Below are 56,328 nucleotides of genomic sequence, written 5' to 3'. Positions count from 1 at the left end.
CCTCCGGCTCGTTCAGCGCGATGAAGTCGGGGCGGCGATAGGCGCAGAGCGCCCCCACCAAAGCCAGATAGCGCAGGACTCCGTCCGAAAGCTCCGGCGCCGAAAAAGAGCGCGGAAAGCCCGGCGTGCGCATGGCCACCAGATAGCGCCCCGCCGCCTCCACGAACTCCAGCCGCGAGCCGGGGAAAGCCTCCTCCACGGCGCGGCCCACCTCGGAGCGCTCCACGCCCTGCGGCCCCTCCTTGAGGTGGATCGCCGTCGCCAGAGCCGCCGCCAGATTCACGCCGTCGGAATCCAGCGTCGGCGCGCAGACCGCGGGCTGAGGCTGGCGCAAAGGCGAGTCCGCGTCCGAGCGGAAGCCGTGGTAGAAGCGCCAATCCGTGAGGCGCTTCTGAAGGATATGCAGCTCCGGGAATTGATGCGGATCGCGCAGGGTGGCCAAGGCCGTCTCGGCCATGAGCAGAGCGCCCTTATAGCTGCGCCATGCGCCGTCCGGCTCGCGGGCGGAGATATGGGGGCCCTTGCGCTCCAGCATGACCGCGCGGCGGCCGTCCACATGGATGGAGACGCGTTCCTCCTTCACCACCGGATCCAGCGCCAAAGCCGGATCGGTGGGGCCGGGCAGCCCCAGCACGATCTCATATTCGAGGCTCTCCAGCCGCACCCCGAGCTTCAGCCGCGCGTCGCGGCGCGCTTTGGGCGCCTCGGGCGGGGCCTGCGGATCAAGCGGCGTCGCCCCCGCCCAGAGCGCCGAGGCCATGCCGCCCTCCTGCGCGAGGCGGCGGGCCAGATCGCCCACCGCCGCCGCCCGCAGCAGCTCAAGCCCGCGATAGAGGTTGGTCTTGCCCACCCCGTTCTCGCCGGTCACGACGCTCAGGCGGCCCATGGCCATGGAGGCGGCCCGCAGCGAGCGGTAGCCCTCGATGCGGATCTCGCGGATCACGTCGGATCAGTCGCGACGCGTGCGCGCGGCGCCGGGGCGCGGCGGAGGCGGAGCGGAGGCCGGACGCGGCGCGGCGGAGGCCTCGGCGGATTTCTCCGCAGATTTCTCCGCAGATTTCTCCCCGGACTTTTCGGCGGCCTCGGCCCTCGCCTCCTCTTGAGGAGCGGGGTCGGGGTCGGCGGCGGGGGCCTCCTCCTCCTCGGCGGCGGGCGCCGGAGCGGCGGCGGCGGGCGGCGCCTTGGCCACGCCCACGAAGGCCGGACGCAGCAGACGTCCCGCGATGGTGAAGCCGGTCTGCATGGTCTGCACGACGCTGCCCGCCGGAGCCCCCGGCAAAACCGCCTCGAACATCGCCTGATGCAGATTCGGGTCGAAGCGCACGCCCAAAGAGGTGTCGATGGGCTCGATCTGATGTTTGGCGAAGGCGGAGAGCAATTCGGCGCGGGTCAGCTCCACGCCCTCGAAGAAGTCTTTGGCGGCGGCGCGGCTGGCTTCGTCGGCGCTGGAGAGCGTGCGTTCGAGATTGTCGTAGACCGAGAGGATGTCCCGCGCGAGGCGCGTTCCGCCGTATTTGGCGGCGTCCTCGCGGTCGCGGGCGGCGCGGCGGCGGTCGTTCTCGCCCTCGGCGAGCGCCCGCAGCAGACGATCCTTCACAGCGGCCAGTTCGGCCTCCAGCCCGGCCCCATGGCCCAAGGGCTCGCCCTCGGCGCCGTCCTCCTGCTCCGTCCCTTCGGCGCGGGCCTCTTCGGCCGCGGCGGCCTCGGCCGCAGGATCCTCCGCCTTCTGCGTCGGCTGTTCATCCGCCATGAGACTCTCCTTCCTTAGAGGCGGCGCCCAAAGCCCGGCGCTCTTCGGAGGCCCCTCCGAGGGTGCGTCCGATGAGCCGCGCCGTATATTCCACGATGGGCACCACGCGCGCGTAATTGAGGCGCATCGGGCCGATCACGCCGATGGCCCCGATGACCCGCCTTTCCGCGTTCATATAGGGAGATATGACCAGCGCCGAAGCCGAAAGCGAGAATAATTTCGTTTCCGATCCTAAAAACACGCGGACCCCTTGGGCGTCGCGGGCCAGATCCAGCAATTCGGCGGCGTCCTCCTGCCTTTCCAGCAGATCGAAGAGCCGGCGCGCGGCCTCCAGATCTGCGGCGGAGGCCCCGTCCTCCAGCAGATTCGAGCGCCCCCGGACGATCAGGCGCGCCCCCCGCCCCGCCCCGGCCCCCACGCCCGCCCATTCCGCGAGTCCGGTCTCAATGAGCCGGGCGGCGGCGGCGTCGAGTTCGGCGCGGTTCTCCTCGATGCGCGCCAGCAGCAGGCCGCGCGCCTCCTCCAGAGTGCCGCCGCGCAGAAAGGCGTTGAGGAAATTGCTCGCCTCGGCCATGGCCGAGGGCGTCAGGCCGGGGGGCGGCGTGAAGAGGCGGTTCTCCACCGTGCCGTCGGCGCCGACCAGCACCAGAAGCCCGCGCTCAGGCCCGAGGCTCACCACCTCGATATGTTTGATCGGCGCCTCGCGGGTGGGGGCGATCACCAGACCCGCCCCGCGCGAAAGCCCCGATAAAGCCGCGCCCGCCGCCTGAAAAGCGCTGTTGAGGTCGCCCGCCGCCGGATCGAGCGCGGCCTTGATGCGGGCTTGATCCTCCGGCGCGGGCTCGCCGAGATCGATCAGCGCGTCCACGAAAAGCCGCAGGCCCGCCTGAGTGGGGGTCCGGCCCGCGCTGGTGTGCGGAGAGGCCAGAAGGCCCATCAGCTCCAGATCCTGCATCACGTTGCGGATGGTGGCCGGAGACAACCGCTCCTCCAGCGCCCGCGAGAGGGTCCGCGAGCCGACGGGCTCGCCGGTCTCCAGATAGGCCTCGACCACGCGCCGGAAGATCTCCCGCGCGCGGTCGGTCATCTCGCCGAGGCTCGCCCCCATCGGACGAAGCCCGGAGCCCGCAGGCTTTCTGGAGTCGGGCATGCGCGGCGCTCCTTCGCCTCAAGCGGCCTCGCCGCGGCGGCGCGCCGCTCAGCGATAGGCCGAAACCATTCCGTCGTTGGAGAGAATGTAGAGCGTTCCGCCCGCCACGACAGGCCCGGCGTCCGCGCCTCGGCTCAGCTGCATCTCGCCGAGCGGCTCGCCCGTCTGCGGATCGAGCGAGAAGAAACGCCCGGACGCCGAGGCCACCCGCAGGCGTCCGCCCGCCAGAACCGGGCCGCTCCAGCCGCCCGCGCCGAGATCGATCTCCCAGAGCGTCGCGCCCGTGGCCCGATCCAGCGCCCGGACGCGCCCGTCGACGCTGGCGACGTAAAGCACGCTCCCCGCAGGCCAAGCCGGACGCTCCACGGCGAATTCGCGGCGCCATTCGGCTTCGCCGGTGCGGAGATTCGCCGCCACCAGCCCGCCCGCCCGCGAACCGGCGTAAACGGTTTCGCCCACCACCACGGGGTCGCCCGCCACCTGAGGCAAAGCCACGCCCACGCCCGCGCCGCGCGTCGCGCCGGAGGAGAGGGTCGAGATCTCCCAGCCCGGACGCCCGTCCGCCGCCATGAAGGCCGACAACAGGCCGGAGCTGAAAGGCGCGAGGGCCACCGGCCCCGCCACGGCGGGCGAGCCGCCGCCCAAGACGCTGGCGCCGCCCGAAGAGCCTTGACGGCGCCAAGCCACGGAGCCGTCCGCGACGTTCAGAGCCAGAAATTCGTCGGCGCGGGTCAGCACGTAGACGCGCCCGCCCGAAACCGCAGGCGCCGAGCGCACCGGCGCCCCCACGGAGACGCGCCAGAGCAGCCCGCCCGCGGAATCCAGCGCGAGAACCTCGCCGTAGCCGGTGGCGGCGTAGACCCGCCCGCCTTCGGCGGCCAGACCGCCGCCGAGCCCGCCCGACCCGCGGTCGCCTTCGGGGCGCAGCCCGACGCTCCAGAGATCCGCGCCGGATCCGGCGTCAAGGGCGGTCAGATTCAGGCCGGAGTCCAGAGCGTAGAGGCGTCCGTCCGCCACCACCGGAGGCGCGGCCAGCCTGCCGCCCGCACCGATGGAGCGCCGCCAAGCGGGCGCCGGATCGGCGGCCAACGCCAGATGTCCGCCCGCGCGGGCCGATCCGCCGTTGAACTGGCTCCATTCGGCGTTGGCGACCGGCGCGGAGGGCGCGGGCGCGCGGCCCGCGATGGAGGGCGGCGGCGCCGGGGCGCGGATGGAGATCCTTTCGCCTTCCAGAGGCGTCTCCCGCTCTCCGCCGAACCATCCCCCTCCGCCCCCTGAACATCCGGCGAGCAGAGCCGCCACGGCGGCGGCCTGAAGCGTGATGCGGAAAGCGGAGGCGCTCATGGGCCTACTCCTCGAAATCATGGGGCTCGCACAGCCCCGGAAAGGCGCGAAATCCCGCGCCGCTCCGGCCGGAGACCCGAACCGGACGCGCGCGTTTCGCCATCTTACTCTGAAAACCATCCGAAAGGCGAGACTCGCGCGGCGCGTTCCGCAAAGGCGGCCGAAAGCTCGCCTCAGGGCGCCTCGACCACGCCGAGCGCGCGGCGCATGGCCTCCACGCGGGCGGACATGCCGCCAGGCAGATTCTCCGCCGAAGCCAGAGCCTCCAGCGTGGCGGAGGCGCCCGGGAAGTCTTCGGCGCGCATCTGGACCATGGCCTTCAGCTCGCGGGCGAAATAGCGCCAAGGCTGGGTTTCGGCGGTCAGAGGCTCCAGAGCGGCGAGCAGCTCCGCCGGGGGCTTCGAATCGGCCTCGGCCATCAGAGCGCGCAGACGCGCCAATTCGCGCCAGCTCTCGGGCAATTGCGCCGATCGCGCGGCGGCGGAGAAGCTCGCGGCGGCGCCTGCGGCGTCCTTCTCCTCGAGCAGAATCCCGCCCGCGCGCATCAGCACCACGGGCGCGGCCCCGCCGCCCTGACGGCTCAGAGCCTCCAGAGCCGAAACGCGCTCAGGGCCGGGCGGCAGAGCCACGGCGGCGGCGTAGGCGTCGCCGCGCGCTTCGGCGGCGCGGCGGTTCTGGTGCTTGCTCCATTCGCTCCAGGCGAACCAAAGCACGAAGAGCGTCAAAGCCAGAATCAGCCAGGGCCCGAAACGGCGCCAGACCCGATACATGCGGTCGCGCCGAAGCTCTTCGCTCACCTCATGGATGAAACTATCGCCGTCCGTGGCCATCTGCGCCCTATCCTGCTTCAGAGATCCGGCGCGCCCCGGCCCATCCACTTGAAGAGGGGCTTCAGCGGCAGGATCCAGACGATTCCGAGAAAGACGTAAAGCGCCAGCTCCGCCCAGAGGGACGGCCGCTCCCATGCGCCGACCACAAAGGCCGCGATCAGAGAATAAGCCGCGATATAGGCCATCATGAGGATGGATCCGGCGAAGATGCGCCAACGTCTGGTCATGAGCGCCGCATATCAGGCGCGGCGTTCATCGTCCAGCGTCTCGGCGATCCTCAAGAACCGCCTTGGCCTTATGCGCGCCCCATCCGGCGGCCGGAACGGCCCAGAGCGCGCCCTCCAGCCGCAGAGCGGGCGAGGCCCGGCGCGCCTCGGGCCGCGCGAGCCGCCAGACCTCGGGCGGGCTCCAGCCTTCGCGGGCGGCGGCTTTCAGAAGCGCCTCGCCCTGAGCGCCGAGCGCCGCCAATTCGAGCCCCTGCGGCGCGTCGGGCGCGAGCGTCACCCGCCAGCGCCCGGCCCAGAGGCGGCTTTCTCCCGGCGCGAGGGCTTCGGGCGGCGGCGTCCGTCCCGGTTCGGGCGAGAGGCTGAGCCCGCCCCCCGGCAGAGGCCGCAGCAGCGCCCCGCCCAGAGAAATCCCGCCCCCGAGCCCCCCGCCCATCCAAAGATCGAAAGCCCGCTCCAGAGAGGCGAAGCGCGGCGGATGCTCGGCGCCGCCCGCCCGGCGCAGAATCTCCGCGAAGAGCCGCAAGGCGACTTCGCGCGGAGCCTCGGCCAAAGCCGCGCGGCTCAGGCGCGATTCGCCGAGCGGCCCCCCGGTCAGAGCCTCCGCCGCCAGAGCCGCCTCCGCCGCCTCCAGAGCCTCGCGGGCGCGGGCGAGATGGGCCACGGTCTCCAGAAGCCGGGCGCGGCTCAGGCCGAAGCCCTCCAGAAGCGCCGCCGCCTGACGCAGACGCGGCCTCAGGCGCCGCAGATCCAGATTGGAAGGATCCTCGATCCAAGGCGCGCCCCGCGCCCTCAGCCAAGCGCGCAGCTCCTCGCGCCCGAGATCCAGCAAAGGCCGCAGCAGCGGGACGCCCCCCCGCAGGCTGCGCGGACGCATCGCCGCCAGCCCCCGAAGCCCTGAGCCCCGGACGAGATTCATCAGAAAGGTCTCGGCTTGATCCTCGGCGGTGTGGGCCGCGACCAGCGCGGCGCCCCGCGCTTCGGCGGCGGCGCGCAGAAGATCATAGCGCGCGGCGCGGGCGCGGGAGGAAAGATCGCCCTGCGGCTTGTCTCCGCGCCAGATCAGAATCTCATGGGGAAAATCGAGTTCGGCGGCCCAGAGCGCCACCTGAGCGGCCTCGGCGGCGCTTTCGGGGCGCAGGCCGTGGTCCACAGTGGCGACCAGCGCCACCCTGCGGCGGATCGGCGGCGAAGCCGCCGCCAGACGCATCAGCGCCGCGCTGTCCGAGCCCCCGGAGACCGCCAAGACCAAAGGCCCCGGCGCGGGCTCCAGCGATTCAAGCCGAAGGCGCAGGCGCTCCGCGAGCGGATCCCCTGCGCCCTCCTCCTCCGGCCTTTCGGGCCTCAGGAGCACTGATTGCGTTGCGTCTCGATCCGGGCGCGGCCGAGCACGTCCGGCGCGGCGCCGGGATAGCGCGCGGAGACCTGAGCGAAGGCAGCGCAGGCTTCGGCGTGTTTGCCGGTGGCCGCGAGGGTCATGCCCAGCCGCAAGAGGCTCTCGGGGCCTTTGGGGCCTTCGGGCCAGCGGCGGAAGGAATCGAGGAAGGCGCGGGCCGCAAGGTCGTATTCGGCTTTGCGGAAATGGATGTCGCCGATCCAATATTGGGCCGAGCCCGCCACCGGATCATTGGGCGCGGCGCCGACGATGCGTCCGAAGAGCTCCAGAGCCTGATCCGCGCCGCCCGTCTCCAGAAGACGCAGGGCGGCGTCGTAATCGCTCTGCGGCGAGGCCCCCGCCGGAGCGGCGGCGGGCCGCAAAGGCGCAGGCTGAAGGCTCGGGCGCGGCGGAGACATGACGATGTCCATATCCCCGAGATCCGGCGCGGCGTCGACCACCATGGTCGGCACGCGCAGGCTCGGCGGCGGCGCGACCGGCATGCGCACGCCCGGCGCGGAGACCTCGATGCCCTCCAGCCCCATCACGGGCATGGCGGGGGGCTCGTCGCGCAGGACCGGCGCGCCGAAGCCGATGGGCGGCGCGGGCGCAAGGCCGATCTGCGGCGGGGAAGGCGGACGCGTCTCCACGACGAAGCCCGAAGCGGAAGGCGGATCGATGCGGATCGGCTCGGGGCGGATCGGCTCGGGCTGGCTCGCCGAGACGGCGCGGGGCGCGCCTGCGCGGGCTTCGAGATCCCGCAAACGACGATCCACGTCGGCCTGAAAGCGGCGGTGATCCGCCCGCAGAGCCTCAAGGTCGCGGGCGAGGCGCGTCACGGCGTTGTCCAGCTCGGGACGGGAGATCTCGCCGCCGAGACGACGCAGCTCCCGCTCCATCCCCTCCAGCCGCGCGTTGAGGTCGCCGGAGACCGGCATGGGATTGGCGACGGGCGGCGCGCCTGTCCAGACTTGCTGGGCTCGGGGCGCCGGAGGAGAGAACAAGGCCGCAGTGAAGGCCCCGATCATGAGGATGAGGCCGGGGCGGCGCCGGGACGCAAGGCCGGGGATCATCGTGTCAGTCTCCAGTACGCAAGCTTCGTCACGCCGAGGGCGAAGCGTCGGGAGGCCCTCCGGGGGGAGGGCTCCGAGCCGGCTCCGCTGCGCGCGACGCCCGTTTTACCCCATCAGCCTCTTAGGAATCATTGCGCGGAATGGGGCGAAAGCATGTCGCGCGCCCTCATGGAGCGAAAACGCGCGACCTGTCGCCCCAGCGCCACAACCCGGCCTTAGAAGCCCGCCGACCGCACCACGGTCACGGCGCGGCGGTTCTGGCCCCAGCAGGATTCGCTGTTGCAGTCCTGAACCGGGCGCTCCTTGCCGTAGGAGATGGTTTCGACGCGGCTGGAGGCCACGCCGAGCGAGGTCAGATAGCTGCGCGCCGAATTGGCGCGGCGGGCGCCCAGCGCGAGGTTGTATTCGCGGGTGCCGCGCTCGTCGCAATGGCCTTCGATCACGATGGAGGCGTTCGGATGCAGGTTCAGCCAGGCGGCCTGACGCTGCAGGATGTCGCGGGCCGGCGCGTCCAGATCGGAGCTGTCGTAGCCGAAGAGCACGCGGTCGCCGACGTTGACGGCGAAATATTGCGCCGAGCCGTCGTCTCCGGGGAAGCTGTAGCCGCCCGCCGAGGTTCCGCCCGCGCCCAGACCGCCGGCGCCGCCGCCGAATCCGCCGCCCGCCAGAGAGCCGTCGGGATTATAGATCGCGCCGCCCCCAAGGCCGCCCGCGCCGCCGCCCAGACCGCCGCCGACGCCCCCAAGGCCGCCGCCCGCGCCGAAGCCGCCGCCGACCACGCTCGGGCCGAGCAGGCTCGGGCTGGAGGAGCCGCCGCCGAGATCGTAGACGCGGCCGTCCGGGCCGACGACGCTCTGGCCGCCGACGCCGCCGAGGCCGCCGCCGCCGACGATCTGGCCGTCGGGCCCGATCACGAGGCCGCCCGGCGCGGCGCCGTCGGCCAAGCCGCCGCCGACGCCCGAACCGACGCCGCCCAGACCGGAAGAATCGCCCGGGAAGCCGCCGGGGCCGAAAGCGCCCAGCTCAGTGGCGCTCGTCGAGGTGCCGGTCTGCGGCCTTTTCGTCGCGCAGCCGGCGGTCAGGGCCAGAACGGCGCAGGACAGAATAACGCTGCGGGAAAAAAAGCCGCGCATGAATCGCTCCTCAGAGGGACGTGGTTTCCTGAAACAGGTTACGAGAAACTTACCCGCCGCCCGAAGGAGCATCAACCCCTTCGCGGACGCGCTCGCGCGCTTCTGCTTCACAAAGGCGTCTTCCGCGCAACGGTTTTCAGGCGCTTCCGCCCTCAGACCGCCTCCAGACGCGCCTCTCCGCCCAAGCCCGCCGACAAACGCCAAAGCTCGAAAGCCGCCTTGGCGCGCTCCGTGTAGGCTTTGGCTCTTTCGCGTTTGCCGCGCGGAGCGGCTTCCAAAGGAGGAAACAGGCCGAAATTCACGTTCATCGGCTGAAAAAGCTCGGCGGAGGCCCCGCCGCAGATGTGATGCAGCAAAGCGCCGTGCGCCGTCTCGACCGGCGGCGGCGCCATGGGCCGCCCCAGACGCTCGGCGGCGGCGAAGGCGCCCGCCAAAAGCCCCATGGCCGCCGATTCCACATAGCCCTCGACGCCGGTGACCTGTCCCGCGAATCGGAGGCGCGGCTGAAGCTTCAGCCGCATCTCGCCGTCGAGCAGCTTCGGGGAGTTCAGGAAGGTGTTGCGATGCACCCCGCCGAGCCGCGCGAATTCGGCCTGCTCCAGCCCCGGAATCAGACGAAAGACCTCCAGCTGGGCGCCGTGGCGCATCTTGGTCTGGAAGCCGACCAGATTATAGAGCGTGCCCAGCGCGTTTTCGCGGCGCAGCTGGAGCACCGCCCAAGGCTTCACGCCCGGCGTATGGGGATTGGTCAGCCCGACCGGCTTCATGGGGCCGTGGCGCAGAGTCTCGGGACCGCGCTCGGCCATGGTCTCGATGGGGAGGCAGCCCTCGAAATAAGGCGTGTTCTTCTCCCATTCGCGGAACTCGGCTTTGGGCGCGGCGATGAGCGCGGCGATGAAGGCCTCGTATTGCGCGCGGTCCATCGGGCAATTCAGATAGGCCTTCTGCTCCTCTTCGGTCTCGCCCTTATCATATCGGGACTGGAACCACGCTTTGGACAGATCGATTGTGTCGAAATGGACGATGGGGGCGATGGCGTCGAAGAAAGCGAGATTCGCCTCGCCCGTCAGAGCCCCCACGGCCTCGGCGAGCCCGAGCGAAGTCAGCGGCCCCGTGGCGACGATCACGCTGTCCCAATCCTCAGGCGGCAGGCCCTTCACCTCGCCGCGCTCCACCGTGACGAGGGGATGAGAGGTCAGAGCCTCGGTCACGGCCTTGGAGAAGGCGACGCGGTCCAGAGCCAAGGCCCCGCCCGCAGGCAAGGCGTGGGCGTCGGCCATGCGCAGGATCAAAGAGCCCGCCCGACGCATCTCCTCATGGAGCAGACCCACGGCGTTATGCTCGTGATCGTCGGAGCGGAAGGAGTTGGAGCAGACCAATTCGGCGAAACCGTCCGTTTCGTGGGCGGCCGTGCCCGTTTCGGGACGCATCTCATGGATCGTCACGGGAACGCCCGCCTCGGCGAGGGTCCAGGCGGCCTCCGATCCGGCCATGCCGGCCCCGATCACGCGCACAGGCTTCATTATCTTGATCCTCCTTGGTCCTCCAAGGGGTTAGACCGCCCCCCGCGGCCGGTCAAGAGCCGCCGCCGGGGCCTTTCGACATTCTCTGACGGGCTCCGACGGGCGATTTTCGCCCCCGGGCCGCGGTTTGGCGCCGAATCTGCTTTCTCTCCCGTCATACGGCGAGGACGGCGGGCGCGACTGGCGCGCTTATTGCTCCAGACCCGCCAAACCAGATCGCGGCGCCAAAAACGGCGCAAGTTGCGGGAGATGATGAGATGAACACCTGGCGCGCCCTTGCTGCGGCTGCTTTCATGACCTTCGCGTCGACCGGCGCCTCGAGCGCCACCGTGCTGGATTTCGACGGCCTGTTCGGCGGAATCTTCGGCTCCTCCAGCTCCTCGTCGGGCGGGTCCGGCTCTTCGTCGAGCGGCGGCTCCAGCTCTTCGTCGAGCGGCGGCTCCTCCTCGGGCGGCGCTTCGATCGTCAGCAGCTTCACCCTTCAGGACACCTATTGGGGCCCCGCCGCGCCCTATCAGCGCAACGCCGACGTCTATGGCAACGCCTCGACCTACGGCATCGACTCGCTGAACGCCACCCGCGCCTCGGACGGCATGCTGAGCATCAGCATCAAGACCGCCTTCGCCGGACGCGCCAACAGCTCCATCGGCTACGGCGACCTGCTCTTCGGCGCGCCCCAGACCGTCGGCCAGACCTCGGCGATGACCGGCTGGAGCTACGCCCTCGACATCGAGCCCAATCCGAGCGGAACCTCGGGCACGGTGCGCTTCCTGAAGATCACCGACGCCAATCTGGGCACCGGCAGCAACCGCAGCACGGTCTATGACCAGATCGACAATTACCGCAACGTCGAGGTCCTCGGGACCGGCACCTGGTCCTCGGTGCTCGGCGACACGCTGACCTTCTCCTTCAACGACGGCGGCGTCCTCGGCGACCTCTTCCAGGTGCAGTGGAGCCAGACCTGCGGCAACGACGTGATCAACGGCACGGTGCAGCTGCCCTTCCCGACCAGCTCCAGCAGCTCGTCCTCCTCGTCCTCTTCCTCCTCCTCCAGCAGCTCGTCGTCGTCCTCCTCCTCGTCCTCTTCGTCCTCCTCCTCCAGCAGCTCCTCCTCGAGCAGCTCGGGCGGTCAGGTTCCGGTTCCCGGCGGCCTCGGCTTCATCTTCGCCGCCCTCGGCGCGATGATCTTCCGTCGCCAGAGCTTCCTCGCCTGATCCTCCTCTCTTCCTCTTCTCTCCGGTGGGCCGTCTCGCAAGAGGCGGCCTTTCGGCTTTTGCGGCGCGTTAACGGTCCTTTTTACGCCTCCGTTAGGGGATCGCGCGGATACTCCTTGCGGACAGGGCTTGCGAAGGGGCGCGAAGGACGCGTCCCGTTCAGGCCGCATCCGAAGGGTTCGCAGCGCCTGAGATCGGGACGCCTCTTGCGGGAGAAGATGAAATGAACACCTGGCGCTCTCTTGTCGCCGCCGCCGTCATGACTTTCGCGTCGACCGGCGCCTCCAAGGCCACCCTTCTGGATTTCAACAGCCTCTTCGGCGGCTCCGTCTCGGCGGGAATCGGCGGCGGCTGGGTCTCTCCTCATTCGAGCGGCGGATCTTCCGGCTCGTCGAGCTCCTCAAGCTCCTCCGGTTCGTCGAATTCGTCGAGCGGCGCTTCGATCGTCAGCAGCTTCACCCTGCAGGACACCTATTGGGGCCCCGCCGCGCCGATGCAGCGCAACGCCGACATCTACGGCGGTTCGATGTACTCCGTCGATTCGCTGACCGCCACCCGCGCCTCGGACGGCATGCTGAGCATCAGCGTCTCGACCGCCTTCGCGGGCCGCGCCAATAGCCAGATCGGCTATGGAGACCTGCTGTTCGGCGCGCCCCAGAGCCTCGGCCAAACCGACCGGATGACCGGATGGAGCTACGCCCTCGACATCGAGGCCAATCCGAGCGGAAATTCAGGCACGGTGCGCTTTCTGAAGATCACCGACGCCAATCTGAGCACCGGCAGCGTCCGCACGGGCGTTTACGACGAGGTCGCCAATTATCACGGCGTCGAGGTCCTCGGGACCGGCACCTGGACCTCGGTGCTCGGCGACTCGCTGACCTTCTCCTTCGACGACGGCGGCCTCCTCGGCGAGCGCTTCCAGACCCAATGGACTCAGACCTGCGGCAACGACGTGATCAACGGCACGGTCTATCTGCCCTTCGGTCAAGGCGGGTCTTCGTCCTCCTCCTCGTCTTCGTCCTCGTCCTCCTCCTCCTCGTCGAGTTCGTCCTCCTCTTCTTCGAGCGGCGGCTCCTCCTCGGGCGGGAATTCCTCCTCCTCAGGCGGAAACTCCTCTTCGTCTTCGGGCGGACAGGTTCCGGTTCCGGGCGGCCTCGCCTTCTTCGCCGTCGCGCTCGGCGCGCTGGCTCTGCGCAGCCGCCGCGGCCGCGCCGCCTGAGCGCGCCTGTCCTCTCCGGACGAAAACCGAAGGGCCGCCCCATCAGGGCGGCCCTTTCGACGTTCGGAAAGCCGGAAACTCAGAGGAATCAAGGCGCGGCGGGCGGAGTCCAAGGCCGCCAGCCGAAGGGCGTCAGAAGCTCCAGCGGCTGATAGGCGGTCTTATAGGACATCTTCCGGCTGCCCTCGATCCAATAGCCGAGATAGACGTGGGGCAGCCCCTCTTCTCCGGCGAGGCGGATGTGATCCAGCACCGCATAGGCCCCAAGGCTCGCTTCGGGACGGTCGGGATCATAAAAGCTGTAGACCATCGAGAGCCCGTCCGCGAGGCCGTCGGTCAGACAGGCGGCCAGCAGAGATCCGTCCTCGGGGTCGCGATACTCCACCATGCGGCTGCGCACGGTGGTGTCTTCGATCATGGCGGCGAATTCGTAATCGTCCATGTCGGCCATGGCGCCGTCGTGGTGGCGGGCCTGAAGATAACGCCGGAAGAGCTCATATTGCTCTTCGGTGGCGCGGGGCGGACGGCTCTCGCGCAGAAAGCCCGAATTGCGGTTGAGGATCTTGCGCTGGGTCCGGGTGGGCGTGAAGCGCGCGACCGGAACCCGCACCGAAACGCAGGCGTCGCAGCCGGCGCATTGCGGCTTATAGGCCACCTTCTGACTGCGCCGGAAGCCGTTGAGGGACAATTCGTCGTTCAACATCGCCGCGGCTTCGCCATGCAGCGGCGTGAACACCTTCCGCTCCAGCCTGCCTTCGAGATAGGGGCAGGGCTGAGGTTCGGTCACATAGAACCGGGGCCGGGGCAGGCCGAAATGCTGCGTCATCTTCGTCCCTCCGTCGCCCGCGCACAGGGCGAGGCCGCAAGCCCGCTCGGGCTCCAAGCTTTCCATGAAGAGGATATGACAAACTCCCCTTCTCCGCCAAGAGCTTCGGCGTCTCTCCCCGATTCTTGAGGGCGGCGCGCGAAGGCGCCCCCTCCCGCCCGGGCCTTCAGAGGCCCGGCGGCGCGATCAGGCGCGGATCGGCCGCGCCGACCACGGCTTCGTCCTTATTCTCATAGGGCAGCCCCGCGAGCAGCACGCGGATGATCTGAAGCCGCGCCCGACGCTGATCCTCGGAGTTCACGACCCACCATGAGGCCAAAGGCGGACGATGGGTCCGGCGAAGCATCTCCTCGGCGGCTTTGGTGGTCTCGTCCCATTTCGAGAGGCCGCCCACGTCCACCGGCGAGAGCTTCCATTGCTTCAAGGGATCGCTCTCGCGCTCAAGGAAGCGCTGAATCTGCGCGCCGCGGCTCATGGTCAGCCAGAATTTGAAGAGGATCAGGCCGTCTTCGGTCAGCATGCGCTCGAAGCCGGGCGCGGCGCGCAGGAAATCCTCGGTCTGCTCGGGCGCGCAGAAGCCCATGACCGGCTCGACCACGCCGCGATTATACCAAGAGCGGTCGAAGAGCGCGATCTCGCCTTTGCTCGGCAGATGCGCGACGTAGCGCTGGAAATACCATTGTCCCGCCTCGCGCTCGGTGGGCTTGGCGAGCGCCACGACCCGCGCCCCGCGCGGATTGAGGTTCTGCGAAACCGCCTTGATCGAGCCGCCTTTGCCCGCGCTGTCGCGGCCCTCGAAGACCACGCAGATCCGCGCGCCCGAATCGCGCGCCCAAGCCTGCATCTTCACGAGTTCGATCTGGAGGGGCTCCAGCTCGGCCTCATATTCCTTCTTCTTCATCTCCTCGCGCCAAGGATAGGCCGGATCAAGGATCGCGCCTTTCCCTGAGTTTTGGATCAGGCTCCGGATCTCCTCCGGCGCCTGCTCCTCGAAATAGCGGGTGATGGCCCCGTCAAACGGCTTGGCGAGGACGGGCGCGGAGGGCGGAGGCGCCTCCTGAGCCGGAGCCTTCTCCTTCTCCGCCTTCTTGTCCTTCTTCCCGCCCATGATAATCCTCCGGATTCTGACCGATCTTCGACATGTCGAACCAGGTGGTTTGATACACCTCGTTGATCCAATTCCCGAAGAGCAAATGCGCGTGGCTGCGCCAACGGTTCTTGGGTTCGCGGGTCGGATCGTCGTCGGGAAAGTAGTTGGCGGGCACGGCGACCGGCTCGCCGCGCTCGACGTCGCGGCGATATTCCTCCGCGAGGGACTGCGAATCATATTCGATATGATTGAACATATAGAGCCGCCGCAGATGCGGCTCCTCCAGCATGCAGAGGCCCGCCTCGTCGGATTCCATCAGCACGCGCAGGCCCGCATCCGGCGGCAGATCCTCTTTGCGGACTTCGGTCCAGCGCGAGACGGGAATCGAGAAATCATCCGAGAAGCCCCGCAGATAATGCGAGGAAGGCGCGAGATTGCGATGGTCGTAGACGCCGAAGGCCTTGTGCGGCAGCTCATGTTTAGGCGTGCCGTGGAAATGGCGCAGCGCCGCCTGAGCCCCCCAGCAGATGCTGAAAAGCGAATGCACGTTGCTCCGCGACCATTCGAAGATGCGCTCCAGCTCGGGCCAGTAAGAGACCTCTTCGAAGGGCATGGTCTCGATGGGGGCGCCGGTGACGATCAACCCGTCGAATTTCCGATCCTGAAGCTCGGACCAAGGCTGATAGAAATTGAGCATATGCTCCGCCGAGACGTTGCGCGGCGCATAGCCGTCCACGCTCATCAGGCTGAGCTCGATCTGCAGCGGGCTGGAGCCGACCAGACGCGCGAATTGCGTCTCGGTGCGGATCTTATTGGGCATGAGGTTCAAAAGCGCGATCTGAAGCGGCCGGATGTCCTGACGCGCCGCGAAATCCTCGGTCATGACCATCACGCCCTCACGCTCCAGCACGTCGCGGGCGGGAAGATGGGCGGGAATCCTGATAGGCATGACGAACCTCGAAGGCCCCTTTCTCGGGGCGAAGCGGCGATGAAGATGAAAAGGCCCCCGGCTTCGCGCCGCGGGCTTCCGGGAAAGATGGCGCGGATGGGCCGCGACGGCAAGAGGGCGCTTGCGCCCTCCCCCGCCCCGCCCCGCTCTCAGGCTGCGGCCTGCTCCGCCGCCGCCCGCGCGCAAGGCGCCGGGTTCGTCCTGTTTTCCCCGCGCGAGGCGCCGGGTTAGTCTTGTTTCTCCCGCGCGAGGCGCCGGGTTAGTCTTGTTTCTCCCGCGCGAGGCGCCGGTCGATGGCCACAGCCATGAGATCGGAGAAATCCTGCTCGTCGCGCAGCGCCGCGACCTCTTCGGCCTCGACCTGATAGCCCCAGCGGTCGGCGATGGCCTGATAGCGCGGAATCCGCCGCCGCAGAAGCTGACGAAAGCCCCAGCGGATGAACTCGTCGGGATCCACGGCGGCGTCCTCGACTCCCGCCTCGGCCTTGAACTCCGCCCATTTAGCCTTTAGGAAATTCTCTTCGTAATACATAGGCTTAGGCGCTCTGGCGAAGCGGCGGGCCAGCTCCTCTTCATGGCTTTCGTCGCCGCGGATGTAGAGCAGAGCCCCCACCCGCGCGAGCGATTGCAGCACCGCGTCGTTGGGGGCCTCGGGCTCCACCACCTCGCAGAGGCTGCCGCTGGCGTCGACCACCACATGGTCGTAGCCGTAGACCTCGCGCACCGGGACGATCAGGCTCTCGACGTCCATCATGGCTCCGATCTCCGCCGAGCGATGCTGACGCTGGCGATGGAGATATTCCGCGAAAGGCAGACCCGCCTTCTCGGGGTCTCCCGGCTTGCCGAGCCACGCCGACAAAGCCGACAGATCGTCGAAGGTGATGTTGGCCGCCACGCGGATCGAATCGGTCATCAGCAAAGGCCGCAGCCGCCGCAGCGCCATGACCTGCCGTTTGAGATCCTCGTTGATCGCCTCGCGCAGATAATGGGCGCCGATCCGGTGGTCGGCCGAATAATGATGCCAGCCCGATTCGCGCAGCAAGGTCGAGAGGCGCGTCTTGCCCACGCCCGACATGCCGAACAAGGTCACGGCCTTCCGCCGAACCGCCCGAAAGGCGGCGCCATCCGCAAAGAACACGAGTCATCTCTCTCGATTGGGGCTTGAAACGCGCCATGGCTTAGCCGAAAAGTCGCGCGACCGCCAAGCCTCGCCGCGTTTGAGCAAGATTCTGTCGCAGACGGAGCCTCCGGCGCGAAGGAGGAGGGGCGGAAGGAAAGCCGCCTTCATCGCCGGGGACCGCGCGCCGCGAGGCGCCCGCCGCCCCGGCCACGCAGCAATTCAGGGAGCGACCATGGACATCTCCAAGATTCCGGCGGGCAAGAATCCGCCCTCCGACGTGAACGTCGTCATCGAGATCCCCGGCGGCGCGAACGGCGGCGCTCCGGTGAAATACGAGATCGACAAGGATTCGGGCGCGGTCTTCGTGGACCGCATCGTCAACACGGCGATGTTCTACCCGGCGAACTACGGCTTCATCCCCAACACCCTCGGCGACGACGGCGACCCCGTGGACGTGCTGGTGCGCACCCAAGTGACGCTCGCGCCGGGCTCGGTCATCCGCTGCCGCCCCATCGGCGTGCTGCGCATGGAGGACGAAGGCGGCGGCGACGAAAAGATCCTCGCGGTGCCCGTCGAGAAGATCGACCCCTTCCAAGCCGACGTGCTGAGCCTTGAGGACGTGCCCCAGATCGAGCGGGATCGAATCAGGCATTTCTTCGAAAGCTACAAAGCCCTTGAGAAGGGCAAATGGGTGAAAGTCTCAGGTTGGGCCGATAAGGCCGCCGCCGAGGAGATCATCGCCCGCGGCGTGGCGGCGGTCTCTCAAAAGGCGTGAGTCGGGGCGAAGCCCCTCGTTTCCCGTAAGAATCCCGGGGGCGCTGTTCACATTGCGAACTTCGCCCCCGGGGGATTGCGCCGGAAATATGTCTCAGATCAATCAAACTTGCGGCGGTTAAGGTTTAAAATTCCTTGGAAGTTTGTTTGTTCAACGTTATCCTCCCCCCGCGCCGCACATGGGGAGATCATGTTAAAACTCCGCATGCGGCGCGTCGCTGCGCGTCGGGCGTCGAGCAGAACAACTCGCGCGATGGCGGCTCTGAATAACGCATGAGGAGAACATCATGTCGAGGCAGGCACGAATCCGCGCGACGAGCGTCGCGGCTCTGGCTCTCGTCGTCGCTGGACCGGCGGCCGCTCAGGGCTATTACGGCGCTCCGAACTACGCTCAGGCTTATGGCGCGCCTTACGCCGCCCCGGCCCCGGCCCCCGCTCAGCAGGTGGGTCAGGTCGTCAGCGTGAGCGAGCCCTATTATCTGGATCAGGCTCAGACGGCCCAGCCCGTCCCGGCCTCCACCCCGAGCTACAGCTACGCGCAGCCCTCGGGCTCCAGCACCTATCTCGGCGGCGCCTACGATTATTCGGCGTCGACCTCGGGCGGCTACGCTCAGCCGAGCTATGATTACGGCTCGACCTCCAGCTACGCCTACGCGCAGCCCTCCACCCCCAGCTACAGCTACGCGCAGCCGGCTCCTCAGCCCGCCGCCCCGAGCTACGGCTACGCGCAGCCCTCGACGCCCAGCTACAGCTACACGCAGCCGGCTCCTCAGCCCGCCGCCCCGAGCTACGGCTACGCGCAGCCCTCGACCCCCAGCTACAGCTACACGCAGCCGGCTCCTCAGCCCGCCGCCCCGAGCTACAGCTACACGCAGCCCGCCGCTCCGGCGCCGATCTATAATCCGGCTCCGGCCGCGCCGAGCTACGGCGCGGGCTCCGTCTCGGGCGCGTTCTACGTTCAGGTCGGCGCCTTCACCCGCCCGGCCAACGCCGAGCGCCTCGTGCGTCAGCTGAGCGCCTACGGCGAGCAGGCTTTCGTCGAGCCGGCTCAGGTCCGCGGCGCCACCTGGTACCGCGTCCGCGTCGGGCCGGTGCTGGATCAGGGTCAGGGCTGGGCGGCGCTGAACCGCGTCCGCGGCCTCGGCCATCGCGACGCGCGCCTCGTGCGCAGCTGAGCTCGACCTTCAAGGGAGGCGGGCCTCCGCCCGCTCCCCGCCTCGACATTCAAGCGCCGCGCCTTTCAGGCGCGGCGTTCTTCTTTTGCGGAGCCGCCCCCTCATGCTCTACGCCCCCCCTTCCGCGCGCCCGGGCCTCGGCCTGACGCTGGCCCTTTCGGTCCTCATCCCGGCCCCCCTCGCCTTGGGGAGCGCCCGCGCCGAAGTCGCGCCTTTCGAGACCGCCGCCCGAGCCGCCATGCTCATCGACCATGCATCCGGCGCGGTGCTCTTTTCGAAGGAGGCCGACGTCTCGATTCCGCCCGCCTCCATGTCCAAGCTGATGACGGCCTATCTCGTCTTCGAGAGCCTGAAGTCCGGGCGGCTGAATCTCGACGACCGGCTGCGCGTCAGCGAAAAGGCGTGGCGCATGGGCGGCTCGAAGATGTTCGTGCGGGTGAACGACCAGATCCGCGTCGAGGATCTGCTGCGCGGCGTCATCATCCAGTCGGGCAACGACGCCTGCATCGTGCTCGCCGAGGCCATCGCCGGGAGCGAGGAGGCCTTCGCCGTCCGCATGACCGCCAAGGCCCGCGAACTCGGCATGTCGCAATCGACCTTCATGAACGCCACCGGCTGGCCGCATCCCGAGCATCGGATGAGCGCGCGGGATCTGGCGATCATCGCCGAGCGCATCCTGACGGATTTCCCGGAATATTATCATTTCTACGGCGAGCGCGAATTCACTTGGGAGGACATTCGTCAGGCGAACCGCAATCCGCTTTTAGGCGTCCCCGGCGCGGACGGCCTCAAGACCGGCCACACCGAGGAGGCGGGATACGGCCTCGTCGGCTCGGCGCTGCGCGACGGACGGCGGCTGACGCTGGTGGTCTCGGGGCTCGACAGCGAGAATCAGCGCGCTCAGGAGGCGGAGCGCCTGCTCAACTGGGGCTTTCGCGAATTCGAGACCTTCACCGTCGGACATCCGGGGCTGAAGGTCGGCGAGGCCGAGGTCTGGATCGGCGAAAAGCCGAGCGTCTCGCTGGTGGTGGAGAAGCCTCTGACCCTCACGGCGCCGGTGGGCGCGCGCGAGCAGGTTCAGGCTGAAATCGTCTATCAGGGCCCCGCCCCCGCGCCGATTCAGCAAGGCCAGCGCTTAGGGGCTTTGCGGGTCAGCGCGCCGGGAATCGACCCCATCGAGATTCCCCTCGTGGCGGGCGAAGAGGTCGCCAAAGGCGGATTCGCCGTGAAGCTGCGGGCGGGGGCCTCCACGGCGGCGACGCGGGCGCTCAGAGCCACGGGGCTGATCGGCGATCAGACGGAAAGCGCCTCCCCGTGACGGACGAGCAAGAACGGCGCGGGATCTTCATCGCCTTCGAGGGCGGAGACGGCGCGGGGAAATCGACGCAGATCGCGCTTCTGGCCGAAAGGCTGGAGGCGCTGGGCCTATCCGTCCTCTCCACCCGCGAGCCGGGCGGAACGCCCAAAGGCGAAGCTCTGCGCGGGCTTCTGCTCGGCGGGGCTCAGGACTGGACGCCGCTGGAGGAGGCCGCGCTCATGAGTCTGGCGCGCGGAGCCCATGCGGCGGAGAAGATCCGCCCGGCGCTCGCGGCGGGCAAGATCGTCCTTTCGGATCGCTTCGCGGATTCCACGCGGGCTTATCAGGGCGCCTCCGGCCTCTCCTCCGAGGAGATCGAGACGCTGCATCAGCTGCATTCGAAGGGGCTGGAGCCGGATCTCACGCTGATTCTCGACATGGATCCCGCCGAAGCCATGACCCGCGCCGCCCGGCGCGGGAGCGCCGACCGATTCGAAGCCCGCGGCCTCGCCTATCAGGAGGAGCTGCGGCGGCGCTTTCTGCTTCTGGCCATGGCCGCCCCGGAGCGGCGCAAGCTCATCGACGCCCGCGGCGCGCCTGAGGAGGTCGCCGAACGGGTCTGGGCGGCGGCGCGGCGGCTGGTCGAAGCGTCATGAGCGGAGATTGGGGGCCTTTCGTCGGACATGAGGCGGCGCGCGCCGTCTTTGAACAGGCGCAGGCCGCCGGGCGGATGCCGCACGCATGGCTCCTGACCGGGCCGAAGGGCCTCGGCAAAGCCTTGTTCGCGCGGCTCGCGGCGGCTCGGCTGCTCAGGCGCCCGGAGGAAAGCCTCGCCGCCGTGCAGGAGCGTCTGCGGGAAGGCCGCGAAACCCGCCTGCGGTTTCTTGAGCGCCCCCTCGATGACAAGACCGAGAAGCGCAAAAGCGTCATTCCGGTGGATTCCGTGCGGGCGCTGAAGGCGGATCTGGCGCTCTCCGCGCCGGGGGGCTCATGGCGCGCCGCGCTGATCGACGCCGCCGAAGACCTCAATCCCGCCGCCGCCAACGCCCTGCTCAAGCTGCTGGAGGAGCCGCCGCCGCGCGTGGTCTTCTTTCTCGTCTCCCATGCGCCGGGCAAGCTGCTGCCCACCATCCGCTCGCGCTGCCGCCGCCTCGAATTTCACGAACTCGGCGCCGGACAGATCGCCGCCGTCCTCGCGGCTCAAGACGAATCTCCGCAGCCCGCCGAAGCCGAGGCCCTCGCCGCTCTGGCCGAGGGCTCGGCGGGGGCGGCTCTGGCGCTCAAGGCGGCGGGCGGGCTGGAGCTTTACGCGCGGCTCGTCGAGCTTCTGCGGCTCGCGCCCCGCCCCGCCGACCGCTCGGCTTTGGAGGCCCTCGCCGTCCGCGCGCCCGACGAAGCCGCCGCGCCTGAAGAGCTTTGGGCTTTGCTGCTGGCGCGTCTGGCGCGGGCGGCGGCCTATGGCGCGCCGCTCCGGCCCGAGGCCGCCGCCGGAGAAGCGGCGCTCGCCGCCCGAATCGCGCCGCCCGCCGCCGGGGCGCTCTGGGCCGAGGCTCAGGCGCGTCAGATCGCCCGCGCGGCGGAGGCGAAGCTGTTGAATCTCGACCGCGGCCTCATGCTGCTTGACGCGGCGCGGGATTTTGAAGAGACCGCCGCCAAAGCCGCCCGGCTCCAGACGCCGGGCTGAATCCGACCCTGAGGAGCCGCTCCCATGCTCGTGGACAGCCATTGCCATCTCGATTTCCCCGACTTCGCAGGCGAAGTCCCCGAGATCATCCGGCGCGCTCAGGCGGCGGGAGTCGGGCGGATGGTGACCATCTGCACCCGGCTGAAGGAGGAGCCCAACGTGCGGGCCATCGCGGAATCCTCGGATGCGGTGTTTTACGCGGTGGGGGTGCATCCTCTGAACGTCGGCGAGGAGCCGCAGGAGCCGAGCCTCGCGGATCTGGTCGCCTTCGCCGAACATCCCCGCATGGTCGGGATCGGCGAGACGGGGCTCGATTATCATTACGACCGCTGGCCGCATGATCTTCAGGCGCGGCTCTTCCGGACTCACGTCGCGGCGGCGCGCGAGACCGGGCTGCCGCTGATCGTCCACGCCCGCGACGCCGACGAAGACGTGGCCGCCCTGCTCGAAGAGGAGCACGCCAAAGGCGCTTTTCCCTGCGTGATGCATTGCTTCTCCTCAGGCCGGGAGCTGGCGCGCCGGACTCTGGCCATAGGGGCCTGCCTCTCCTTTTCGGGGGTGGCGGCCTTCAAAAGCGCCGAGGCCCTGCGGAGCATCTTCGACGAGGTTCCCCTTGAGCGCGTCCTCGTCGAGACCGACGCGCCTTATCTCGCGCCCCCGCCCCATCGCGGCAAACGCAACGAACCCGCTTACGTCGCCGAGACCGCCCGCGTCCTCGCGGAGAGGCGCGGCATGACCCCCGAAGCCTTCGCCGAGGCCACCACGGCCAATTTTCACCGGCTTTTCTCCAAAATCGCGCCCTGATCTTAAGTTTGCGGCAAGCCGCATTTCGTAATCTCCCGCCATAAGTTTTCACAAGGCGCGAGGCCGAGATGCGAATGGATGGCGAGAGGCGCGCTGGGCGCCGGACGGCGGCGATCGTCGGCCTTTTGGCGTTTTGCGCGGCGGGCGCGGCTCAGGCCGACGCGCCGGGCAGCGCGAAATTCAGCGCGCAGGGCTCTTTGACGGGCGGCGTTCTGGGCGGCGCTCCGGTCTATGACGCGGGCCGAGCCAGCTCCCCGGTCTACAGCCCCGGCGACGGCTCGCCCGTGGCGCTCTACGGCCAGCCCTCCGGCCCCCTGACGGCCGGTCCGGTCTATAATCCCGGCCCCATGATCACGGGCGGCCTGCCGACCGGCCCCGTCTACGACCCCTATGCGGGCTCCGCGCCGGTCTACGCGCCCTCCGCCTACGCGCCGGTCTATCAGGCTCCCGCGCCGCTGCTTCAGCCGCCGCCCTACGCCAAAGACAACGACGCCTTCGGCTACGCCCCTTCGGCGGCCTGCGGCGGACTTCTGGAGGGCGAGCGCTGCCTCGTGATCCTCGGCGACCATACGCGCCGCGTGCGGCTCGACCGCGAGGCCTCGACGATCCTCGTGGGCAATCCGGCGGTGGCCGACGTCACGGTGCTCTCCAAGCGCACCATGTTCGTCTCGGCGCGCTCGGTCGGCTCGACCAACATCGTCGCGCTGGACGAGAACGAGGAGGAGATCGCCAGCTGGGAGGTCTTCGTTCGCGAGCCCGAGGCCAAGCGCGTCACGCTGCGTCAGGGCCCGACCCGCGAGAATTATCAATGCGCGCCCTATTGCGAGCGCTCGCTCAGCCAGAATGATTCGCCCTCCGCGCATGGCGCGCAGCTGGGCGTGATCAACGCCGAGATGGCCCTCGACCGCAGCGCCGTCAGCGCGCAGAGCGGCGGCGTGCCGCCCGAAGCCGTCGAGAACATGGGCGCCCCGGCGGCGGCGCCTCAGGCCGCGGCGGCCGCGCCCGCCGCCGCCGCGAGCGGCGTCGACCCGGCGGTGGCGAGCATGCTGCAATCCATGATGCTCGGCGGGGCTCTGGGCGCCGCCATGCCCGCCGGCCCCAACGAGCGCGCGCTTTCGCCGGGCGCCTCGGCGCCTTCTCTGCCGCCGCCGGATTATCTGATGAACTGACGTCAGGCGAAGAGCCGCCTCAAAAAGCCTTCAGGGCCGGACGACTCCGCGTCGTCCGGCCCTCTTCTGCGCGCGCTTTCGCTCTTGCCTTTCGAGCATGATTTGTTCATGTTGCGTCGCTTCCGCATGGCGCAGGCCCTCGCCCTTTCGCGCGAGCCCCCGGCGCTGATCCGCAAGCGAGTCCTCCCTCATGTACGCATGGTTCGAGCGTCTGATCGACGCCTTCGCGCCCGATCCCTATGAGAACGAGCCCATGCCGACGACGATGCGCGGATTTTACGCGCGCTTCGTCAAGCCGGTCTGGCCCTGGCTGGTCGTTCTCGCGGTTTTGGGCTTTCTGGTCGCGGCGATCGATCTTCTTCTGGTGCGCTGGGTCGGCCAGCTGGTCGACCTCGCCCGCGAGGCCGGGCCGGAGCGGCTCTTCGCCGATCACGGCCCTTTGCTGCTCGGCATGGCGCTGACGGCGCTTGTGCTGCGGCCTTTGTTCAGCTTCCTGCATAACGCTTTGTATAACCTCAGCTTCATGTCGGGATTCACGATCCAGATCCGCTGGCGGCTGCATCGGCGGCTTTTGCGGCAGACTCTGGGATTCTTCCAGAACGACTTCGCCGGAAGGCTCTCGAATCGGGTGATGCAGACCCCGAGGGCTTTGCGCGAAAGCCTGCTTCAGGGCATAGACGCCGTTTGGCAGATGTTCGTCTATTTCATCGGCGGCGCGCTGATCATGGCCGAATCCGACTGGCGGCTGACGGCGCCTTTGCTGTTCTGGGCGGTCTGCTACGTCGCGATTCTGACCTATTTCCTGCCGCGTCTGCGCCAGAGCTCGGAGACGGTTTCGCACGCCCAATCCGTGATGACCGGGCGGGTGGTGGATTCCTACACCAACATCCTGACCGTGAAGCTCTTCGCCCGCGCCGGACGCGAAGACGAATACGGCCGTCAGGGCATGCAGGGCTTCCTCGACGCCTTCCGGCGTCAGATGCGGCTGATCACCTCGATGGAGGCGCTGCTTCTGGCGCTGAACGGCCTCGCCCTGACGAGCATCTGCGGTCTGGCGCTCTGGCTCTGGACGCAGGACCAAGCCACGCTCGGCGCTCTGGCGACGGCGGCGGCCCTGACTTTGCGCCTCACGCAGATGAGCTTCTGGATCATGTTCGTGGTCTCGGGGATCTTCGAAAATCTCGGACAGGTCTCGGAGGGCATGCAGAGCTTCGCGGCGCCCATCGCCTTGCAGGACGCCGAAGAGGCCAAGACCCTGCATGTCGACAAGGGCGAGATCCGCTTCGAGAAGGTCGGCTTCGCCTATGGCGCGGAGAAAGGCGGGGTGCGGGATCTCGATCTGGTCATCAAGCCGGGCGAGCGCGTGGGTCTGGTGGGGCGTTCGGGGGCGGGCAAATCGACGCTCGTGAATCTGCTGCTGCGCTTCTACGACGTCGAATCGGGCCGCATCCTGATCGATGGCCAAGACATCTCCAAGGCGACGCAGGAATCCTTGCGCGGCGGAATCTCGGTGGTGACTCAGGACAACGCCCTGATGCATCGCTCGGTGATGGACAACATCCTCTACGGACGCCCGGAAGCCGGAGAAGACGCCGGAATCGAGGCCGCCCGCCGGGCTCAGGCCCATGGCTTCATTCAGGATCTCGAAGATCCCAAAGGCCGCACAGGCTATGAGGCCCATGTCGGCGAACGCGGCGTGAAGCTCTCGGGCGGCCAGCGCCAGCGCGTGACCCTCGCGCGGGCCTTGCTCAAGAACGCGCCGATCCTCGTGCTGGACGAAGCCACCAGCGCCCTCGATTCCGAGGTCGAGGCGGCCATTCAGGAGGAGCTGGAGGATCTCATGGCGGGCAAGACCGTCATCGCCATCGCGCACCGGCTTTCGACCATCGCCCATCTCGACCGGATCGTCGTGCTGGAGCATGGCCGCATCATCGAGCAGGGCACCCATCAGGAGCTTCTCGACGCGGGCGGGCTCTACGCCAGCTTCTGGACGCGCCAGTCCGGCGGCTTCCTCGACATCTCCTGACCCCATGATAAAAGCGCCGCCCGATCCCCTCGGGCGGCGCTTCGCTTTTAGTCCTCAGGCGGGCGGGCGGCGGACGGGCGGAAAGACGAGGCTCGCCACCGCGCCGACGCCCTTTTCGCTGGTCAGCACGAATTTCGCCCCGCAGGCCTCGGCCAGACGCCGCGCCAAAGCCAGACTCATGCCCTCTCCGCCGAAGCCGCCCCCCGCGACGGGCGTCGGCAGGCCGAAGGGACGGGCGCTTTCGGCGATCTCCTCGGGGGCGTAGCCGGGACCGGTGTCCATCACCTCCAGACGCGCCCCGCCCTCCATGTCGCGCCAGACGCCGATCCGCGTCGAGCCGCCCGGAGGCGTCAGGCGCAGGGCCTCGCCGAGCAGAAGCTCCAGCGCCCGGCTCAGCACGTTGGGATCGGTCAGCACGAAGGGCAGATCGGGATCCACCGCAGCCACCAGCCCCACCCCCCGGCGCGCCGCCGCAGGCTGGCTCTCCGCCGCGAGACGGCGCACCAGAACCGCGAGATCCGTCGGGCGCGCATCGAGCCGCAGCTCGCCCTGCTCCAGATTGCGCCAGTCCAGCACCTGATCCAGCAGCTTCGCCATGGCCTGAGCGCCCTCAGAGGCCGCCGCGAGGGCGGAAGCGTCCTCTTCGGGCGTCCCGCCGCCTTCGCGGGTTTGCAGCCGCAGCAGCTCAAGACGCCCCATCAGCAGATTCAGCGGATCGCGCAGGCCATGGCTCAGAGCCTCCACCGCCCCGAGCCGCGCCAGAGCCGATTCGGAGACGGAGGCCGTGCGGGCCGGGCCGGGCAAAGGCAGGATGTTCAGCGCCCGCGTCTCGCGCAGAGGCTCGCGGGGGCCGAGCGCCAGCAATAAGCGGCGGCCCGAATGCAGAGCCGCGCCCTCGAACAGGGCCGGCGCCGCCGTGATCGCATGATGGATCAGCGCTTCGGCGCCCTCGGCGTCGAGGAGGCCCTCCATGGTCTGGCCGCGCAGCTCCTCGGGCTTGCGCCCGAAGATCTCGGCGGCGACGGGCGGCATGTCCTGCACGCGGCCGTTTTGGTCCAGCGCCGCGGCGAAGGCCCCGAAGGTCGCGCGCAGATCGGTCGGGACCGGGGCCGCCGCGAAGACCGATTCAAGACGCCGGTCGGGAATCTCGGAGAAGCCCGCCAGCACCGCCGCGAAGCCCGCCGGATCCTCGACGCGCCGCGCCGAGACCCGCATGCGCCGCGCGCCGTCATGGGTGGAGACCGCAAGCGCCGCGCTATAAGCGCCGTCGAGGAAGGCGCCGCGCATCAGAGCCCCCGGCCCCTCCTCGCTGCGCAGAATCCGCCCGAGCCCGTAAGGCTCCTCCGCCGAGAGCGGGCCGAAGAGCCTTTCGGCTTCGAAATTCTGAATGAGAGCCTCGCCGTTCTCGCCGAAGAGGACCAGAGCCAAAGGCGCCTCGGCGAATCCGGCGGCGGCGCGCTCGAGTCCGGCGTCATGGCTGCGGGCGGGCCGCGCCTCGACATGCAGCAGACGCCGCCCCGTCCCGCTTTCGACCAGCCGTCCGACGCAATCCAGCACGACGGGACGCCCATGCGGCGAAAAAGACGCCCGCAGGGAGGCCCGCCCCTCGCCGCCCGATTCCGCAAGCGCGCGCGCCCGGCGCTCCAATTCCTCATGCATGCGGGTGGCGGCGCTTTGCGGCGCGAAGTCGCGCTCGGCGAGATCGGGCACCGCCTCCTCGCCCCAGACCTCCAGCCCCCGGCGATTGGCGGCCAGAATGCGCCGTCGCGCGCCGTCCCAGACCCAGAGGGCCGGCGAGGGGTCCAGAGTCTCGGCGAAGGGAGGCGCTTGCTGCGACATGTCGGGCTCTCAATCTGGATCTTCCGCTCCGACGGAGCCGAGGGCGGACGCCCTCCGCGAGCCGGATTCTCCGTCTTCTCCAGCAAGGGCGGCGCCAAACCGCGCCGAAAAGGCGAATCTCGACAGGGCGGGCCCCTTCTGCGCCCTTTCCTTCCCCCGCCGGAGCCGCCATATTCCGCCCCGACCGACAGAGGAAACGTTCAGGACATGCTGACCTATCTCGATTTTGAAAAAGGCCTCGCCGAACTGGAGGGCAAAGCGGAGGAGCTGCGCGCCCTCGCGCGGCAGGATCCCGCGATGAACATCGCCGACGAGGTGGCTCAGCTTGAGCAGAAGGCCAAGACCCACCTCGCCGAGATCTACGCCAAGCTGAGCCCCTGGGGCAAAACCCAGGTGGCGCGCCATCCGGGCCGCCCCCATACGCTGGATTACGTCGAGGGCCTGATCGAGGAGTTCACGCCCCTCGCCGGAGACCGCGTCTTCGGAGAGGACGCCGCGATCATCAGCGGGCTCGGGCGCTTCCGCGGCCGCCCGGTCATGGTGCTGGGTCAGGAAAAGGGCTCGGACACGCAAACCCGCCTGCATCGCAATTTCGGCATGGCCCGCCCGGAAGGCTATCGCAAGGCGGTGCGGCTCATGGAGATGGCCGACCGCTTCGGCCTGCCCGTGATCACCTTCATCGACACCCCCGGCGCCTATCCCGGCAAGGGCGCCGAAGAGCGCGGCCAAGCCGAAGCCATCGCCCGTTCGACCGAAAAATGCTTGGAGATCGGCGTGCCGCTGATCGCGACGGTCATCGGCGAAGGCGGCTCAGGCGGAGCCGTGGCCTTCGCGGCGGCCAATCACGTCGTCATGCTGGAGCATTCCATTTATTCGGTGATCTCGCCGGAGGGCTGCGCCTCGATCCTCTGGAAGGATTCCGCCAAGGCTCAGGAAGCCGCCGCCGCCCTGCGGATCACGGCGCAGGATCTCTATAAGCTCGGGGTGATCGACGCCGTCGCCCCGGAGCCCCTCGGCGGCGCCCATCGCGACAAAGCCGCCGCCGTGGCGGCGGTCGGGGCGGCCATCGACGAAGGGCTGGCGCGCTTCAGAGGCTTCGAGCGCGGCGCCCTTCGTCAGCAACGTCGCGAGAAATTCCTCGCCATGGGCGCGAGGGGTCTGGAATGAACGCCCCCGGACAAGCGGAGAAAGTCGACGTCCTCGTCCTCGGCGCGGGGGCGGCGGGCTTCATGGCGGCCATCGAGGCGGGCAAACGCGGCAAGAACGTCGTGCTGCTCGACCACGCCGAGACCATCGGCGAGAAGATCCGCATCTCGGGCGGCGGACGCTGCAATTTCACCAACGTCAATACGGGGCCGAAGAATTTCGTCTCCGAGAATCCGAAATTCTGCGTTTCGGCTCTGGCGCGCTATAAGCCCCGCGATTTCCTCGCGCTGGTCGAGAAGCATAAGATCGAATGGTATGAAAAGACCCTCGGTCAATTGTTCTGCCGCGAGTCCGCCAATCAGATCATTGAAATGCTGCTCGACGAACTGGCGGCTTCGGGCGGACTTCTGGTCGCCGGCGCCAGCGTCCGGGACATCAACAAGGGCGAGGACTTCGAGGTCTTCACCACGCGCGGCAATTGGCGCGCGCCCCGGCTGATCGTCGCGACGGGCGGGCCTTCGATCCCCAAGATCGGCGCGACGGGCTTCGCCTATGAGCTGGCCGAGCGCTTCGGGATTCCGGTGGTGCGGCCGCGTCCGGCTCTGACGCCCTTCCTCTTCGACGAGGATCTCAAGGCGCGCTCGGGCAAGCTGGCGGGAGTCTCGACGGAGGTGACGGCCCGGACTCCCGGCTCTCCGGTGTTTCGCGAGGCGGGGCTCTTCACCCATCGCGGCCTGAGCGGCCCGGCGCTGCTTCAGGCTTCGAGCTATTGGCGGCAGGGCCAGCCTCTGACGGTGGATTTCGCCCCCGGACGCGATCTCGGGGCCGAACTCATCGCGGCCAAGACGGCCCATCCCAAACGCGAGATCGCCACGGCGCTCGGGGCGGGCCTGCCGCAGCGCCTCGCCGCCTTCCTCGCCGAGGAGGCTCAGGCTTGGGGCACGCTCGCCGACGCCTCCCACGCCGAGCTGCGGCGCGTCGGAGCGGCGATCCACGCCCTTGACCTGCGGCCCGTCGGGCTGGAGGGCTGGCGCATCGCCGAGGTCGCGGCGGGCGGCGTGGACGTGCGGGCGCTCGATTCCCAGAGCATGGAGGTCAGGGCGGTTCCGGGGCTGCATTTCATCGGGGAATGCCTCGACGTGACGGGCTGGCTCGGGGGCTATAACTTCCAATGGGCCTGGGCCTCGGGGGCGGCTGTCGGGAGGTCCATATGACGCTTTACGTCACCGCCTCCATCGTCATCCCCGAAGAGGAGCTTCAGGAAAGCTTCGTGCGCTCCGCCGGACCGGGCGGCCAGAACGTCAATAAGGTGGAGACGGCGGTGGAGCTGCGTTTCGACGCGGCCAATTCGCCCTCTTTGCCCGAAGCCGTGCGGACGCGGCTTCTGCGCATGGCCGGGCGCCGCGCCACCGAGGCGGGGGTGATCGTCGTCAAGGCGCAGGAGCATCGCTTTCAGGCGAGGAACCGCGAAGCCGCCCGGACCCGCCTCGCCGAGATGATCCGCGCCGCCGCCGCGCCCCCTCCCCCGCCGCGCCGCGCCACCAAACCGACTCTCGGTTCGCAGAAACGGCGTCTGGCGGGCAAGACCATCCGCGGGACGGTGAAGCGCCTGCGCGGCTCGCCCGCCTCCGGCGACGAGGATTGAGCGCAAGCTCCGCCGATCCGACCACTTCCCCTGAGCCGCCATTGCGCCCATCTTGGAAAGGTGAGACTCTAAAACGTCTCCCCCAAGAGCGGACGGATTCCGGGCGCAAGGACGCGTTCTGACTTCGGCCCTCTCTCAGGAAAGGCCCGACCGCCCATGATCGCCGCCCCGACCGCCGACGCCCCGACGCGCGCCGCTCCGCTGATCGACCCCTTCGCCCGCGCCATTCGTTACCTGCGCGTTTCGGTGACGGATCGCTGCGATCTGCGCTGCGTCTATTGCATGGCGGAGAAGATGACCTTCCTGCCGCGCAAGGAGCTGCTCACGCTGGAGGAGCTGGAGCGGCTTTGCGGAAGCTTCATCCGCCTCGGCGTGAAGAAGCTGCGAATCACCGGCGGCGAGCCTCTGGTGCGCCGCGACGTGCTGGACCTCATCCGGGGGCTCGGGGCGCGGGTCGAAGCCGGAGAGCTGGAGGAATTGACCCTCACCACCAACGCGACGCAGCTCGCGCGCCACGCCGAGGCTCTGGCGGCGGCGGGGGTGCGCCGGATCAACGTCTCGCTCGACAGCCTCGATCCCGCGACCTTCGCCAAAGTGACCCGCGGCGGCGATCTGAAACAGGTCATGGCTGGATTAGAGGCCGCCAGAGCGGTCGGCATCCATCTGAAGATCAACGTGGTGGCGCTCAAGGGGATCAACGACGGCGAAGTTCATGACCTCGTGGCTTGGGCCGGGCGCGAAGGCCATGACCTCGCCTTCATCGAGGTGATGCCTCTGGGCGAGCTCGGCGGGCTGGAGCGTCTGGATCAATATTGGCCCCTGAGCGAAGTCCGGCGCGAACTCGCGACCCGCTGGACCCTTCAGGACACGCTTTACCGCACGGGCGGCCCGGCGCGTTACGTCGATGTGGCGGAGACCGGGCGGCGCATCGGCTTCATCACGCCCCTGACGCATAATTTCTGCGAAAGCTGCAACCGAGTGCGTCTGACCTGTACGGGCCAGCTCTATATGTGCCTCGGACAAGAGGATTCGGCGGATCTGCGCGCGCCTTTGCGGGCGGGCGCCTCCGAGGCGGAGCTTGAAGACGCTATCCGCGCCGCCATCGCCCGCAAGCCGAAAGGCCATGACTTCATTTACGAGCGCCGGGGACAAGCCCCCGCCCTCTCGCGCCATATGAGCGTCACAGGGGGATGATCGGCGGGCTGACGCCCTCCGGATCGGCTTTTTGGGGCTTGAAAGGCGCCATGCCCGCCCGCGCCAGAGCGTCGGCGCGTTCGTTCTCCGGATGCCCGGCGTGGCCCTTGACCCATTCCCAGACCACTTTGTGACGCGCCGCCGCCTCGTCGAGGCGTCTCCAGAGGTCTTCGTTCTTGACCGCCCCGCCGTCGGCCTTGCGCCAGCCCTTGCGCCGCCAGTTATGAATCCATTTGGTCACGCCGTCGCGGACATAGACCGAATCCGTGACCATGGTCAGCGTGGAAGGGCGCTCCAGAGCCTCCAGCGCCGAGATGGCGGCGAGAAGCTCCATGCGGTTATTGGTGGTGAGGGCTTCGCCGCCGAAGATTTCGCGCTCTTTGACGACCTCTTCGCCGCGCCGCGCCGAGAGGAGCGCGCCCCAGCCTCCCGGCCCGGGATTCCCGGAGCAGGCGCCGTCCGTGAAGGCGAAAAGTTCAATCGGGGACGTCATAGGCTGGCCTCGGCTGGCGGCGGAGGCTTGGCTCTATCATCTCAGGCGCGGGCCGCCAACCACGGAGCCCGACGCGAAAGAGGAGGAGCCTGTAAAAAGCCTTGACCGGCGGCGGCGCCCCCTATAGAGGATCGCCCAGAGCGCTGCCGTAGCTCAGGGGTAGAGCACTCCCTTGGTAAGGGAGAGGTCGAGAGTTCGAATCTCTCCGGCAGCACCATGATTTCCCCAAAGATCGATCGAAAGAGGATGAGCGCTTCTTCATCCTGAGTTCGGCTTCTTATGCGGATTCGGCGGCTTTCGGCTCTCCGACCTCGCCGCGCCCCCTTCTCCGAATCCGTGAGGACGGCGGCTGTTCGGAAGCCTCCCAGCCCTGAGGCGCAGACCTCTCCCGCAGGATGCGCAGCGCCCGAGAAGACGCGCCGCCCGCCGCATGCGGCGCGGGCGACGCGCCTGACGAAAGCCCGCCCCGGCGAGGAGTCCGGCGCCCCGCGCGACGTCTTTCGCAGACGCCGGACGCCCCGGAAGGCGCCCCGCCTCTTCGCCTCCCGCAGGAGGGAGCCGCATCAGAAGCGATAGGCCACGCCGACGTAGACGCTCGGGAAGACGGCGAATTTCTTCGCTTCGTCGTGGATCTCGTCGCGCTGCTTTTGAATCTCGGCGTCGGCGTCGTAACCGGCCGCGGTCAGGCTGGCCCGCACCGAATCGCTGACCGAAAAGCTGGTCTTGGGGCGGCCGATGTAAAGGCCGACGTCGGCGAAGAAGCTCCAGCCCGGTTCGGCGGCCCGGCCCGCGTTATGGCCCCAGCCGAGGCCGAGATAAGGCGCGACGCTCGGGAATTCGACCTCGGCGTCGGCGCGGTCGTCCGGCCCCAGCGGAATGTCGACGGCGTCGCCGATGTCCACGAAGCCCGCGATGTTCGGACGGCCATGCGCGGTCGCCCGCGTGTCCCGGAGGCCCAGACCGGCCGTCACGCGGAAATTCCCCTCGAAGGGGAAGTAATCCACATAAGCCGTGCCGACGTTGTTGCGGATCTTCGCCTCATAATCGAAATCGCCGGAGTTCCCGTCATGGCCGATGGAGCCGATGGTCGAGAAATCGGCGCGCAGAGTCACCGAGGGGCTCAGGCCATGGGCGTAGCCGACGCCCGCGCCGAGAACGCCCAGCTTGCCGTAGACCTCCTGCGCTTGCGCGGCCCCGAAATTCAGAGAAGCCGCGAGAAGCGCGGCGATTGGCGTAAATTTGATCATCATGTCCCTCTGATCAACGTCGAATCGGACGATCATCCTGCGGATCAGCATGCTTAAAGTTGCTTCAAAGACGATCTCCAACCTTTATGAGGTGATTCTCTCCCATTCGCCACCCTTGAAGGCTCGGCGGCGGCGCGAATTTGGATGGGGTCGCCGAGTTCGGCCTGCGCGGCGGCCTGCGGACCGCGAAGCCTCTTCCCCAAAGGCCCGGCGAGGGTCTAGCCTGAACGCCGCTTTTCTTTCTGCGAGGTTCCCGCTCCATGACCGCCCCCCTCGACGCCGTGCTGGCCCGTCTGGATTCCGGCCGCGAGGCCGCGCTTGATCGTCTGATCGCGCTGCTGAAGATCCCCTCCATCTCGACGGATCCGGCCTACGCCGCCGAATGCGCCCGCGCCGCCGACTGGCTCGTGGCGGATCTGCGGAGCATGGGATTCGCCGCCGAATCCCGCCCCACCGCCGGACGCCCCATCGTGGTGGCTCATGACGATTCCGCTCCGGCGGGGGCGCCGCATGTGCTCTTCTACGGCCATTACGACGTTCAGCCGGTCGATCCGCTGGAGCTTTGGGAGACTCCGCCCTTCGAGCCGCGCCTCGCCGAAGGTCCGAAAGGCCGCCGCATCTACGCCCGCGGCGCCTCGGACGACAAAGGCCAGGTCATGACCTTTCTGGAGGCCTGCCGCTCCTGGAAGGCGCAGGGCGGATTGCCCGTGCGGGTCACCATCCTCATCGAGGGCGAGGAGGAATCCGGCGGCGAGCATCTGCCGGGCTTCCTGCGCGACAACGCCGAGGAGCTGCGCGCCGACGTCGCCCTCGTCTGCGACACCGACATGTGGAACGCCGAGACCCCCAGCATCGGCCTGAGCCTGCGCGGGTTGGTCGGCGAGGAGCTGCGGATCAAATCCGCCGCGCGGGATCTGCATTCGGGCATGTATGGCGGCGCGGCGCGCAATCCGGCGACCGCTCTGGCGAAGATCATCGCCGGACTCCATGACGAAGACGGCCGCGTGACCCTCGCGGGCTTTTACGACGACGTGCCCGAGCCCTCGGCGGAGATCCAAGCCTCGCGGGCCGCGCTGGATTTCGACGAATCCGCCTTTCTCGGCGAGGTCGGCCTGACCGCGCCCGCCGGAGAAAAAGGCCGGAGCCTTCTCGAATCCATCTGGTCGCGCCCCACCTGCGAGATCAATGGAATCTCGGGCGGCTATGCGGGCGCGGGCTTCAAGACCGTTCTGCCCGCCGAGGCCATGGCGAAGATCTCCTTCCGGCTGGTGGGCGATCAGGATCCGGCCAAGATCCGCGCGGCCTTCCGGGCCTATGTGAAGGCCAATCTGCCCCCCGATTGCGAGGCGGTCTTCACGGAGCATGGCGGCTCGCCGGGGGTGAGCCTGCCCCTTGAAAGCCGCTGGGTCTCCGCCGCGCGCGAGGCCCTCGGCGCGGAATGGGGCAAGCCCGCCGCGCTGGTCGGCAGCGGCGGCTCGATTCCGGTGGTGGGGCTTTTGCGCAAGACCATCGGCGTGGACACCCTGCTCATCGGCTACGCTCTCGGCGACGACAGCATCCATGCGCCCAATGAGAAATACGAGCTGCGCAGCTTCGAGAAGGGCGCGCGTTCATGGGCTCGGGTTCTCGCGCGTCTGGCCGAGCCCGCCGCCTGACCCCGCCCCCGTCCTTTTGCGCCTCGGCGCCCCTGTCCTTTTGCGCCTCGGCGCGGGGGCCGGGGGCGGTTCCCGAAGAAAGCCGTTTCCTGTAAAATCAAACTCAATCAGGGCGATCAAGCTCTGAACCATGCCCCTGTGATGCGCCGTCCCCTTTCGTTCCCCGGAAGGACGGCGTTTTTTTTCTGCGCCTCTCTCCGATCACAGCGCGGCGGAGCGCCCCGCCTGCGGGCGCGGCCTTGGTTCAGGGGACTCGGCGGGGGCTTGGCGCGCGGCGTAATCGGCCATGCAATCGGCCATCTGGCTTTCATAAAGCCGCGTCCGGAGCGCCACGTCGCGGGCCGGAGTCAGCACCACGGGATTCTCGCGCCAGCCGCCGCGCGCATAGCCCGCATGGCCCTGATGATAGGCCGCGTAATGGTCGAAGCTTTTCTCGAAGGACAAGCCCAGCTCCCGCCGCGAGCGGTCGAGATACCAGCCGATGAAGTCGGCGGCGTCGGCGAAGGCTTCGCGCCGGGCGCCCCGGCGGGTCGTCTCGCGGAGATACCATTCCCAAGTCCCGTCCAGAGCCTGAGCATAGCCATAGGCCGAAGAGAGGCGCTTGGGCGGCAGAAAGCTGAAGAAGCGCTTCTTCAAAGGCCGCGCGTCGGCGACGAAGGAGCTCTCCCGCCACATGATCGCCAAAGCCAGATGCGGCGGAACCTCCCAGCGGCGTTCGGCCTCCAGCAGAGCGCGCCACCAATGCGGCCGGGCGCTCATCAGGCGGCAGACGTCCGCGATCTCGCCGAGGCTGGGCCGGGATTCGAAGCGGGTCGCCGCCGGCGCCGGGCGCAGATAGGTCCAGACGCCCCCCGCCACGACGAGAAGAGTCGCCAGATTGATGAGGAAATGGCTCCAGCTCAGACGCATGGGCGCAATTTAGCGAAATCCGCGCCGTTTTGGAACAGAGCCGCTTTCGCCCTTTGGGTGAATCTTTAACGGCGCACCCTTCGCCCGACCCGCCTATTTTACAAAATTAGCTAATCATCACAATATATTACACCGTTATCAGGCTAGACGGAGGTTAAAATTCCTTTTACCTTCCTCTCCCAGCGGCTTCAGGAGATGAAGGCTCTCCCCGCCGCAAGAGGACGAGGTTGAACGAGGCGCAGGCATGATCCGTGCGAAAGCCAAATATGGGCTTGGACAAATCCTCCGGCATCGCATCCACGGCTTCCGGGGCGTGGTCTTCGACGTGGACGCGGTGTTTTCGGAATCCGAAGCTTGGTGGGAGGCCATTCCGGAGGAGGCGCGTCCCAGCAAGGGCCAGCCTTTCTATCATCTGCTCGCGGAGAACGCGACGAGCTATTACGTGGCCTATGTCTCCGAGCAGAATCTGGAGATCGACGAGACCGGGGCGCCGATGGATCATCCGCAGATCGGGGAATATTTCGCCGATTGGCGCGACGGCTCTTATCAGCCGCAGGGCCGGGGGCATTGAGCGTTTTCCGACCAAGTTAGGTCGTTCAAACGCTTCAGGTTTTCGTTTGGTCGCGTTTTCACGACGCGAAGCCGTTCCGGCTTCACTGGAAACGCTCTGATCAGGGCTTGGCGAGGGCGAGGGCCTCCGGCAGGCCCTGAGCCGCGGCGCGGCCGATCCAAAGCGCCGCCTCGTTGAAATCCTGAGCCACGCCCCGCCCTTCCGCCGCGAGAATCCCGAGGTGGAGTTGCGCCGGAGCGAAGCCGCGCTCCGCCGCCTGACGGAAGAGACGCGCCGCCTCGGCGTCGTCCTGCGCGACGCCCCGCCCCTCGACATGCATCAGACCAAGGATATGGCGCGCTTCGTCATGCTCCTGAGCCGCCGCCCGACGGAGCCAGAAGGCGGCCTCGGCGGGATTCCGAGGGACGCCCGCGCCTTCGCTCAGCATCGCGCCATAGACGAATTGCGCCTCGGCGTGGTTCTGAGAGGCCGCCAGACGCAGCCAGCGCGCCGCCTCGGCCAGATCATGCGGAACGCCGATCCCCTCGCCATAGAGCAGGCCGAGCTCATATTTCGCCTCAAGATGCTTTTGCTCCGCCGCCAGACGAAAGAGGCGCGCGGCCTCGGCTTCGTTCTTGGAGACGCCGCGTCCCTCCAGAGTCAGCCGGGCGAGGTGAAATTGCGACGGGGCGTCTCCCCGCTCCGCCGCGATCCGGAACCAATGGGCGGCGGCGGCCGGATTATGGCGCAGGTCGAAGCTCCCGAGACGGCGGATGGATTCCGTCGGCAGGCCGCTTCTCCCTCCGCTCTCCTGAGCGAAGGCCGCGCCCGAGGCCGCGAAACATAAGGCCAGAAGCCCCGCGCTCCAGATCTTCGACCGGATTCTCATGGCGGGGCCTCCTTCTTCTCGGCTGTAGGGATTTCTCAGACTGCGGGCGCGGGGTTGACGAAAAATCAACCTGAGAGCGTTTTCCGACCGAATTGGGCCGTTCAAACGCTCTCAGCCTTTCTGTCATCGCGCTTTCGCGACGCGAAGCCTGATCGGCTTCGCTGGAAAGCGCCTGAGGCCCTTTTCAGGCTCATTTCTCCTCGTAGAGGTCCCGCACGAGGCGGTTCAGCGTGGCCACGCCCCAGCCCGTCGCGCCGCGCGGGCTCGTGGGCTTGTCGGCTGAGGAGAGCGTCACGCCCGCGATGTCGAGATGCGCCCAAGGCGTCCCGGCCTCCACGAAGCGCTGAAGGAATTGCGCCGCCGTGATCGAACCGGCTTCGCGGCCTCCGGTGTTCTTCATGTCGGCGAGGCGGGATTTGATCTTCTCGTCATAGGCCGCGCCCAGAGGCATCCGCCAGAGCCCTTCGCCTTCGGCCTTGGCGGCGGCCAGCAGCCCGTTCGCCAGATCCTCGTCGTTGGAGAAGAGCCCCGCGTTCTCGGAGCCGAGCGCCACCACGATGGCCCCCGTCAGGGTGGCGAGGTCGATCATCGCCTGAGGCTTGAAGTTCTGCTGCGCATACCAAAGCGCGTCCGCCAGCACGAGGCGGCCTTCCGCGTCGGTGTTGATCACCTCGATGGTCTGGCCGGACATGGAGGTCAGGATGTCGCCGGGGCGGATGGCGTCGCCGTCGGGCATGTTCTCGACCAGCCCGACCACGCCCACCACGTTGGCTTTGGCCTTGCGCCGCGCCAGAGTCAGCATCAGACCGACCGTCACGGCGCTGCCGCCCATGTCGGAGGTCATGTCCTCCATGCCCGCGGCGGGCTTGATCGAGATTCCGCCCGTGTCGAAGGTGACGCCCTTGCCCACCACCGCCAGAGGCGCGGCTTTCTTATCCTTGGCGCCGCGCCATTCCAGCGTCACGAGCCGCCCGCCGCGCGCGCTGCCGCGGCTGACGCCCAGAATCGCCCCCATGCCGAGCTTCTCCATGGCGGGCTCGTCGAGGATCTTGACCTTCAGCCCCTCGGATTTCAGCTCGGCGAGGATTTCGGCGTAGACCTCCGGGTGCAGGGCGTTGCCCGGCTCGCTGATCAGATCGCGGGCGTAGAGGATTCCGGCCGCCATGGCCTTGGCCTCCTCCCAGGGGGCTTCGAGCGCCGCGGCGTCCGAAACCTTCAGATCGAAGCTCGGCGCGCCTTTGTCGGAGGGATCGGCTTTGGTCTTATATCTGAGGAACAGATGCTTGCGCAGCTTCACGCCCGCTGCGATCTCGACCGCCAGAAGCGCCTGTCCGGCCTCCAGCCCGGTCAGATCCACCCGGACGGCCCCGCCCGCGCGTCCCGCCGCCGCGACGGCCTTGCCGCCCAGAGCCCGCGCCGCCGGAGCGTCGAGTTTTCCGCGCGGCCCCGCGCCCAGCAGAATCAGACGCTCGGCCTTGAGCCCCTGCGGAAAGGCGATGTCGAAGCTCTCGCCCGCCTTGCCCTTGAAGCGTCCCGATTCGAGCGCCCGCGCGATCAGCGTCGCCGCCGGATCTTTTTTCGACGCCTTGGGAGGCGCCTCTCCCTCGAAGACAGGCGTGACCCAGATCTGCGCCTCGTCTCCGAAGGCTGCGGAATCTCCGAACGTGATGGACATGAGCGTTTTTCCTGATGCGAAGGCTGTTTCGCCCCGCAAGCTAACGCCCCGCGCCGCCTTTCGCCAGACTCGCGCGCCCCATCCTTCCGCAGGCGGCGATTCTTTCGGAGGCTTGACGCGCCGCCCCCGGTCAGGCTTAGGCTGACGCGCATTCAGGGAGGCGCCGCGCTTGGGCTGGATCGACCGCTATTTCCTCGGGCGCCTGATGGGCCCCTTCGCCTTCTTCCTGCTCGTCTTGACGGCGGTGATCTGGCTCGCCCAGTCGCTGCGGGTGATCGACGTGGCGCTGAACTACGGCCAGAGCGCCCTCGTGCTGGTCGAGCTGGCCGCCTTTCTGCTGCCCAAGGCCATGGCGGTGGTGATTCCCGTGGCCGCGCTCGGCGCCACGCTCTACGCGCTGGAGCGCGCCATGAGCGACTCGGAGATCGCCGCGCTTTTCGCCGCAGGCGCCAGCCGCTTCAGAGCGGCGCGTCCGGCGCTCATCTTCGGCCTCGGCGTGACGGCGCTGCTTTACGTCAATTCGATCTGGATCGCGCCGCAATCGGCGCAGGCCCTGCGCAGCCGCACGGCGGAGGTTCAGACGGATCTCGCGGCGGCTTTGCTTCAGGACGGGCGCTTCCTCCATCCGGCGGAGGGCGTGACGGTCTATCTGCGCGAGGTCGGGCGCGGCGGCGAGACGCTCGGCGTCTTCGTCAACGACGCCCGCGATCCCGAGGCGCCCATGGCCTATCACGCCCGGCGCGGGGCGGTGGTGCGCGCCGAGGAGGGCCCGCGCCTCGTGATGTTCGACGGCGAGGCCCAGCGCGTGGACCGGGGGACCGGCGCCTTCTCGGTGCTGCGCTTCGACAAGCTGGCCTATGATCTTTCGGAATTCACCTCCTCGGACGAACCCCGCTCCATCCGCCCCGACGAGCGCGGCACGCTGGAACTGCTCTCCACGCCGCCGGATCTGGAAGGGCGGGCCCTCGGGCGCTGGGTCGCGGAGGCGCATGAAAGGCTCGCCACGCCGCTGTACGGGCTGGCTCTGCCTCTGGTCGCGGCGGCGGCGCTCATGGCCGGGCCCTTCAGCCGGCGCGGCTACGGCGCGCGGGCGGCGGCGGGGGCTTTGATCGGCGGCGGCCTGAGGCTGGCGGGGCTGGCCGCGAAAAACGCCGTGATCTCCACGCCGGGGCTCTGGGCGCTGCAATATCTGCCGCCGCTGCTCGGAATCCTCGGGGCTATGGCGCTGCTGTCGTGGAGCGGCTTCGGCTTCCGCAAACCGGGGCTCGCGCCGCCGAGCCGCCCGCAATCCGGGGAGTCCCGCGCATGATCGGCGTCTTCGCCCGCTACGAGGCCCGGCGTTTGGCGGGCGCCTTCCTCATCGCCACGCTGATCGTCTTCGCGCTGATCTGCACGGTGAACCTCATCGAGCTGCTGCGGCGCGGCGGCGGAGAAGGCGGACCCGGATTCGCGCGTCTGGCGGCCATGGCGGCCCTTCAGACGCCCTCCGTCATGCGCAAGACCTTTCCCTTCATCATGCTGCTGGCGGCGCTCTGGACCTATATGGCCCTCGCGCGGCGCAGCGAGATCACGGCGGCCATGGCGGCGGGCATGAGCTTCTGGCGCGTGGCGGCGCCGGGGGCTCTGGCGGCGGGGCTCTTCGGAGCCTTCGCGGCGGGGGGCTTCGATCCTCTGGCGGCGGCGGCGCTCGACCGCTTCGACCGCATGGAGGGCCGTTATTTCGAGGGCCGCGAGAGCCTGCTCTCCTTTTCGGAGGAAGGGCTCTGGCTGCGCGAGGCCCGCCCCGACGGCGGCCAGACCGTGATTCAGGCCCGTCAGGCCGATTCCGGGGGCGCGCGGCTCGGAGAGGCGACCTTCTTCGAATTCGATTCGCAGGACCGCTTCCTGCGCCGCCTCGACGCGGAGGAGGCCCGGCTCGCAGGCGGCTTCTGGCGTCTGAGCGAAGCCTCGATCCTCGGCGAGGTGCGGGGCGATCCTCTGGCCTCCGCCGAAATGACCCATGAATCCGCCCTCGATCTGCCGACCCACCTCACCCCGGACCGGATTCAGGAAGGCTTCTCCTCGCCGGAGGCGACCTCCATCTGGCGTCTGCCGCGCTTCATCCGCGATCTGGAGGCGGCGGGATTCTCGGCCCGGCGGCATAAGACCCATTTCTACGCCACCCTCGCCAGCCCCCTGATGTTCGCCGCCATGGCGGTGATCGCGGCGGCCTTCGCGGCGCGGCCGCCCCGGCTCACCTCTTATGGTCTGGCGGCGGCGGGTTGCGCGATCACGGGTTTCGCCCTTTATTTCCTCGGCGACGTGGCTCTGGCGCTCGGCGGCTCCGGCGAGGCGCCGGCTCTGCTGGCCGCCGTGGCGCCTTCGCTCAGCGCCGCCTTGGCGGCTGCGGCCCTCGCCGCCTATTTGCAGGGAAGCTAAATGCGCGCAGCCTTCCTTTGGAGATCGGCCCCGGGGGGATTCCGGCGGGGCGCGCTCTGCGCGGCGGCGGCGCTGGCGACGGTCGTCGCGGCTCCGGCCGCGGCGCAGCAGGCGGCTTCTCCCGAGCCCTCCGCGACCTTCCTCGAACGCTATCTGGGCGGATTGCAGGCCGAAGAGGACGCGCGGCTCTTCGTGACCGCCGATTCCCTGCTTTACGACACGAGGGGCGAAGCCGCCGCCGCCGAAGGCGCCGTCGAGGCGGTTTACGGCGGGCGGGCGCTGCGGGCCGACCGCCTGACCTACGACGCCCAAGCCGACCGCGTGAGCGCGGAAGGAAACGTGATCCTGCTCAACGACGATGGTTCGACGCTCTTCGCCGACGGCATGGATCTGGCGGCGGATCTCACCGACGGGCTTTTGACCAATCCCACGGCGCGCATCCTCGGGGGCGGGCTGGTGCGCGGCGTGGAGGCCCGGCGTCAGGGCGAGGTCATGGCGATCTCCAAAGCCGTCTACAGCCCCTGCGCCGATTGCCCTCCGGGAACGCGCGGGCCGCTCTGGAGCATCCGCGCCCGGCGGGCGGCGCTCGACGAAGCCTCCCGCGACGTGGTTTACGAAGGCGCGAGCTTCCAGTTCCTCGACCACACCGTCGCGGCGGTCCCATGGTTCCGCCACCCCGACCCCAGCGTGAAGCGGCGCACGGGCTTCCTCGCGCCCCGGCTCGGCTGGAGCAAGGAGATCGGCGTTCAGGTCAAGACCCCCTTCTTCTGGGAGATCCGCCCGGATCTGGATCTCACCCTCACGCCTTATCTCGTCAGCGCCGACGGCCTGATTCTCGAAAGCGAATTGCGCGGGCTGACCGAGACCGGCGCCTATAGCCTCGGCGGCAGTTTGGGGAACGTCGCGCCCAACGCCAACGGCGAGCGCTGGCGCGGCCATATCGATTCCGAAGGGCGCTTCGGCCTCTCCGAGGCCCTCGCCTGGGGCTTCGACGTGAATCTCGCCTCGGACGACACTTATCTGCGCCGCTACGACTTCACCGACACCGACCGCCTGACCTCGCGGATCTATCTCGACCGCCAGACGGAAAGCTCCTACGCCGAGCTGAACGCCTATCACTTCCAGAGCTTCCGCCCCGAAGAGGCCAGCGCGACGATTCCGCTGGTGCTGCCCGAATTGCGCGCCCGGCGCACGGTGCTGGCCGATCCGCGATGGGGCTTCGTCGAGACGGAGGCCTCGCTGCTCGGGCTGACCCGCCGCGAGGGGCGCGACGTGGCGCGCGCGGCGGCGGGGGTCTCTTGGGAGCGGCCCTTCACGCTGGATTTCGGCCTGCGCGCCACGCCCTTCGCCACGGCCCGCGCCGTGGGCTACGGCCAGCACGACCAGCCCGTCGGAGACCCCGAATGGGCGGGCCGCATCGACGCCGCCGCAGGTCTGGATCTGCGCTGGCCCTTCGTGGCGCGGCGGGCCTCGGGGGTGCATGTGGTCGAGCCCATCGCGCAAATCGTCTTCTCGCCCGACACCGGGGCCCTGCGCACCCCCAACGAGGACAGCCTCGACCTCGAATTCGACGAGACCACCTTGTTTTCGGCGGTCTCGCGCTTTCCCGGCGTGGACCGCTGGGAGGGCGGGACGCGCGCCAATCTCGGCGTCCGCTACGACTTCACGGCGCCCACGGGCGAGTCCTTCGAGGCGGCTTACGGGCGCGTCTTCCGTCTGGAGCCCGATCCGGCCTTCAGCACGGCCTCGGGCCTGCGCGACCGGGCTTCGGATCATGTGGCCATGGTGCGGCTGGCGCTGCCCGATTACGGATTGGAGGCGCTCGGGCGCGTGCGGCTCGACGAGCATGATTTTTCGCTCCGGCGCGGCGAGCTTTACGCTTCGGCCGATTATGGGCCGGTGGCGCTGGAGGCGTCTTACGTCACGCTGGACGCCGATCCCGAAGCAGGATCTCCTGAAAGGCGTTCCGAATTGGGTCTGGCGGCCGAATGGCGCATGGATCCTTATTGGACGCTTTACGCCAGCGGCGTGCGCGATCTTCAAAACGAGGATTTAATTCGCACAGGCGGCGGATTGCGCTATGAAGACCCGTGGCTCCTCTTCGACGCCTCCGTCTCGCGACGCTACACCACGGATCGCGACGCGGAGGACGACCTCACCTTCGGATTGCGGGCCCAGTTGAAATTCCCGGGCGGCTGAGCCGTCCGGTTTCGGATTCGTCCGCGCCGCCCCGCCCGCGCATCGGGAGAGGGCCGCGCCTCTCCATGAGGTTCGACGCCATGAGCTTCCTCCTCCTCCGCGCCTCCCGTCGCGCGCCTCGTCGCGTCCTGCGTCGGCCCTTCGCTCTCGGCGCTCTGGCTGCGGGGCTGGCCGTCCTCGGCGGCGCCCCGGACGGACGCGCCCAAAGCGCGCTCGCGCCCTTCGACTTCCCCGCCACGACGCCGACCGCCCCCGCGCCCGTTCAGGCTCTTGCGGCTCCGGCTCCCGTCGTTCAGGCGGCGCCTCAGATCCCGCCCGCCGCGACCCCTTACGCCGAGCCCCCGGCCTACGCCGCGCAATTGCCCTACGCCCCGACCGGAGCGGCGGCTCCGGCGCCCCGCCCCGAAGGCTGGCGCGGAGTCGTGACCACGGAGACGGGATTCTCCGCTCCCGCGCAGACGGCGCTTCAGGGAACGGGCTTCTCCGCCCCGGTTCAGGCGGCGATTCCTCAGGCGGCGGCTCCTCAGGCCGCGCAGATCCGCCCCGCCGCCCTCGCGACGCCCACCACCCCCGCCGCCGCGCCGATCTATGATCCGGCGCCTCAGGCGGTCATGCGCGCGCCGGTTCAGGCCGCGCCGAGCATGCAAAGCGCGCCGGCGCGGGTTCTTCCGCCCGCGCCGCCCGTCTCCAGCGCCCGGCCCGCCGCCGCGCCTTCGGGATCGGCGGGCGCCAACATCTTCACCCCCGTCGCGACGGTGAACGACCGCGTGATCACCCGCTTCGACGTCGAGCAGCGCGCGCGCATCCTCGCCGCCGCCGACGAAGCTTCGGGCGTTTCTCCGGCCGCGCTGCTCAACGAGGCCCTGCAAAGCCTCGTGGACGATCAGGTCAAGGTTCAGGCCGCCAAGGCCGCCGGACTCGAGGCCAATCCGGAGGCTCTGCGCCGCGGCCTCGGCGAGGTGGCGGAGCAAAACGGCATGTCGCTCGACGCCATGCTCGCCTTCTTTCAGGCGCGCGGCGTGGCGCGGGCCTCGGTGGAGGCTCAGGTGACCTCTGAAATCGTCTGGCGCGAATATCTGCGCGCCCGCCACGGCTCGCGCATCGAGCCGACGGATCTCGAAATCGCGACCGCCGCCGCCGCCGATCCCAGCCGCTCGCGCGATCAGATCCGCTCGCGCATCGTGGCCGAGCGGGCGAATCTGACGTCGCGTTCGGCTTTGCAGGAGCTGCGCCGCCGCGCCGTCATCGAGATGAAGACCAATTGAGCCCTCCGCTCGCTCTGACGATGGGCGATCCCGCCGGAATCGGCGGCGAGATCGCCGTGAAGGCTTGGCGCGCCCTGCGGGAGACGGGCCCGGCCTTCCTCGCGCTGGACGATCCGGCGCGGCTGGCGGCCTTCGGAGAACCGGTTAAGGTCGTCGCCTCGCCGGAGGAGGCCCTCGCGGCCTTCCCGGAGGCCCTGCCGGTCCTGCCTCTGGCTCTGGCGGCCCCCGCCGAGCCCGGGCGCCCCCATCCCGCCAACGCCGCCGTGGTGGTCGAATCCATCCGGCGCGGGGCGGAGATGGCCATGGCCGGGCGCGTCGCGGGGCTGGTCACCAATCCGATCCATAAGAAGACGCTCTATGACGGCGCCTCTTTCGGCTTCCCCGGACATACCGAATATCTCGCCCATCTGGCGGGCGGGCCTCCGGTGGTCATGCTGCTGGCGGGGCCGCAGTTGAAAGTCGCGCCGGTCACGATCCATATCGCGCTCGCGGAGGTTCCCAAGCGCCTGACCCGCGAGATGATCGCGACCACGGGCCGGGTTCTCGCCGAGGGCCTGCGCCGCGATTTCGGCATATCTTCGCCAAGACTCGCCGTGGCGGGGCTCAATCCCCACGCCGGAGAAGGCGGCGCCATGGGCCGCGAGGACATCGAGATCGTCGCGCCCGCCGTCGCGGATCTGCGCGCCCTCGGAATCGAGGTCCGCGGCCCCCTGCCCGCCGACACCATGTTTCACGCCGCCGCCCGCCAGCGTTACGACGCGGCGCTCTGCATGTATCACGATCAGGCGCTGATCCCCATCAAGACGCTGGATTTCGACCAAGGCGTGAACGTGACTTTGGGCCTCGGCTTCGTCCGGACCTCGCCCGACCACGGGACCGCCTATGACATCGCCGGACGCGGACTCGCCGATCCGGGCAGCCTGATCGCGGCTCTGCGCATGGCCGCCGAGATGGCGGCTCGCCGCGCCTCCTGAACGCGGCGCGGCGCCCTCTTGCCAAAGCGCGCGCGCTTTGCGACAAGCGCCGCATGATCCGCCATATCGTCTTTTTCTCCGCCAAAGATCCCGCCGAGGCTCAGCGCATCCGCGACGAGCTGCGCGCGCGTCTGGGCGTGATTCCCCACAGCGATCATTTCGAGGTCGAGCTGAACGCCAAGCGCGACGGCTACGCCAACGACATCGACGTGGTGGTCTACGCCGAATTCGCCGATTTCGCGGCTCTGGCCGCCTATAAGGCCGATCCGCGTTATTCGGCCTGCACCGCCGTGGTGAAGCCTCTGCGCGAATTGCGCTTCGCCGTCGATTACGAGGCCGCGCAGGCGCGCGCCTGACCCCATCCGCCATATCGAAGGAGCCCGCGCATGACGGAGAGCCCCCATCGCGGAGACGACCAGATCCTGCCCTTTCAGCTCGACCGGCTCGCGGTGCGCGGGCGTCTGGCGCGGCTGGACGCCTCCATCGACCGGATTCTCACTCAGCACGCCTATCCGGCGGCGATCTCCGGCCTGCTGGCCGAGGCCGCGGTTCTGGCGGCGCTGATCGGCTCGGCGATTCAGCCGCGCCGCCGATTCTCGCTTCAGATCCGGGGGGCGGGCTCGGTGCGCCTGATCGCGGCCGACTACATGGCCCCCGAAACCGAGGGCGGGCCGCCGCGTCTGCGCGCCTACGCCGATTTCGATCCGCAGAACCCCCCGCCCGAAGACGCCCGCGACGGCTTCCCCCTGCTCGGCAAAGGCTTCTTCGGCGTGCTGGTGGACCAAGGGACCGGACAGCCCTATCAGGGGATCACGCCGCTGGAGGGCGAAAACCTCTCCGATTGCGCCGAGACCTATTTCGCCCAATCCGAACAAGTGGCGACCCGCTTCGCCATCGCGGCGGCCCAAGCTCAGGAGCCGGGCGAGGCGCCGGTCTGGCGCGCGGGCGGAATCATGATCCAACACATGCCCGCCCCCGGCGAGCATGTCCGCGAGGAGGCGCCGCCGCCGCAAACGCTCCCCGGCGAGCCGCTCCCGCTGATGAAGGCCGACAACGTGGCCGCGCTCAGCGGCGGGCTGGAGGATTGGCGCGCCGCCGCCTTCAAGCTCGGCACCGTGGAGCCCCATGAGCTTCTCGGGCCGCATGTCGCGCCGGAGGAGCTGCTTTTGCGGCTTTATCATGAGGATGAGCCGAGGGTCTTCTCCGCCCAGCCCGTGGAGTTCGGCTGCGCCTGCTCGGCGGAGAAGGTTTCGGCGGCTCTGGGCGTCTACGAGCCCGCCGAGATCGCCGACATGATCCTTGAGGATGGGCTCGTCGCGGCGGATTGCCAATTCTGCGGCGCCAAGTATAGATTTGATCCTCAAACGAAAACCGCCGTCCGCCTCTCCTGACCCCCTTCGGCGCGGGCGGCGAGGGCTGCGGCCCGCTCCGAGGATTCCGCATGAAGACCGGCGCCCCCCTTCCGATCTCCGCCCCCCGCTCCGGGGGAATTCATCGCCGCCGCGCGCTCGCGCTGCTGGCGGCGCCCGCGCTGCTGGCCGGATGCCAGACGAAGATTCTGCCGCCCTCGCCCTACGCCGAGGTGAACTTCCTGCCCGGCGTTTTGAATCTGCGCCTGACGGGCGTGCAGCTGGTGACGGCGCCCACCGTGGCCTCCGCCGCCGAGGATTTCCCCGTGCGCGTCGCCGATTTCGTGCGGCTCTGGTCTGAGCGGCGGCTGAGGACCATCGGCGGCGGCGCTTCGGGGCGTCTGGTGATCGACGAGGCGCGCGGCGCGAGCCAGGAGACGCCGCCCGGCCCGCTCGGCCCCGGCGAGCGCTTCGAGGCGGTGCTTCAGGCGCGTCTGGCCATCGACGAGAACGGCGCGGAGCGCGGTTTCGCCGGCGCCCGCGTCACGGCCGAAGGCCATTCGGACGGCCCCCTCACCCCCGCCGAGCGCACCAATCTGCAAAACCGCGTGGCGGCGCAATTGGCCGAGCGCTTCGACCTCGCCATGAGCGACGCCATCCGCACGCGGCTCGGGTCTTATCTGGCCTAGAGCGCTTTCCGATCCCATAGGGATCGTTCAACGCCCTAAGCTTTTATGCGGCCGCATTTTCGCGACGCGAAGCCTCGTCGGCTTCGCTGGAAAATGCTCTAACGCGCGAAGAAAGGAGCCGGAGCGCCGGAGCGCGCTCCGCGAAACCATGGGCCACCCGAATCTCAAGACCCGCAGCAAATTCCTCAGCCTCGTGCTGCGCCATGCGCCCGAGACCATCGGGCTGAAGCTCGACGCGCAGGGCTGGGCTCCGGTTCCCGAGCTGCTCGCGAAGATGAAGGCGGCGGGCCATAAGCTCTCCGCCGAGGATCTGCGCGAGATCGTCGAGACCAACGATAAGCGGCGCTTCACCCTCTCGGAGGACGGGCGGCGCATCCGCGCGGCTCAGGGGCATAGCGTGGAGGTGGATCTGGGCCTGCCCCCCGCCGAACCGCCCGAGATCCTGCATCACGGCACGGCGCGGGGCAATCTCGACTCCATCTTCGCCGAGGGGCTGAAGCCCGGCGCGCGGCGTCAGGTGCATCTCTCCCGCGACGCCGAGACCGCCCGCAAGGTCGGGACGCGCCATGGCAAGCCGGTCGTGCTGATCGTGGCGGCGGGCGCGATGCATCGGGCGGGGATCGTGTTTCAGCAGGCCGAAAACGGCGTCTGGCTGACGGATCATGTCCCGCCCGCACATCTGAGCTTCGCGGAGAGCGAGGATTAGCCTTCGGCGGGAGCTTCCGCGACGCCCTCCGTCGCGGCCTTGAAGCGCTCTTCGAATTCGCGGCGCAGCTCCCGCCGCAGAGCCGCCGCCCTATGCCGCCGCCGATCCACCTCGGAGACCGGCGCGAAGGAGGGGACTTCGGTCGGCTTGCCCTCGTCGTCCACCGCGATCATGGTGAAATAACAGGAATTGGTGTGACGCCTCAGGCCGCTGCGGATGTTCTCGGCCTCCACCCGCACGCCCACCTCCATGGAGGTGCGGCCCGTCGAATTGATCGCCGCGCGGAAGGTCACGAGTTCGCCGACGTGGATCGGCTCGCGGAAGATCACCTGATCCACCGAGAGCGTCACCGCGTAATGTTTGGAGTAGCGCGAGGCGCAGGCGAAGGCCACGCGGTCGAGCTGATTCAGCAAGGCTCCGCCATGGACCTTGCCGCTGAAATTGGCCATGTCGGGCGTCATGAGGACGACCATCTCGACATGGCGCAGATCTCTGGCTTCCTCAGGCATGGGCTGGCTCCTCGCTGGCGGCTGCTTCCGGTCTCCCAGAATTAGCCGCCGCGAGGCCCGGCCGACAAGCCTCAGCTCAGGGCTTCGTCGCAGCGCCGGCAGAGGTCGTCATGATGGGGCTGAGCGCCCACCTCCGGCGTGACGCGCCAGCAGCGGGCGCATTTGCCGCCCTCCGCCTTGACGAAGACCGCCTCCACGCCCGGAACCTCGCTGAGGCTGAAGGCCTCGGGCGAGCCGGAGCCCTCTTCGAGCTTCAGATCCGAAGCGATGCAGATTTCCGCGAAATCCACCGCCCGCAGCGCGGCCAGAAGCTCGGGATCCGAGACGCGCACCACCGGCGCCGCCTCCAGAGAAGCGCCGATGAGCTTTTCGCGGCGGGCGATCTCCAGAGCGCCCGTCACGACGCGGCGAGCCTCGCGGATCTTCTCCCAACGCGCCGCAAGCTCCGGGTCGAGCCATGAGGCGGGCGTCTCCGGGATGGTCTGGAGATGCACGCTCTGATCCTCGCCGGGATAGCGCGAGAGCCAGACGTCCTCCGTCGTGAAACAGAGGATCGGCGAAAGCCAGGTCGTCAGGCGATGGAAGAGGATGTCCATCACCGTGCGGCAGGCCCGGCGGCGCAGGCTCGACGGGGGATCGCAATACAGCGCGTCCTTGCGGATGTCGAAATAAACCGCCGAGAGATCCGTCGTGCAGAAATTGAAGATCTGCGCGAAGACCTTCTGGAATTCATAGGCCTCGTAGCCCTTGCGGACCACCTGATCCAGCTCGGCGAGGCGATGGAGGATCCAGCGCTCAAGCTCGGGCATGTCCTTCGGCTCGACGCGCTCGGATTCGTCGAAGCCCGCCAGAGCCCCCAGCATATAGCGCAGGGTGTTGCGCAGACGCCGATAGGAATCCGCCACGCCCTGAAGAATCTTCGGGCCGATGCGCTGATCCTCGGTGAAGTCGGTCTGCGCGATCCAGAGCCGCAGGATGTCGGCGCCCAGATCCTTGATGACGTTCTGAGGCGCCACGGTGTTGCCGACGGATTTGGACATTTTCTGTCCTTTCTCGTCGAGCGTGAAGCCATGGGTCAGCACGCCTTCGTAAGGCGCGCGGCCGCGCGTGGCCGAGGCCTCCAGAAGGCTCGACTGGAACCAGCCGCGATGCTGGTCGGTGCCTTCGAGATACAGCGAGGCGGGCCAGATCCCGTCCGGCCGGTCCTCCATGACGAAGGCGTGGGTGGAGCCGGAATCGAACCAGACGTCGAGGATGTCGACGACCTGCGTCCATTGGTCGGCGTCGGGCCGCCCGGCGAGGAAGCGCGCGGCGGCGCCCTCGGCGAACCAAGCGTCGGCGCCCTCGACCTCGAAGGCCGCGAGGATGCGGGCGTTGACCGCTTCGTCGCGCAGAAGCTCGACCTTGACCACGCCTTCCACGACGCTCTCGCGCATGAAGCAGCAGAGCGGAACGCCCCAAGCTCTTTGCCGCGAAAGCACCCAATCGGGGCGGGTCTCGATCATGCCGCGCATGCGGTTATAGGCGCTTTTGGGCGTCCACTGGACGTCCTCGGCGATGGTCTTCAGCGCGCGCTGACGGAGCGTCAGACCCGCCTGCGGGGTGGCGTCGTGGATGGCCTGATCCATCGCCACGAACCATTGCGGCGTGTTGCGGTAGATCACCGGAGCCTTCGAGCGCCAGCTATGGGGATAGCTGTGCTTGATGCGGCCCCGCGCCATGAGCTTGCCCGATTCCGCCAGCTTCTCCAGCACGGCGTCATTGGCTTTTCCGTCTTTGCCGTTGGGCTCAAGGATGCGCAGCCCCGCGAAGAAAGGCACATGCGGCGCGAAGGCGGAATCCTCCAGCACGTTATAGGTGATGCGGTCGAGCATCTTATTCTCGGCGAAGAGTTCGAAATCCTCCTCGCCGTGGCTGGGGGCGTTATGCACGAAGCCCGTGCCCGCGTCGGAGGTCACGAAGCCGCCCGCCAGCATGGGGACTTCGTAATCCCAGAAGCGTTCGGCCCAAGGCTCGCCGCGGAAGGGATGCCCAAGGATCGCGCCCTCGAAATCCGCCGGGGTGAGGTCATAGAGGCGCCGCCACTCGCCCACGCGGGCGGCGGTCAGAGCGTCTTCGGCGAGATCATCGGCGAGGGCCAGCTTGGCCCCGACCTTCACCCAATTGTCTTCCGGGGCCTCCGTGACTTCATAGAGGCCGTAATTGATCTCCGGACCATAGGAGACGCCGCGATTGCTCGGGATGGTCCAGGGGGTGGTCGTCCAGATCACGACGTCGGCGCCCGAGAGCGCGCCCGTCGGAGCGCTGACCACCGGGAAACGCACATGGATCGTCGGCGACACGCGGTCATGATATTCGACCTCGGCGTCGGCGAGGGCGGTCTTCTCCACCGGCGACCACATCACCGGCTTGGAGCCGCGATACAACAGCCCGTTCATCACGAATTTCAGGAATTCCCGCGCGATGGTCGCTTCGGCGGAGAATTTCATCGTCGTGTAGGGGTCATCCCAATCGCCGATCACGCCGAGGCGCTTGAACTCCTCGCGCTGGACGTCGATCCATCCGGCGGCGAAATCGCGGCATTCCTGACGGAATTCATTGATCGGCACGGCGGATTTATCGAGCTTCTTCTCGCGGTATTTCTCCTCGATCTTCCACTCGATGGGCAGGCCGTGGCAATCCCAGCCGGGGACGTAGCGCGAGTCGTAGCCCAGAACCTGACGCGAGCGGACCACGAAATCCTTCAGCGTCTTGTTCAGCGCATGGCCGATATGGAGATGGCCGTTGGCGTAGGGAGGGCCGTCATGCAGCACCCAAGGCTGACGCCCCTTGGAAAGCTCGCGCAGGCGCTTATAGAGATCCATCTTCTCCCAGCGCGCCAGCCATTCCGGCTCGCGCTGAGGCAGGCCGCCCCGCATGGGGAATTCGGTCTCGGGGAGGAAGAGGGTGTCTTTATAATCGTGGTTCGGAGCTTTGGTCTCGGAAGTCATGTCAGGAATCCTGAAATCGCGAATGATCCGACGCCCGAGATTCTGAATCCGGGCGCGATGCGTCTCCCCGGCGCCTCGCCCTCAGGCGAAGGCCGGGCGGCTAATTCGCAGAACGCCCCGCCGAACCATGATCCGCTCCGTCATCTTTGAATCCGGCCGCTTCTAACAAGCGGCGGGCGTTTCTTCAACGCTCAGGAAGGCTTTTGCGGCCGCATCGCCAGAGCCACCCCCGCCGCCGCCAGCACGAATCCGAGCAGCGCCGTCGGGCCGAGGGTCTCGCCGAAGAGCGCCCAGCCCCAAAGCGCCGCCACCGGAGGCACCATGAAGAAGAGGCTCGTCGCCCGCGAGGCGGCGCCCGTCCTGAGCAATCGGTATAAAAGCGCGATGGCGCCGAAGGAGAGCGCCACCGCCAGCCAGAGCAAAGCGAAGACGAATTCGCCCGTCCATGTCACTTCGCGCGTCTCGAAGAGGAAGGCCAGCGCCAAGGCTCCGACGAGCGCCACGAGATATTGCGCCACCGCGCCGGAGCGCAGCGGCAGATTCGCGCCGTATTTCTTCTGCCAGAGCGTGCCGAAGGTCATGCAGGCCAGAGCGATCAGGCAAAGCCCGACGCCGCGCCAGTCGCCCACGCCCGCCGCGAGCTTATTGGAGACCACCAGCGCCACGCCCGCCAGCCCCAGAGCCAGCCCGAACCATTGCCCCTTATGCAGCCTCTCGCCGAGCATGGGCTTGGCGAGGATCGCCGAGAGGATCGGCTGAAGGCTCACGATCAGCGCCGAGACGCCCGATTCCAGCCCCAGATGAATCGCCGCGAAGACGCCGCCTAAATATCCGAGCTGCACCGTCAGGCCGATGATCGCCAGATGGCCCCATTGGCGCCGGGTGGGCCATGGCGCGCGGCTGAGCAAAGTCCAGAGCCCCATCCCCGCGATCACCACCGCGAAGCGCAGCGCGAGGAAGGTCATGGGCTCGGCGTAGGGGAGGCCGTATTTCGCCCCGACGAATCCCGTGCTCCAGAGCAGGACGAAGAGAATCGGCGCCATGGCGTCGAGCGTGAGAGGTCCGCGCATGGCGAGGCTCCGCGACATCTTCAACACATCAGCCGCCCGCTCAGCAGGCGCTCCGGGCGGAGAGGACAGGCTCGCCCGCCCCGGATTTCAGAGCCTTCGCCGATCCTGCCGGATCGCTCAAAGGCTCCGACTTCTTTTCGGGCCGCGCCATCAAGACGCGAAGCCTTCCGGCTTCGCCGGACGACGCTCTGGTCAGGTTTTCGGCGCGGGATCCCCGGCCGAACCCCCTTCGGCGGCCTCATCGGCGCCGCCCCCACCCTCGTCCTCATCCTCGCCCTCGTCGTCCCAAACGTCGTCCTCCTCCTGAGCGGCGGCGCGTCCGGCTTCGACGTCGCGGCGCACGCGCTCGTTCTGAAAGAGGCGGTCGGCCTCCTGCATGCGGTCGAAGGTCTTGTCGATGACGAATTTCACGTCCGGCGCGTATTTCAGCTGGACGTTCCGCGCCAGAGCCCGGCGAATCTCGCCGGAGTTCCGCCGCAGAGCCTTCAGCGCGCCCTCTTCGTCCTTGCCGCCTAGAGGCGCCACGAAGACGGTCGCGTTCTTCAGATCCGGCGAAGGCCGGACCTCGGTGAAAGTCAGATTGCGTCTGGTCAGGTCGGGGTCATGCAGATCGCCCCGCGCGAAGACTTCGGCCAGAGCGCGCCGCACGATCTCGCCCACGCGCAATTGCCGCTGGCTCGGACCCGCCGCGGGATCGGCTCCGCCGCCGCCCCTTTTTTGGCCTCTCACGCTCATGAGAAGATCCTTTCAGTGAAAAACGCCCCTCCCCGCAGGGGGGAGAGGCGAAAGCCGTCGGAGGCGGAGCCCGAAGGCTCCGGCCGGAGATTAAAGGCTCCGCTCGATGGTCTGCGTCTCGAAAAGCTCGATGACGTCGCGCTCGCGGAGATCCTGATAATTCTCGAAGGCCATGCCGCATTCCTGACCGGACTGGACTTCCTTCACCTCGTCCTTGAAGCGTTTGAGGGTCGAAAGCTTGCCGGTGTGGATCACGGTGTTGTCGCGCAGCAGGCGCACGCCCGCCGAACGACGCGCCACGCCGTCGGTCACGCGGCAGCCCGCCACCACGCCCACGTTCGAGATCTTGAAGACCTGAAGAACCTCGGCGTTGCCGATGATGGTTTCGCGCAGCTCCGGCGAGAGCAGGCCCGAGGCCGCTTTCTTCACATCGTCCACGATGTCGTAGATGATGGAGTAATAACGGATCTCGACGCCCTTTTGCGTCGCGGCGTCGCGGGCGGCGGCGTTGGCGCGGACGTTGAAGCCGATGATCGGCGCCCGGGAGGCGACGGCCATGGTGACGTCCGATTCCGTGATCGCGCCCACGCCCGACTGAAGCACGCGCACGCGCACCTCCTCGTTGCCGATCTTCTCCAGCGCCTGAGCGATGGCTTCGGCGGAGCCCTGCACGTCGGATTTGACGATGACGGCCAGCTCCTTGACGTTGGCGCTCGATCCGGCCTGAGCCAGAAGCTGGTCCAGCGACACGCGCGCGCCTTTGACGGCGGCGGTCTCGCGGGTCTTGTCCTGACGATAGGACGAGATCTCGCGGGCGCGGGTCTCGTTCTCGACCACCTGCAGCTTGTCGCCGGCTTCGGGCGCGCCGTTGAGGCCGAGGACCTCGACGGGCTCGGAGGGGCCGGCGAATTCGACGCGCTCGCCATGGTCGTTGATCAGGGCGCGCACCTTGCCCCACTGATCGCCCACCACGAAGATGTCGCCGACGCGCAGAGTGCCGCGCTGAACCAGAACCGTGGCCACAGGACCGCGGCCCACGTCGAGCTTGGCCTCGATCACGGCGCCGTCGGCGGCGCGGTCGGGGTTGGCGCGCAGATCGAGAACCTCGGCCTGAAGCAGGATCGTCTCGACGAGCTTGTCGAGGCCCTTGCCCGTCTTGGCCGAAACCTCGACGTTCAGGGTCTCGCCGCCCATCTCCTCGACCAGCACCTCATAGCGCAGCAGCTCCTCGCGGACCTTCTGAGCGTTGGCGGCGGGCTTGTCGATCTTGTTGATCGCCACGATCATCGGCACGCCGGCCGCTTTGGCGTGGCTGATCGCCTCGATGGTCTGCGGCATGACGGAATCGTCGGCCGCGACCACCAGAACCACGATGTCGGTGACCGAGGCGCCGCGGGCGCGCATCGAGGTGAAGGCCGCATGGCCCGGCGTGTCGAGGAAGGTCACCACGCCGCCGCTCGTGCGCACCTGATAGGCGCCGATGTGCTGCGTGATGCCGCCCGCCTCGCCCGAGACCACGTTGGTCTTGCGGAGCGCGTCGAGCAGAGAGGTCTTGCCGTGATCGACGTGGCCCATGATCGTGACCACGGGCGCGCGCGGCAGCAGAGCCTCCGCGACGTCGACCTCGCCCTCGATGCCCTCCTCGACGGCGGCGTCGGAGACGCGGAGCGGCGTATGGCCGAACTCCTCGACGATGATCTGGGCCGTGTCGGCGTCGATGGCCTGGGTGATGGTGGCCATCATGCCCATCTTCATCAGCGACTTGATCACGTCCACGCCGCGTTCGGCCATGCGGTTGGCCAGCTCCTGCACCGTGATGGCGTCAGGAATGCGGACCTCGCGCATGACTTTGGCGGGCTTCTCCATCGTCGCGCCTTTGCGGCGCTCGCGCTCCTGACGGCGACGCATCGCCGCCATGGACCGCTGACGTCCGCCCTCCTCGCCCGCGATGGCGCGGTCGAGCGAGAAATTGCCCTGACGGCGGTCGGATTCGCCCTTGCCGCGCGGAGACGCCTTGTCGGCGCGCTCGCGCTCCAGCTCGGCCTTGCTCTTGACGGGGGGCGCCTTGGCGAATTTCGAAGCCATGTCGGCGCGTCCGCCCAGACCCGGAACTTCCGGGCGGTCGGCGGCGCGGGAGATGAACTTCGGACCCGGCAGACGCGGCGTCAGATGGCTCAGGTCGCCCTGAGGACGCGGACCGCGGTCGCCGAAGCCGCCCGGACGATCTCCGGCCGGACGCGGCGGACGGTCGCCGTAAGGACGATCCCCGGCCGGACGCGGACCCCGGTCCTGATAGGGCGGGCGGTCGCCATAGGGGCGATCCCCGGCCGGACGCGGCGGACGGTCGCCGTAAGGAGGACGATCCCCGGCCGGACGCGGCGGACGATCGCCGTAAGGACGATCCCCGGCCGGACGCGGACCCCGGTCCTGATA

At 68.5% G+C, this 56,328-nt stretch carries 49 protein-coding genes, 1 tRNA gene and 1 pseudogene (1 of these 51 running past the window's edge); 26 read left to right on the top strand and 25 right to left on the bottom strand.

Annotated elements, in window-relative coordinates; translation table 11 throughout:
* The 10 genes from B161_RS0108940 to trmFO all read right to left on the bottom strand — a co-directional run.
* A protein-coding gene (locus tag B161_RS0108940; protein WP_018633051.1) for an AAA family ATPase crosses the window boundary here: on the bottom strand, positions 1-943 show its 5' portion. It extends 188 nt beyond the left edge of the window; only the first 943 of its 1,131 coding nucleotides appear in the window; its start codon is at positions 941-943; its stop codon lies off the left edge, out of view.
* Positions 944-949: 6 nt separating this feature from the next.
* On the bottom strand, positions 950-1,750 hold the full coding sequence (locus B161_RS17550; RefSeq protein ID WP_018633050.1) for a nucleotide exchange factor GrpE: 801 nt from the start codon (positions 1,748-1,750) through the stop codon (positions 950-952).
* Positions 1,740-2,900, bottom strand: a complete 1,161-nt coding sequence (gene hrcA / locus B161_RS0108930; RefSeq protein WP_018633049.1) for a heat-inducible transcriptional repressor HrcA — start codon at positions 2,898-2,900, stop codon at positions 1,740-1,742. Before hrcA ends, B161_RS17550 begins: the two co-directional genes overlap by 11 nt.
* A gap of 48 nt (positions 2,901-2,948) precedes the next feature.
* Positions 2,949-4,244, bottom strand: coding sequence for an outer membrane protein assembly factor BamB family protein (locus tag B161_RS17545; protein ID WP_018633048.1), 1,296 nt, complete (start codon positions 4,242-4,244; stop codon positions 2,949-2,951).
* Between the two features lie 173 nt (positions 4,245-4,417).
* Positions 4,418-5,074: a tetratricopeptide repeat protein gene (locus B161_RS0108920; RefSeq protein WP_018633047.1), complete on the bottom strand. Its 657-nt coding sequence runs from the start codon at positions 5,072-5,074 to the stop codon at positions 4,418-4,420.
* Between the two features lie 17 nt (positions 5,075-5,091).
* Positions 5,092-5,301, bottom strand: coding sequence for a DUF2842 domain-containing protein (locus B161_RS19610; RefSeq protein ID WP_018633046.1), 210 nt, complete (start codon positions 5,299-5,301; stop codon positions 5,092-5,094).
* Positions 5,302-5,326: 25 nt separating this feature from the next.
* Positions 5,327-6,652: a tRNA lysidine(34) synthetase TilS gene (gene tilS, locus B161_RS17540; RefSeq protein WP_018633045.1), complete on the bottom strand. Its 1,326-nt coding sequence runs from the start codon at positions 6,650-6,652 to the stop codon at positions 5,327-5,329.
* Entirely contained in the window at positions 6,643-7,746 is a 1,104-nt protein-coding gene (locus tag B161_RS18830; protein ID WP_018633044.1) for a tetratricopeptide repeat protein, read from the bottom strand. Before B161_RS18830 ends, tilS begins: the two co-directional genes overlap by 10 nt.
* A 215-nt stretch (positions 7,747-7,961) precedes the next feature.
* Positions 7,962-8,879, bottom strand: a complete 918-nt coding sequence (pal, locus tag B161_RS20235) for a peptidoglycan-associated lipoprotein Pal (RefSeq protein WP_018633043.1) — start codon at positions 8,877-8,879, stop codon at positions 7,962-7,964.
* A gap of 152 nt (positions 8,880-9,031) precedes the next feature.
* On the bottom strand, positions 9,032-10,402 hold the full coding sequence (gene trmFO / locus B161_RS17525; protein WP_018633042.1) for a methylenetetrahydrofolate--tRNA-(uracil(54)-C(5))-methyltransferase (FADH(2)-oxidizing) TrmFO: 1,371 nt from the start codon (positions 10,400-10,402) through the stop codon (positions 9,032-9,034).
* 257 nt (positions 10,403-10,659) lie between these two features.
* Between trmFO and B161_RS0108885 the strand changes: the two genes are divergently transcribed.
* Together B161_RS0108885 and B161_RS18825 are read left to right on the top strand one after the other, a co-directional pair.
* The gene (locus tag B161_RS0108885) at positions 10,660-11,616 is read left to right on the top strand and encodes a hypothetical protein (RefSeq protein WP_018633041.1); all 957 of its coding nucleotides are present in this window, start codon (positions 10,660-10,662) and stop codon (positions 11,614-11,616) included.
* 223 nt (positions 11,617-11,839) lie between these two features.
* Entirely contained in the window at positions 11,840-12,835 is a 996-nt protein-coding gene (locus B161_RS18825) for a hypothetical protein (protein ID WP_018633040.1), read from the top strand.
* A gap of 88 nt (positions 12,836-12,923) precedes the next feature.
* Here B161_RS18825 and B161_RS0108875 read toward each other — a convergent pair whose 3' ends face one another.
* The 4 genes from B161_RS0108875 to B161_RS0108855 all read right to left on the bottom strand — a co-directional run bounded on the left by B161_RS0108875 (position 12,924) and on the right by B161_RS0108855 (position 16,838).
* Entirely contained in the window at positions 12,924-13,661 is a 738-nt protein-coding gene (locus tag B161_RS0108875; protein ID WP_157755591.1) for an arginyltransferase, read from the bottom strand.
* A gap of 166 nt (positions 13,662-13,827) precedes the next feature.
* Positions 13,828-14,769 carry a polyphosphate kinase 2 gene (gene ppk2 / locus B161_RS0108870; protein WP_018633038.1) on the bottom strand — a complete coding sequence of 314 codons (942 nt, stop codon included), beginning with the start codon at positions 14,767-14,769 and terminating at the stop codon, positions 13,828-13,830.
* A complete protein-coding gene (locus tag B161_RS0108865; protein WP_018633037.1) occupies positions 14,675-15,700 on the bottom strand; it encodes a homoserine O-succinyltransferase in 1,026 nt (341 codons plus the stop codon). The genes ppk2 and B161_RS0108865 overlap by 95 nt, the downstream gene beginning before the upstream one ends.
* 259 nt (positions 15,701-15,959) lie before the next feature.
* Complete coding sequence (locus B161_RS0108855; RefSeq protein WP_018633035.1) at positions 15,960-16,838, bottom strand: hypothetical protein; 879 nt, start codon at positions 16,836-16,838, stop codon at positions 15,960-15,962.
* Between the two features lie 214 nt (positions 16,839-17,052).
* On the opposite strand from B161_RS0108855, the gene ppa reads away from it, so the two are divergent.
* The 8 genes from ppa to B161_RS0108815 all read left to right on the top strand — a co-directional run bounded on the left by ppa (position 17,053) and on the right by B161_RS0108815 (position 25,749).
* Positions 17,053-17,595, top strand: coding sequence for an inorganic diphosphatase (gene ppa / locus B161_RS0108850; RefSeq protein ID WP_018633034.1), 543 nt, complete (start codon positions 17,053-17,055; stop codon positions 17,593-17,595).
* 286 nt (positions 17,596-17,881) lie between these two features.
* Positions 17,882-18,769: an SPOR domain-containing protein gene (locus B161_RS18820; protein ID WP_018633033.1), complete on the top strand. Its 888-nt coding sequence runs from the start codon at positions 17,882-17,884 to the stop codon at positions 18,767-18,769.
* A gap of 103 nt (positions 18,770-18,872) precedes the next feature.
* On the top strand, positions 18,873-20,087 hold the full coding sequence (locus B161_RS0108840; RefSeq protein ID WP_018633032.1) for a D-alanyl-D-alanine carboxypeptidase family protein: 1,215 nt from the start codon (positions 18,873-18,875) through the stop codon (positions 20,085-20,087).
* Positions 20,084-20,722, top strand: a complete 639-nt coding sequence (tmk, locus tag B161_RS0108835) for a dTMP kinase (RefSeq protein WP_018633031.1) — start codon at positions 20,084-20,086, stop codon at positions 20,720-20,722. Before B161_RS0108840 ends, tmk begins: the two co-directional genes overlap by 4 nt.
* Positions 20,719-21,750, top strand: a complete 1,032-nt coding sequence (locus tag B161_RS17505; RefSeq protein WP_018633030.1) for a DNA polymerase III subunit delta' — start codon at positions 20,719-20,721, stop codon at positions 21,748-21,750. The genes tmk and B161_RS17505 overlap by 4 nt, the downstream gene beginning before the upstream one ends.
* Positions 21,751-21,774: 24 nt before the next feature.
* On the top strand, positions 21,775-22,554 hold the full coding sequence (locus B161_RS0108825; RefSeq protein WP_018633028.1) for a TatD family hydrolase: 780 nt from the start codon (positions 21,775-21,777) through the stop codon (positions 22,552-22,554).
* A gap of 74 nt (positions 22,555-22,628) precedes the next feature.
* Entirely contained in the window at positions 22,629-23,723 is a 1,095-nt protein-coding gene (locus tag B161_RS0108820) for a pilus assembly protein N-terminal domain-containing protein (protein ID WP_018633027.1), read from the top strand.
* A gap of 190 nt (positions 23,724-23,913) precedes the next feature.
* Complete coding sequence (locus tag B161_RS0108815) at positions 23,914-25,749, top strand: ABC transporter ATP-binding protein (protein WP_018633025.1); 1,836 nt, start codon at positions 23,914-23,916, stop codon at positions 25,747-25,749.
* A 54-nt stretch (positions 25,750-25,803) separates the two neighbouring features.
* Here B161_RS0108815 and B161_RS0108810 read toward each other — a convergent pair whose 3' ends face one another.
* Positions 25,804-27,588 (bottom strand): sensor histidine kinase, encoded by a 1,785-nt coding sequence (locus tag B161_RS0108810; protein ID WP_018633023.1) that lies wholly within the window; start codon positions 27,586-27,588, stop codon positions 25,804-25,806.
* A 207-nt stretch (positions 27,589-27,795) separates the two neighbouring features.
* Between B161_RS0108810 and B161_RS0108805 the strand changes: the two genes are divergently transcribed.
* From B161_RS0108805 to moaA, 4 genes are all read left to right on the top strand, one after another.
* Positions 27,796-28,755 carry an acetyl-CoA carboxylase carboxyltransferase subunit alpha gene (locus B161_RS0108805; protein WP_018633022.1) on the top strand — a complete coding sequence of 320 codons (960 nt, stop codon included), beginning with the start codon at positions 27,796-27,798 and terminating at the stop codon, positions 28,753-28,755.
* Positions 28,752-29,948 (top strand): BaiN/RdsA family NAD(P)/FAD-dependent oxidoreductase, encoded by a 1,197-nt coding sequence (locus B161_RS0108800; protein WP_018633021.1) that lies wholly within the window; start codon positions 28,752-28,754, stop codon positions 29,946-29,948. The genes B161_RS0108805 and B161_RS0108800 overlap by 4 nt, the downstream gene beginning before the upstream one ends.
* Positions 29,945-30,379 (top strand): alternative ribosome rescue aminoacyl-tRNA hydrolase ArfB, encoded by a 435-nt coding sequence (arfB, locus tag B161_RS0108795; protein WP_018633020.1) that lies wholly within the window; start codon positions 29,945-29,947, stop codon positions 30,377-30,379. Before B161_RS0108800 ends, arfB begins: the two co-directional genes overlap by 4 nt.
* A 156-nt stretch (positions 30,380-30,535) precedes the next feature.
* Positions 30,536-31,573: a GTP 3',8-cyclase MoaA gene (gene moaA, locus B161_RS0108790; RefSeq protein WP_018633019.1), complete on the top strand. Its 1,038-nt coding sequence runs from the start codon at positions 30,536-30,538 to the stop codon at positions 31,571-31,573.
* Here moaA and rnhA read toward each other — a convergent pair.
* Positions 31,560-32,066 (bottom strand): ribonuclease HI, encoded by a 507-nt coding sequence (rnhA, locus tag B161_RS0108785; RefSeq protein ID WP_018633018.1) that lies wholly within the window; start codon positions 32,064-32,066, stop codon positions 31,560-31,562. The genes moaA and rnhA overlap by 14 nt on opposite strands.
* Before the next feature lie 142 nt (positions 32,067-32,208).
* On the opposite strand from rnhA, the gene B161_RS0108780 reads away from it, so the two are divergent.
* A tRNA-Thr gene (locus tag B161_RS0108780) sits at positions 32,209-32,283 on the top strand.
* 346 nt (positions 32,284-32,629) lie between these two features.
* Here B161_RS0108780 and B161_RS0108775 read toward each other — a convergent pair.
* Entirely contained in the window at positions 32,630-33,313 is a 684-nt protein-coding gene (locus B161_RS0108775; protein WP_157755590.1) for a hypothetical protein, read from the bottom strand.
* A 260-nt stretch (positions 33,314-33,573) separates the two neighbouring features.
* Between B161_RS0108775 and B161_RS0108770 the strand changes: the two genes are divergently transcribed.
* Positions 33,574-34,968: a dipeptidase gene (locus B161_RS0108770; RefSeq protein ID WP_018633016.1), complete on the top strand. Its 1,395-nt coding sequence runs from the start codon at positions 33,574-33,576 to the stop codon at positions 34,966-34,968.
* Positions 34,969-35,169: 201 nt separating this feature from the next.
* On the opposite strand, the gene B161_RS17500 is transcribed toward B161_RS0108770, so the two are convergent.
* Positions 35,170-35,877: a transglycosylase SLT domain-containing protein gene (locus B161_RS17500; protein ID WP_018633015.1), complete on the bottom strand. Its 708-nt coding sequence runs from the start codon at positions 35,875-35,877 to the stop codon at positions 35,170-35,172.
* 244 nt (positions 35,878-36,121) lie between these two features.
* Here B161_RS17500 and hspQ point away from each other — a divergent pair, with 244 nt between their 5' ends.
* Entirely contained in the window at positions 36,122-36,448 is a 327-nt protein-coding gene (hspQ, locus tag B161_RS0108760) for a heat shock protein HspQ (protein ID WP_018633014.1), read from the top strand.
* Positions 36,449-36,548: 100 nt separating this feature from the next.
* Here the strand turns inward: hspQ and B161_RS20195 are convergent, their stop codons facing one another.
* The gene (locus tag B161_RS20195; RefSeq protein WP_018633013.1) at positions 36,549-37,316 is read right to left on the bottom strand and encodes a tetratricopeptide repeat protein; all 768 of its coding nucleotides are present in this window, start codon (positions 37,314-37,316) and stop codon (positions 36,549-36,551) included.
* A gap of 190 nt (positions 37,317-37,506) precedes the next feature.
* A complete protein-coding gene (locus tag B161_RS0108750) occupies positions 37,507-38,991 on the bottom strand; it encodes a leucyl aminopeptidase (protein WP_018633012.1) in 1,485 nt (494 codons plus the stop codon).
* A 169-nt stretch (positions 38,992-39,160) separates the two neighbouring features.
* Between B161_RS0108750 and lptF the strand changes: the two genes are divergently transcribed.
* The 9 genes from lptF to B161_RS0108705 all read left to right on the top strand — a co-directional run bounded on the left by lptF (position 39,161) and on the right by B161_RS0108705 (position 48,591).
* Positions 39,161-40,300 (top strand): LPS export ABC transporter permease LptF, encoded by a 1,140-nt coding sequence (gene lptF, locus B161_RS0108745; protein WP_018633011.1) that lies wholly within the window; start codon positions 39,161-39,163, stop codon positions 40,298-40,300.
* Positions 40,297-41,409 (top strand): LPS export ABC transporter permease LptG, encoded by a 1,113-nt coding sequence (gene lptG / locus B161_RS0108740; protein WP_018633010.1) that lies wholly within the window; start codon positions 40,297-40,299, stop codon positions 41,407-41,409. The genes lptF and lptG overlap by 4 nt, the downstream gene beginning before the upstream one ends.
* Complete coding sequence (locus B161_RS0108735; protein WP_018633009.1) at positions 41,410-43,608, top strand: LPS-assembly protein LptD; 2,199 nt, start codon at positions 41,410-41,412, stop codon at positions 43,606-43,608. It begins immediately after the preceding gene.
* A gap of 80 nt (positions 43,609-43,688) precedes the next feature.
* Positions 43,689-44,873 carry a SurA N-terminal domain-containing protein gene (locus tag B161_RS0108730; RefSeq protein ID WP_157755589.1) on the top strand — a complete coding sequence of 395 codons (1,185 nt, stop codon included), beginning with the start codon at positions 43,689-43,691 and terminating at the stop codon, positions 44,871-44,873.
* On the top strand, positions 44,870-45,847 hold the full coding sequence (gene pdxA / locus B161_RS0108725) for a 4-hydroxythreonine-4-phosphate dehydrogenase PdxA (protein WP_018633006.1): 978 nt from the start codon (positions 44,870-44,872) through the stop codon (positions 45,845-45,847). Before B161_RS0108730 ends, pdxA begins: the two co-directional genes overlap by 4 nt.
* A 53-nt stretch (positions 45,848-45,900) precedes the next feature.
* Entirely contained in the window at positions 45,901-46,203 is a 303-nt protein-coding gene (locus tag B161_RS0108720) for a Dabb family protein (RefSeq protein ID WP_018633004.1), read from the top strand.
* Between the two features lie 30 nt (positions 46,204-46,233).
* Positions 46,234-47,238 (top strand): Hsp33 family molecular chaperone HslO, encoded by a 1,005-nt coding sequence (hslO, locus tag B161_RS0108715; protein ID WP_018633002.1) that lies wholly within the window; start codon positions 46,234-46,236, stop codon positions 47,236-47,238.
* 50 nt (positions 47,239-47,288) lie between these two features.
* Positions 47,289-47,885, top strand: coding sequence for a hypothetical protein (locus tag B161_RS0108710; RefSeq protein ID WP_018633000.1), 597 nt, complete (start codon positions 47,289-47,291; stop codon positions 47,883-47,885).
* Between the two features lie 148 nt (positions 47,886-48,033).
* Positions 48,034-48,591: an RNA 2'-phosphotransferase gene (locus B161_RS0108705; RefSeq protein ID WP_018632999.1), complete on the top strand. Its 558-nt coding sequence runs from the start codon at positions 48,034-48,036 to the stop codon at positions 48,589-48,591.
* On the opposite strand, the gene B161_RS0108700 is transcribed toward B161_RS0108705, so the two are convergent.
* From B161_RS0108700 to infB, 5 genes and pseudogenes are all read right to left on the bottom strand, one after another.
* Positions 48,588-49,100 (bottom strand): acyl-CoA thioesterase, encoded by a 513-nt coding sequence (locus B161_RS0108700; protein ID WP_018632997.1) that lies wholly within the window; start codon positions 49,098-49,100, stop codon positions 48,588-48,590. The two genes, B161_RS0108705 and B161_RS0108700, sit on opposite strands and share 4 nt — an antisense overlap.
* A gap of 71 nt (positions 49,101-49,171) precedes the next feature.
* On the bottom strand, positions 49,172-52,090 hold the full coding sequence (gene ileS / locus B161_RS0108695) for an isoleucine--tRNA ligase (protein ID WP_018632994.1): 2,919 nt from the start codon (positions 52,088-52,090) through the stop codon (positions 49,172-49,174).
* 191 nt (positions 52,091-52,281) lie between these two features.
* Positions 52,282-53,160, bottom strand: coding sequence for a DMT family transporter (locus B161_RS0108690; RefSeq protein ID WP_018632992.1), 879 nt, complete (start codon positions 53,158-53,160; stop codon positions 52,282-52,284).
* A 297-nt stretch (positions 53,161-53,457) separates the two neighbouring features.
* Positions 53,458-53,895: pseudogene (rbfA, locus tag B161_RS17490) on the bottom strand (30S ribosome-binding factor RbfA); the annotation flags it as partial.
* Positions 53,896-53,985: 90 nt separating this feature from the next.
* Positions 53,986-56,328 (bottom strand): translation initiation factor IF-2 (gene infB / locus B161_RS19605; protein WP_205619237.1); only part of this gene is annotated, 2,343 nt, incomplete at its 5' end.

This window comes from Neomegalonema perideroedes DSM 15528 (genome assembly GCF_000374145.1).
Classification (GTDB): domain Bacteria; phylum Pseudomonadota; class Alphaproteobacteria; order Rhodobacterales; family Rhodobacteraceae; genus Neomegalonema; species Neomegalonema perideroedes.
Note: the sequence above shows the minus strand (reverse complement) of the source record. Positions and strands in the feature narration are given on the sequence as shown.

What these genes read in the sequence shown, in the direction of transcription:
- B161_RS17550 (WP_018633050.1), bottom strand. Translation starts at nt 1,750, where the DNA reads ATGGCGGATGAACAGCCGACGCAGAAGGCGGAGGATCCTGCGGCCGAG.
- hrcA (WP_018633049.1), bottom strand. Translation starts at nt 2,900, where the DNA reads ATGCCCGACTCCAGAAAGCCTGCGGGCTCCGGGCTTCGTCCGATGGGG.
- B161_RS17545 (WP_018633048.1), bottom strand. Translation starts at nt 4,244, where the DNA reads ATGAGCGCCTCCGCTTTCCGCATCACGCTTCAGGCCGCCGCCGTGGCG.
- B161_RS0108920 (WP_018633047.1), bottom strand. Translation starts at nt 5,074, where the DNA reads ATGGCCACGGACGGCGATAGTTTCATCCATGAGGTGAGCGAAGAGCTT.
- B161_RS19610 (WP_018633046.1), bottom strand. Translation starts at nt 5,301, where the DNA reads ATGACCAGACGTTGGCGCATCTTCGCCGGATCCATCCTCATGATGGCC.
- B161_RS18830 (WP_018633044.1), bottom strand. Translation starts at nt 7,746, where the DNA reads ATGATCCCCGGCCTTGCGTCCCGGCGCCGCCCCGGCCTCATCCTCATG.
- pal (WP_018633043.1), bottom strand. Translation starts at nt 8,879, where the DNA reads ATGCGCGGCTTTTTTTCCCGCAGCGTTATTCTGTCCTGCGCCGTTCTG.
- trmFO (WP_018633042.1), bottom strand. Translation starts at nt 10,402, where the DNA reads ATGAAGCCTGTGCGCGTGATCGGGGCCGGCATGGCCGGATCGGAGGCC.
- B161_RS0108885 (WP_018633041.1), top strand. Translation starts at nt 10,660, where the DNA reads ATGAACACCTGGCGCGCCCTTGCTGCGGCTGCTTTCATGACCTTCGCG.
- B161_RS18825 (WP_018633040.1), top strand. Translation starts at nt 11,840, where the DNA reads ATGAACACCTGGCGCTCTCTTGTCGCCGCCGCCGTCATGACTTTCGCG.
- B161_RS0108875 (WP_157755591.1), bottom strand. Translation starts at nt 13,661, where the DNA reads ATGACGCAGCATTTCGGCCTGCCCCGGCCCCGGTTCTATGTGACCGAA.
- ppk2 (WP_018633038.1), bottom strand. Translation starts at nt 14,769, where the DNA reads ATGGGCGGGAAGAAGGACAAGAAGGCGGAGAAGGAGAAGGCTCCGGCT.
- B161_RS0108865 (WP_018633037.1), bottom strand. Translation starts at nt 15,700, where the DNA reads ATGCCTATCAGGATTCCCGCCCATCTTCCCGCCCGCGACGTGCTGGAG.
- ppa (WP_018633034.1), top strand. Translation starts at nt 17,053, where the DNA reads ATGGACATCTCCAAGATTCCGGCGGGCAAGAATCCGCCCTCCGACGTG.
- B161_RS18820 (WP_018633033.1), top strand. Translation starts at nt 17,882, where the DNA reads ATGTCGAGGCAGGCACGAATCCGCGCGACGAGCGTCGCGGCTCTGGCT.
- B161_RS0108840 (WP_018633032.1), top strand. Translation starts at nt 18,873, where the DNA reads ATGCTCTACGCCCCCCCTTCCGCGCGCCCGGGCCTCGGCCTGACGCTG.
- B161_RS17505 (WP_018633030.1), top strand. Translation starts at nt 20,719, where the DNA reads ATGAGCGGAGATTGGGGGCCTTTCGTCGGACATGAGGCGGCGCGCGCC.
- B161_RS0108825 (WP_018633028.1), top strand. Translation starts at nt 21,775, where the DNA reads ATGCTCGTGGACAGCCATTGCCATCTCGATTTCCCCGACTTCGCAGGC.
- B161_RS0108820 (WP_018633027.1), top strand. Translation starts at nt 22,629, where the DNA reads ATGGATGGCGAGAGGCGCGCTGGGCGCCGGACGGCGGCGATCGTCGGC.
- B161_RS0108815 (WP_018633025.1), top strand. Translation starts at nt 23,914, where the DNA reads ATGTACGCATGGTTCGAGCGTCTGATCGACGCCTTCGCGCCCGATCCC.
- B161_RS0108810 (WP_018633023.1), bottom strand. Translation starts at nt 27,588, where the DNA reads ATGTCGCAGCAAGCGCCTCCCTTCGCCGAGACTCTGGACCCCTCGCCG.
- B161_RS0108805 (WP_018633022.1), top strand. Translation starts at nt 27,796, where the DNA reads ATGCTGACCTATCTCGATTTTGAAAAAGGCCTCGCCGAACTGGAGGGC.
- B161_RS0108800 (WP_018633021.1), top strand. Translation starts at nt 28,752, where the DNA reads ATGAACGCCCCCGGACAAGCGGAGAAAGTCGACGTCCTCGTCCTCGGC.
- arfB (WP_018633020.1), top strand. Translation starts at nt 29,945, where the DNA reads ATGACGCTTTACGTCACCGCCTCCATCGTCATCCCCGAAGAGGAGCTT.
- moaA (WP_018633019.1), top strand. Translation starts at nt 30,536, where the DNA reads ATGATCGCCGCCCCGACCGCCGACGCCCCGACGCGCGCCGCTCCGCTG.
- rnhA (WP_018633018.1), bottom strand. Translation starts at nt 32,066, where the DNA reads ATGACGTCCCCGATTGAACTTTTCGCCTTCACGGACGGCGCCTGCTCC.
- B161_RS0108775 (WP_157755590.1), bottom strand. Translation starts at nt 33,313, where the DNA reads ATGATCAAATTTACGCCAATCGCCGCGCTTCTCGCGGCTTCTCTGAAT.
- B161_RS0108770 (WP_018633016.1), top strand. Translation starts at nt 33,574, where the DNA reads ATGACCGCCCCCCTCGACGCCGTGCTGGCCCGTCTGGATTCCGGCCGC.
- B161_RS17500 (WP_018633015.1), bottom strand. Translation starts at nt 35,877, where the DNA reads ATGCGTCTGAGCTGGAGCCATTTCCTCATCAATCTGGCGACTCTTCTC.
- hspQ (WP_018633014.1), top strand. Translation starts at nt 36,122, where the DNA reads ATGATCCGTGCGAAAGCCAAATATGGGCTTGGACAAATCCTCCGGCAT.
- B161_RS20195 (WP_018633013.1), bottom strand. Translation starts at nt 37,316, where the DNA reads ATGAGAATCCGGTCGAAGATCTGGAGCGCGGGGCTTCTGGCCTTATGT.
- B161_RS0108750 (WP_018633012.1), bottom strand. Translation starts at nt 38,991, where the DNA reads ATGTCCATCACGTTCGGAGATTCCGCAGCCTTCGGAGACGAGGCGCAG.
- lptG (WP_018633010.1), top strand. Translation starts at nt 40,297, where the DNA reads ATGATCGGCGTCTTCGCCCGCTACGAGGCCCGGCGTTTGGCGGGCGCC.
- B161_RS0108735 (WP_018633009.1), top strand. Translation starts at nt 41,410, where the DNA reads ATGCGCGCAGCCTTCCTTTGGAGATCGGCCCCGGGGGGATTCCGGCGG.
- B161_RS0108730 (WP_157755589.1), top strand. Translation starts at nt 43,689, where the DNA reads ATGAGCTTCCTCCTCCTCCGCGCCTCCCGTCGCGCGCCTCGTCGCGTC.
- B161_RS0108720 (WP_018633004.1), top strand. Translation starts at nt 45,901, where the DNA reads ATGATCCGCCATATCGTCTTTTTCTCCGCCAAAGATCCCGCCGAGGCT.
- hslO (WP_018633002.1), top strand. Translation starts at nt 46,234, where the DNA reads ATGACGGAGAGCCCCCATCGCGGAGACGACCAGATCCTGCCCTTTCAG.
- B161_RS0108710 (WP_018633000.1), top strand. Translation starts at nt 47,289, where the DNA reads ATGAAGACCGGCGCCCCCCTTCCGATCTCCGCCCCCCGCTCCGGGGGA.
- B161_RS0108705 (WP_018632999.1), top strand. Translation starts at nt 48,034, where the DNA reads ATGGGCCACCCGAATCTCAAGACCCGCAGCAAATTCCTCAGCCTCGTG.
- B161_RS0108700 (WP_018632997.1), bottom strand. Translation starts at nt 49,100, where the DNA reads ATGCCTGAGGAAGCCAGAGATCTGCGCCATGTCGAGATGGTCGTCCTC.
- ileS (WP_018632994.1), bottom strand. Translation starts at nt 52,090, where the DNA reads ATGACTTCCGAGACCAAAGCTCCGAACCACGATTATAAAGACACCCTC.
- B161_RS0108690 (WP_018632992.1), bottom strand. Translation starts at nt 53,160, where the DNA reads ATGCGCGGACCTCTCACGCTCGACGCCATGGCGCCGATTCTCTTCGTC.